Consider the following 55480-nt stretch of genomic DNA (forward strand, 5'->3'; position numbering starts at 1 on the left):
AGCAGGCAAAAAACAACCGGGGGGAGACGGGGAGCTGGCCGGTCACCTGAGCCGCCCCACCCACCCACTTCTCGGACAAGAAGGAGCACCACCAAAATGAACGCAACACCCACACTGGAAATGCTCGACCCGGCAACCCTGACCGTCGACGTCAACGTCCGGAAAGACGCCGCCCTGACCACGGATTTCGTGGCCAGCATCGCCGAACACGGCGTAATGGAACCGGTGATCGCCCACCGCAAGGAAGACGGAACCGTGCACGTGCTGATGGGCCAACGCCGCACCCGCGCCGCCGTCGAAGCCGAACGGCCCCTGATCCCGGTCATGATCATCGACAGCCCGGAGGAGGCCGAGCGCATCGTCACGCAGGTAGTGGAGAACATCCAGCGCGCTGAACTGACCGAAGCCGACGAAGCCGACGCCTACCACCAGCTGTCCCTCATCGGCGTTTCGGCCGCCGCGATCGCTAAAAAGACCGGACGGACAAAGACCACCGTCGAGTCCGCTCTCAAAGCCAAGTCCACCGAGACCGGAGCCGCCGCCCTGGGCAAGGGCTACACCATCGAAGAAGCCCTGATTCTCGCGGAATTTGAGTCAGATGAGGACGCCACCGCCGAGCTCGAATCGGTCATCATGGACGAACCCGACATGCTCCTGCACGTCACCCAGCAGCTCCGTGACAAGCGCGACCGCGCCGCCGCGCTGGCCGCTCTCACCGCCGAACTGGAAGCGGCCGGCACGATCGTTGTTCCCGAATGCGGGTACGGAGAGGACAGCGAAACACTCCGGGTTAGCTCCCTGAAAAGGGCAGACGGGGAACCAGCCACCGATGAGGACGGAAACGCCGTCTACATCGCGACGGACTATCGCGGCGAACACTCCACCGTCGCCGTCGTCACCGGCTGGAAAGATTTGGGTTTCACGCTCCGCTACTACAGCGGCTACGGCACCTCATCGGCCCCCAAAGGCCCCATGACCGAGGAACAGAAAGCCGAACGGAAGACCCTGATCGAGAACAACAAGCTCATGCAGTCCGCGACTACGGTACGCCGCGAATGGGTCAAAAACCTGCTGGCCAAGAAACAGCCGCCCAAGGGCTGGCAGTACTTCACCGTCCACGCGATCACCCACCACCCCGAAACCGCCAGCGGTTACGACGGCGAGGTGGCGGCCGAGATGGCTGGCGCGAAGATTGAAGGGTCGAAGACGTGGGGATGGAACCCGCTCCGCACCCACGTCGCCAAGTCAGCCGCACGTCCCGAGGTTTCGCTTCTCGCGCTGGTCTGCGCCGGATACGAAAAGACCATCGCCAAGGACTCATGGCGGTCCCCATCCCAAGCCCACCGGGACTACCTGAACCAGCTCGTCCTCTGGGGCTACACCGCCAGCGAGGTTGAACAGATCATCATCGGCAGCGGCCAACCGACCGAGGAAGAATCGGCAGCATAAAACCCCTTGCCGGGCGGAAGCGAACGCCGCCCGGCAAGGCCCCCGGCCACTCATCATCCGAGGGCCAGGAACTTTCCAGAAGTCGGGCGGTCCGCCGCCCGGTGCGAACCACAGCAGCTACTCACCAGCGGCGGACCGCCGTTCACGCAAGACCCGCAATCCATGCCACCGTGGCGCGCTGCACCTGCAGCGGCTGGTAGAGTTGCCACCAGATTTCCTTTGTCCGAGGAGAGCAAAAAGGGCCGGCTATGCCGGCCCTTTTTGTGTCTGACACCCGGCTACCTAGCCCGGGACGTTGCGCGGGTCGTTGCCGTAGCTGTTCTTCCCGGCGATCTGTCCGTCCTGGTTTTTGATGACGTGCTCGACCTTGTCAGCCTTCGCGGTGTCCCGGCCAACGGCGACCGCTTCGTCCTTGGTGCCGTACCCGGACCCGAACGCCCGGCCGGCGCCCTCGCGCTTGTTCTTCCACTCGCCGTTCTCGTAAAACGTCTCGATGTCACCCTGAGCCACTGCACACTCCCTCTGCCGATCGGTTCACTGACACCTGCCCCCGCCACTGCGGGGAAGCGGGAAAGCCCCGCACCACGAGTCAGTCATGCGGGGCCTCCCTTGGCAGCTGCTCCGCCGGATGGGGGACAGGCGGAGCAACTGCCACCAAACTAATAACAAGCATGCTTACTTTTCAAGCGGCGCGCCGGTGTCAGCACCCGGAAGCGGTTGTGGGCGCCTTCCGGGCCGGCGGCCCTGCCGCCAGCCCGGCAGCTCCGTATTCAGCCGTTGCTCCCGGTCCGGGCGGAGGGTCCTGTCCCGGTAGGTGATCCGTTGGCTGTGCAGCCACACCCCGAGCAGCCGCTCCTGCTCCGACGTTGCTTCTTTGTGGAGGGGCCAGTCGTTGCCGGCGGCCCGGTATGCGGCCAGTTCGGCGAAGCGCTGGTTCCAGAGCTGTTCGCGCTGCTCCTTCTGCCGCCGCGGGGTGTCCCAGCCCGGGATCTCCCGGAGCCCGTCCCGATAGGCGGGGGAGAGGGTCCCGTTCTGGGATTGCTGCCGCTTGGCCGCCAGCCAGGACTCCAGGGACCGCTCCCTCATGGACGCGGACTTGCTGCTCGGCAACCGGCCCTCCACCCGGTACAGGGCAACGATGTCGGCCACGTTTTTCAGGCCACGCTCATCCTGCTTCTTCGCAGGCCGCTGCACGGTCCTGGCATGCTCGCCCCGAAGGGACGGCTCCGCCCGGGCCGCGATCTGCAGGTGATACCGCACCGTGGCCTCCGCCGCACCGGCAAGGACCGCGATCCGGGACACCGGCACACCCTGCCGGTACATCTGCACCCACTCCGGATCCGGCGCCCGCCGCCTCACCCCAGCCATACAGCCGCCCCCTTCGCTGGCCCGTATGCCCCCGGGAACGTCCCGGACTGTGCCCGATGTCAGGCTACCCGCCAACCGATCCCAAACTACGGCGCCGGTCGGGGTGCTGGAGCTTGGAGCTGGGCGGGTTCGGGCAGAATGGGCTCATGTGCGGCCGATACGTGATGTCCAAAGCCACCGGAGACCTGCTCAGCGCCTTTGAGGCCAAAGAGGTCGAAGGCACCCCGCCCCCGCCGAGCTGGAACGTCGCCCCCACCCAGGACGTGCCGATCGTGGCTGAACGCCTGGACGAAGGCACCCTGGACCGGCACCTGCTCGTGGCCCACTGGGGCCTCGTGCCGTCCTGGGCCAAGGACATCAAAATCGGCAACAAGCTCATCAACGCCCGCAGCGAATCAATCCTCGAGAAGCCCTCGTTCCGGAAGGCCGCGGTGAAGCGCAGATGCCTGGTTCCGGCCGAGGGCTACTACGAATGGCAGAAAACCGACGACGGGAAGAAGATCCCGAACTACCTCTATTCGGAGCAGGATGAGCTGCTGGCTTTCGCCGGCCTCTACGAATGGTGGGCAGACCCCACCGTGCCCGAAGACGACCCGGGGAAGTGGCTGCTCAGCTGCACCGTCCTCACCACCACCACCCAGGACACGCTCGGCCACATCCACGACCGGTCACCGGTCATCATCCCCCGCGACCGCATCAATGAATGGCTCGACCCGGACCTGGCCGACAAAAACGACGTCCAGCACCTCCTCGACACCCTGCCCGACCCCGTCCTCACGCCACGGATCGTCAGCACCCGCGTCAACAGCGTCCGCAACAACGGCCCCGAACTCATCGAACCCGCCCAATAAGACGCACATCCCACTGAGGCACGGGCGGGGCCGCACCTCTGCGCGAAGGGAGGCTGGCGCAGTCGGCAGGGTTTCCCATGGACCAGGACCGCCGCCGCCGACCCACCCATGCCGCTGGCCGGGTTTCTTTCAGCAGGGACGGCACATTGCTCAACCGGGCCACCCCAGGCAGTTATGGAACCTTCACGCCGTGGAAGGCATTTCAGGCACCGGGGGGCTGCCGCCGTGGGGCACCCGGGGGGATGACCACAGTCGCCGGCGGCGACCATCACCGCCACCCAAACGCCGTGCCGGCGTGCCCGAGACCTCAGCACCACAGCGACAAAAATGTTCCAAGAAATGCCTAGAATACAAGGCAAGACCGCTGTTCATTCAGTTGAATGATTGTTAGAATGGAAGTAGCAGGACAGCAGCCGAACGGAACTTTTTTGATACGAAACCAGGTACTGAACATGACTGCTTCACTCACCGCTTTCACGGTTTACACCAAGCCCGATTGCAGCAATTGTGAGAAGACGAAGGACTACTTCGACTCCAAGGGCATCACCTACACGGCCGTCGATATCACAGAAGTCCCAGCGGCCCTGGAGTACATCACTGCAGAACTGGGATACTCCCAGGCGCCCGTGGTCGTGAACAACTCCGATGACCAGGACCACTGGTCCGGCCTGCGCCGCGACAAGCTCGTCCATGCGGCCATGACCCACAAGGCAGCGTGAGGACCGTGACCCCTCTGCGGCCGGTCGTCGGATACAAACTCAGCCCACGGATTCCGTTGGAGGTTGACCTGTTCCGGCAGGTCAACCCCAGCGGCAGGATCTACCCCGACGTTGCGGAACCCGAGTTTGTGGAACCCGTCATTGTTGAACCCTGTGCTGAGAACCTCTACGACGGCTACGCCGTCCCGGACCGTGATGGGGATGACCGGTTCTTGGAGGCGATCCACCGCGGCCTGATCGGGCAGGACGGGCCCTGGGACGCACACACTGCGAACCAGTACCAGCCCAACGACCTCACCCACGACGAATCGGGTGGAACCGGGCCTCAGAACGAACCCACACCGGACACCGAGAACATCATCAGCACACGAGGAAAAGGAACCATCATGGCCGGCGAAACCACGATCACTGTCATTGGAAACCTGACATCAGATCCAGAGCTGCGGTTCACTCCGGTTTCCCGTGAGTTCGGTAAAACTGAAGGTACTCCGGTCGCGAACTTCACCATTGCATCCACTCCCAGAACGTTTGATGCCCAGGCAAAGAAGTGGAAGGACGGGGAGACTCTCTTCCTTCGGTCCACGGTATGGCGCGAAGTGGCAGAGCACGTCGCAGCCTCGCTGACCAAGGGCAGCCGCGTCGTCGCCAGCGGCCGGCTCAAGCCCCGCACCTACGAAACCAAAACGGGGGAGACACGCACTGTGATCGAGTTCGAGGTCGACGAGATCGGGCTCTCCCTGCGTTACACCGCAGTTTCCCGTGGGTTCAGCAAAGCTGAAGGGTCTTCCGCCGGGAACTCAAGTGTTCCTACCTCAGCGTAGAGGGTAGGAACCCTTGGGTTTGGGGCGGTTGTGGGGCATTGCGGTCACGGTTCAGTGTCTGCGAGCACGATTGACGCAGCTCGTCGTGGTCAAGGCGCTAAGGCCCTTCCACATTCTCGAGCTCGTCTCCGAAAGGGTCGAGTCCGCGCTCCCTCAGAAAGTCTTCGATAAAGCCGAACTCCGTCGCACTGAGTTCGGCCCCGACATCCCACGTCGAATCGCACTCGTCACAGCACTGCAGGACTTCACCCGTGGCTTTGACGCGGTATGTGACGACGCGGCCCTGCTCGCACATCGGGCAAATGATGTAGACGCTCATAGGGCCAGGGAAGCACTGACAAGCGGGCTCGTGCCATGTGAAGCAACCATCGTGACCCTAGTTTTGTCGGTAATACCAAATCGCTTTCCCATTGAAACAAGATACGTGTTGGTGCGCGACCTACCAATTGGGGCCAAGCCTTGTGGCGTGACAGGTTCAATGGTTACGGAGGTCCGGGTGGGTCAGGATGGCGGAGTAGCGGGCCGCACCGGGAATGCTGAGCCCGAACATGTCGCAGAGCCGTCGGATGTCGCCGCCGTTTGCGTGCAGTTCATGGAGGATCCGGTCCTCGCGAATCTCCTGGACGGTCATGCCCATGGACGTGTTGATCCACGCAATGCCAACGGGGGAGTAGTCCAAGGCTGTGCGTCGGCTGATGAACAGATGAGGGTTGGTCGTCTTGGGCCATCGCTTTTCACGGTAGGCCAGCCATGCGGCCAGTCGGTCCCGGACGGGTTGGGCGAGCGGGATGACCCGTTGGTCTACGTGCAGTCGACCGTCGTGGATGTCAGTCAGTTGGAGCTTGCGCACTTGACCGGACCGGAGTCCCTGGAAGGCAACAATCGCTGTGACTGCTGCGCGGGCTGGATCCGTGGAGTTGATGGCCTCACGCAGCGCGGAAGCGGGCAGGGGCATGGGTTGGCGGGTCTCGTGGGTGCCGGTGCGTATCGACCCGATGGGATTGAAGAAGATGACCCGGTGGGCCTTGAGGACCCGGAACAGGCATCGCAGTCCTTGCCCCATGGTGGCGCGCGGATTGCCGGAGCCGGGAAGGACTTCTCTAACGTCGTCTGTGCTGATTTCGCGGAGGGTGGTGTGTCCGGCCGCTGCCCAGGCGTTCAGGGCAGGGAGCGACCACCGCAGGTACAAGCGAATGGTCTGCTCCGACCGGGGTTTACTGCGCGGTGGAGTCATGCTGCCGTGGGTCATGACCACGTACCAACGGCCCAGCTCATGGCGCATTTGTTCGGGAAGCCCGGCGATGGCGGCGCTGAACCACTTGTCGACGGCCGGTTCACGGTCGTCCTCGAGCAGCCCGGCCGCATCGCAAACCTCCAGCAACCGCAAAGTGTTCGTTCCAACTTGCTGCAGTTCAAGAATGTCAGTGGCGCGCAGAGGCGCCCCTGGGGTGTCCTGCAGGCCAAGGGCGACGGCAAGTCCGCGGCGGACGATTTTGGTCGCTGTCAGGCTCCATCCGTGCTTTTCCGCGTAGTCGAGGACGAACGCGTCCAAGAAGGCGCCCATCACAGGGTCGGGCGGGGCCGGGAAACCGAAGATGCGTCCTCGCTCCAGATCGCGTGCCGGTGCGGGAAAGAGCACCAGTTGCCGGTGGGCCACCGGTGCGAACACCAGGGCCGGTCCAGCCAGTGGTTGTTCCGTGCGGTGCCGTCGCGTGCCGCGTCGTTGTCCTGCGCTGGCATGGCGGAGGTTGGCGATGAAGAGTTGCTGGCCGAAGCGGTTGGCCTCGAGCAGATCGGCCCCACCTTTCCGGCCTCCAGCGGCGAGGAACTGATGCCAGCAGAGTCTGCAGCCCTGATCGTCATTGACCGCAGCGTTCACGCCGCATGCCTTGCAGGTTCCTTGGGCGTACTTCGTTCGCCAGGCTTTGCACGCCTCGCAGAGCCAAGCGTGGATCCTGCCCACGCCCCAGGACTGGCAGTCCCGACACGCGGCCACGGGCTGAGGTGCGCTGCGGTGGCATTGATCGCACAGCCCTGCCGAGTAGTACCCTTCAGTTCGTCCGCATCGTCGACAGGGCGGCGGGACGAAGGGCCCGCCGGGCATGCAGTCGTAGCAGAACTTCGTCCGGCGCGGGTAGCTCCATGCGACTGGCCGCTGGTCACAGACACTGCACTGGCGGGGGCGGCTGGCCCCTCTCATACCGGTGGCTTGGAACGGTTGCGACCGAGTCGTGGGACCACAGACGGGACCGCACCGCTCGATGATGCTTCGGCCAGTTTCGGCCGGGAAGCGGCTACCTTCTCTGGCTCGCAGATCAGCAACTCCGTGGGGGAGCAGTTCAGCACGGCGCAGATGACGTCCAGGTCTTCGAGCCGGATGGTGGTCGGTGTTCCGGTCCAGAGCCCGGACATCTTGCCGGTGCTGATCTCCAGTCCGGCGTCGGCAAGCCGGCGCCGCAGCTCGGTCGATTTCCAGATTCCCCGCTCTGCGGCGACCATTCGTAGGTTCCAACGCATCTTGTCACTCTCCTGTCAGCCGGGCAGCCAGGCGTTCGTTTGCGACCGCCCAAGCATGGTCGATGTGGTCCGCATGGACGTGGATATAGCGGGTGGTGGTCGAGAGCCATTCGTGTCCGAGCAGTTCCTGGACGGCTTTCAAGTCCAGGCCCCGTGCATAGAGCGACGAGGCGCAGTAGTGCCGCAGTCCATGCGGACTGAGCCGTCCCTGCCACGCCGGCAGCCAACGCTCGACCGCGCCGGCCAGCCCGGCCCGGAGCGCGTCATCACCCACCCGGGCGCAGCCACCGGTGTGTTGGTCACGCCGCTCGCTCGGGAACAGGGGCGCGTCCGGATCCAGATAGTCATCACCAAACTGATGGCGCACGTCCGTCAGCCACCACTGCAGCAACGAATCAACGGAGTTGATCGCCGGAACCAGCCGGGGTTTGGCACCACGGCCGCGGCTGCCCTTCCCGAACCGCACGTGGATTTTGCCGTGCTCCCCGAGATCGGGACGCCAGTCCTTGATGTCGAGCATCAGGGTCTCGTTGATCCGCAACCCGGCGCGGCGCCACAACGACGCGGCCAGATAGTCGCGGGCAGCCGGCAGATACTTCCTGGCCTCGGGCAGGGCATCACGCCACTTAGCGAACAGTGTCTCTATTTCCGGGTCGCTGGGCGGGATCCGGGCGGCAACAAATGCCGAGCTGGAGGGCCGGTTGAATTCGTCGATGGGCTGCAAGACGACGTAGCCGGTGAGCGCATGGATGTCTCCCTGGTATCGGGCGATCAGGAAGTCGAAGAACCTGGCCAAAGTACCGGCTTTGCTTTCCCTCGTGGACCGCGCCTGCCGGCGTTCATGACGCAGATGGGCAAGAAACCGGTCAGCGTCCGAAGGCGACGCCATCCACAGGTACTGGTCGAGGAATCGGGCGAACTCAAAGATCACCGAGCGCTCAGTCCTGACGAACTGGTCAGTCACTCCCGCCCCGATTTGGGCGAGCAGGAATTGATCTACAAGTTCTTGCTCGAAGTCTTCCTCGTCCTGCTCGGAACGCAACGCCTGGCTGAACCCGATGGAACGAACGGCAGCAAGCACCATCACGCACACCCGGGTTCAGCAATATTCCGCACCGATCATGAATATCACGAAAGCTTCATAAATCATGAAAATATTTCAGACATCAATATCGGAGACAAAATGAGCAGTTATGGCGATTATCCGCGCGGAACAGGGGACGCCGCGTCTCGGAAGGAACCCACGGGATTCGAGACAGCCCAGGCCATCGGCTCACCGACGAAACAGCCGAGCCGGGAACAACCCCCGGCACGGCAGGACGCACCCGCACAGGACGAGGCGCCGACTGTGGATGAGGCCCCGCGTATCGGTTGGCGGGGCCAGCCCAAAGCCCAGCAGGAACAGGAAGCCGCTGCTGCCGAAGACGCAGGCACCGAAGGGTACGCCGACGACGATCCCTGGTTCGGGAAGAACGCCCCACGTAACGGCTACGTCCAATAGAGCCTGCACCCTCCATGGATACCCGCTGCAGCCCGGCCCGGTGGCTGGCCGGCTGCAGCGGCGTCGGGGCGTATTGTGCCAAGAGTAGTAAGGAGTCCGATGCCGAAGCCGAAAAAGTTCTCTGCCTTCACCCCATACTTCACCGAGGAACAGGCCGACCAGGTCCGTGCCGTGTTCCTGGAAACGGGGGAGGTGGAAGGTGACGCGAGCGTCTCGGACTTCATCGTTTATGCGACGATGCGTGAGGTGAAACGCCGGCAGCGCAAGTACAACGCCGGGAAGCCGTGGCCGCCTGTGAAAGCCGGCGGCGTGCGCCGCGGACAGCGACGGATGGAAGAGCTGCAGCACCGACGTGAGGAAGCCTGACCGTGGGTGCTTGTTGTTCGGGCTTTTGGGGAGTGAGTTCTTGTGGTTGACACACGATTTTTAACCTTGGCTGATGTCTGCGAGGTCCTGGTGATATCGGCTGACCAGGCCTATGCGTTGGTGCGGTCAGGGGCGTTGCCTGCATTCCGGGTTGGCCGGGGCGAATGGAGGGTTGAGACACACCACTTGGAGGAGTACGTCGCTCGGCAGTCGCAGGCGGAGTGAATCCTCGTCGTCTGCCACGAAGGTGAAGGCCGGCACCCGCGGGTGCCGGCCTTTCCGTGTTTTCAGCTGCGGCACACGTGGTGGTTAACCTGCTTGCTGCCGGCCCAATTCAGGGGCATTCCCCGGAAGGGGCTACGGTATTGCCGCCGCCGGTGAAGTGCGGGGCTAGGCCCAGGAGTGGTCGCGGTGGATGCAGTCGCCGGTCCCGGCGATGTGCAGTGAGGAGATGTCGTTCTTGGCGTTGAAGGCGGACAGGTTGTAGCGGGTTCCGGGGAACAGGCCGCCACCGCCGACCATGCTGCGGGCGTCGCAGTTGGGTTCGGTGTAGAGGTAGAGGATGTGGCCGCTGTTGTTCATGACCGAGGCTGCGTTGTTGTTGATGTGGACGCCCCATCCGTTCCGCACTGTGGGCCCGTCGGTAAACAGTTCGTTGCCCATGCCGGCGTCGGTGTAGGCGTCGTCGGCCCGTGCACCTTGGAAGACGGAATTGAAGTAGAAGCAGACCCGTCCTGACGGGCAGGTTGTCCCGGACCCTGAAGCGCTGCCAGCGGGCGCGCCCGCCAGAAACGCGCTGGCACCCAGAGCCAATACGGCACCAACGGTAGCTGTCTTAGGCATCGTGAGTTTTCATGAAGTTCCCCAGTCATTGTGTTCGCGGACCTGACATCCGGGCCCCACCGAAAGGCACTGGCATCGTTCTCATGCATTGTTGCCTGACCGAGCCATGGGGACGTCTGCCCCTATTACTGCTGGCGCCCGGCTGGTGCCCGCGGGTGCTGTCAGGCTCTCAAGCCAGAGACAAAGAAGGACCGGAAATGTCCGGTCCTTCTTTTGGCGGAGCCGGGCCTTATTGGTGCGTGCCGCCGGTCAGTTGAGTCTCAACGCAGGCGTTGGTTCCAGGGGTTACTGTTCGCTGAAGGAGCTGCCGGTGTTCTGCTCGGCTCCCTGTTCCTGTCCGTCGGACCGCTTCGCTGTCCGACGACGCTTTACCGCCGCCGGTTCGAGGCCAAGTTTCTTCAGTTCCTCGGCGCTCCACCCATCGCGTGTGGCCTGGATGTAGGCGCGCTTGTCATCGCGTTCGGCGGCAACGAGTTGATCCCGCAACTCGGTGATGCGCTGGCGGCTGCGCGCCAGGGCGGTCACGGATTCAATGCGGGAGTCCAGCAGCGCACGGGCCTGGTTTCGTGTCTGTTCGAGGTCGAGGTTAGCCATGGGATCCAGCCTAACGATCATCCTCACGCCGGCAGCGCCGGACTCGCCCATCTCGACATGACGGGTCGACATTCGCCGGATCTTTCTCTGCCAGGAGCTCGGCGTTTTGTGGGTCGTTGAACCAGTCCCGCAGGTAGTCGCCGCAGTAGCTGATGGTGCGTGCGGTGAACTGGAAGTATTCGGGCCCGACGCCTTGCCGCCGCCACTGCCGCAGCTGCGCCGATGAGATCCCGTATTGCGTGGCCACTGTGGACGGTGAGATGAGAGCCAAAACTGTACCTTTCGCTAACCCTATGCCGCGTTCCTTTCGGCACGCTTGCCGAAACTTGGCCGGTGAAGGAATTGGCCAGTCGGAGTCAGCCGGACCGTGGAATACCGGAGCGGAGCGAGGATATGCCGCGAAAGCCGGCTGTGGAGACTTGCCAAGGAAGGACCGGGCAGTAGCCTCACCCAGCCGAAACGGAACGACGCAGTCGTTTTGAACAAGTCAGACGCGAAGCGTCCAGCAGGGCAGTACCCAAGGAACCACTCAGCCTGCCAAAAACGGGCGCAGGTGATTTTTCGGAGCAAGCTATGTGGTTATGTGCCATAACCCGCGTGTTGATCCACGGCCTGCGGCCGGGGATGCGGCACACTCGTGAGTGTGGCCCGGAAGTTCCGGGGCGCTGCGCTGGGCATTGGGGGAGGGGAAACGGGATGACTGAAGAGCAGAAGTCAGGACGGAAACCCCCGAGCCGGCTCTCCCGCCGCCGCCGCGCCAACATTGATGGTGATACGCACTACGTGCGGGTGTCGATGTCGACGTTTGAACGTGCCCAGTTGAAGGTGCTGGAGGAACGGACCGGCCGCAGTCCGTCGGAGATTCTGGTCAGTGCTGCCCTGTACGCGGAGAACTCCGAGTCTCTGGCTGAACGCCGGGCGGCCGCCGTGGAATTCATCGCGGCCCGCCGCTACCTTGCCGCCTTGTCGAACAACGTCAACCAGCTCGCCCGGCACGCGAACGCCACGGACGAATTCCCCGAAGCAGCCCGCACGGTGCTGACCCGGGTGCGGGCGGTCGCGGACCGGATCAATACGATGCTGGATTCGATGGTGCGCTGATGATTCCCAACATCACCAAGGGCACCCGAATGCACGGGCTCATCGCCTACCTTGCCGGTCCCGGACGGGCGAACGAACACACCGACCCGCACCTTGTCGCCGGGTCACCATCGATCATGGCCTGGCACAACGACGACGAGCTGAACGCCGAAGCCGCCCAGGCCATCGCCAAAGAACTGGACCGGGCCCGAAGCGTCCTGGGTGCCGAGATCCCCGGCGGACATGTCTGGCACTGCTCTCTGTCGCTACGCGCCGAGGAAGGCGACCTGACCGACCAGAAATGGGCGGACATCGCGCAGGACTTCATGGACGAAATGGGCTTCACCGAGGCCAGCGGACGCGCCCCGGTCCAGTGGGTGGCGATCCGTCACGGCCACAGCAAAGCCGGGAACGACCACATCCATATCGCCGCGTCCATGGTCCGCGAAGACGGCACGAAGTGGAGCAGCTGGCGCGACTACCCCCGCGCCCAACAAGCCGCCCGGGCCCTGGAGAAAAAGTACGGCCTGGAAGAACTCTCACCCACGCATTCCACCCGCGGCCTGCGGCCCGGAGAACGCGAAGCATCCGAACGTCGGGGAGCCCCGGAACCGGAACGCCGGTCCCTCGAACGCAAGGTCCGTGCCTGCGCCACCTCAGCCCAGGACGAGGCCGAATTCATCCGCCGCCTCCGCCGCACCGGCGCCCTGGTCAGGCCGCGCTACGCGTCCGGACGCGACGACGTCGTGGTCGGCTACAGCGTGGCCGAACGACCCCCGAAAGGCGGCCGGCCTGTCTGGTTCGGCGGCGGCCACCTCGCCAAAGACCTCGCCCTGCCCAAGCTCCGCGCCGAATGGCCCGACAGCCCCCAGGGCGCCGGCGTTGCGGTCGCTGAATGGCAGGCAGCTTCACGTGGACGCCGCCCGGTCACGATCGGCCGCGAAGCCTCCGAACCCGACCCACAACTGTGGGGGCAGTACAGCGACGAAGTCGCCCGGCTCCGCGAGACGCTGCGCTCCGTCCCGCTGGACGACCACGCGACCTGGGCGCACGTTGCCCGCGAGACATCCGGTGCCTTCGCAGCCTGGTCCACCGCGACCGAGGCAACGCCAGGCCCTCTCGCGGCAGCAGCCGACGAGCTGTCCAAGACGGCACAGCTGCGCCGCTACCCGGTCTGTCCCATCCGCAGCGTCGGACCATCTGCCCGCGGTGCATCGCTCATGCTGATGGCAGCGTCGATGGGCGGCACCGGAACCGCCGCGCAGGCGATCATGCTGCGCCAGCTGCTCAACGTCGCCAAGGCCGTCCACGACATGCACAAGGCATCCAACGACCTGCGCAGGGCACGCCAGATCAGCCACATGGTCAAGCACCAACTCAGCCAAGTCGCGGCTGCACTGCCCAGCGTCCCCGCGACGACGGCCACCGTGGATCGCGAAGCGGCAACGGCAGTTCAGGTAAGTGCTGCCGGTCAGGTTTCGGGACGCTCTGCCGGTTCCGTGCTGCCGCCCAAGTACATTCCGGCGCGCACCGATACCACTCGAAGTACTACGACCCGCACGGACATCGAGAGATAACACCAACGAGGGGAACCATGAGCGAATCTGACGGCATCGAAGAAGCAATCGAGGGAATGTCCCGCGTCGGGCTGACCGTCGCCGGCCGGCTGGGTGAGCAGCTGGCCAGGGCTCGCGAGCAAGAGCTGCGCCGCGCCCAGGCAGCAGAGGATCAGCAGGCCCGCGAACTGCAGGCTAGGTTCGACGCGGAACGGGCCGCGGCCCGTGCCCAGCTCGCCCCGGTCATGGACAACCGGTGGTGGGACACAGCCACCGGCCGCGACATCGAACGCGTCCACGAGGCGGCCACCGGATGGAAAGACCACGACCCGGCAGCGCGCGACGCCTCCGACGTGATTCGCGACCAGGTGCAGCGCCGTTACGGGTTGGACGTGGACAACCTCGGCGCCGATGAAACATCCGTAGCCGAGGCTCTGGCAAAAGCCGAACGAGAACGCGAGCAAGCGGAACAGGAACGCCGCGCCAGCCACGACGAGAATGCCCAGGCTGCGCAGCTGCTGGCCGAGGCCGACCGGGAAGACCGGGACCGTGAACAAGACGTCGCCGAAGAGAACGAACGCCCTGAAGCGCTGCGTGAGGAGGCCGGCACCAGGTACGACTCAGCCGAACGCCGCCAGGAACTAGCCGCCAGCCTGGACGGCGTAGCCGACCGCGAAGCCGTGCAGGCACGGCTCAGCGCAGACCAAGACCAGGGAACGCCGCCCAGCGCCGCCGTGGCCAAGGCGCCAGGACGCAGTCCGAAGGCCCGCAAGACACGCGGAGCCAACGGCCAGACGAAGCTCCTGCAGAAAGGTATGAGCCGGTAGGTTCCGTAGCGTCGTGCTCTTGGGGAACCGCTCTTTGGAAACCACCTGACTCTGGCCTGGCATCTTGTCCCATGGTGGGCAGGACGGTTACCGGCATTCAAGTCCGTAGAGGGCGAGCACATAGGTGAGGTCGGTGTCGTTTCGGTGGATTTCCGCCTCGGCTTCGATCCGGACAGGGTCGGGGCCTAGCCGGTCATCCTGCCGGCGTAGCCAGTAGGCCCAGCAATGACCTCCACCGTACTTTGAGTGTGCCCGGACGCCGGCGGCGTAGTTCCCGTCATCCAGTACTTGCTCACGAAGCCATTCGGCGATTGCGGTGGTCGCGCCGCGGTCCTCGCCGGCAAGTGTGCCCAGGGTGATGGTGGCGATGCCGAAGGCATCGTCGAGCGTCTGCCCGAGGTGGCGGTTCAGGGCGGCGATTGATTCGGCGGCGGTCAGGTCGACCCAGCGGATGGGTTCGTTGATACGTAGCGTGTACATCAGGCGCCCGTCCCGCCAGTTGGCCGGCAGCCAGCCGGGCACCATGTTGCCGTTTCTGGTCCAGTCGTCGTGGATCATCTTCTGGGCAACTTCGACGGGGAGGTCGAACTGTCGGGCCGCGAAGGCCACGGCGTCGCGGAAGTCCTTGCCGACCCGGGCCATCGCCAGGGTTTCGGCATAGGCGGTGCGGCGATCTCCGGCCAGGTAGACCGTCGATCCCGGGGTGTCGAAGCGTGACCAGGAGGAGCGATCGGGTGCTCCCGCACTGCGCGGCAGCGGGTTCAGGGGGCCATAGGACGATTTAGCGATCCGGTATCCAGTGATCGGCCCTTCAATGTAGGCAAGGCCGGTACCGGAGCAGATTCCCGTCAACCGGAGAACCTGTCCTCGGTCATGGCCGTTGCGGCCGCCATGACCTCTTTGGCGCGCATGTCCTTGATCGCTTCGATGGGGGAGACTTCATCCAGCCACGGGTTGGCGCCCACAAACCACAGCCGGGCAACGTGTTCGCCCTCAACGCTCGATACGGCCGTCCAGGCGCGGTGGGCGAGCTGCAGCCTGGTCTGTGCTTCCGGGCGGGGCTCGGGTCCGTCGGTGCGGGCCCAGCGATAGCTGATCTTGGGGTCCTTGCTGCCGGCCAGCGCGGCGACCAGTGTGGCGCCGAGCGCGCTGTTCAGCTGCCGGACAATCTCCCGGATGCCCAGGCGTGCTGTACCGCTGTGGGCCGCGCCAACATCAATAGAGATGCTCATCTATCCTCCTTCTCGCTTTAACCCTACCCCTTCAGCTACTACTAAACCACCAAAAAACCACTGTCGAGTCGCGGGCGGGGGTCCTAGGAAGGGCGGGTGGGGGAGCGGTCCTGCCTCATGCGGCAGGAAGCCCGCGGGGAAGATCGAGTACCCAGTACTCGTGCGCTTTAACCCGCAACAGCCTGTACTGGTGTCTGCACTCCAGTGGTGCCCGCATGCCAACGTGCGAAATCACAACAACAGAAGGAGGACGGCCGGTATGACCTCTCGCGGAGCCCATGCCCCCGATACCCGTGCCGGGGCCGACATCGACGAGCCGCAGTACGAAGCTATCGGACGGCTGAGACCGCGCCGATGGCCAGTTGGCCCCAGTGAAAGCTACGGGAAAGTCGACTTTGATGACGGCGAGGGACGCTCCGTCCTCACCCTTTACATTCAGCGGGCACCCGAAGAAGGTTACGTCCTGCACATCGAGCACTTGGCTGCGCCGCTGCGTGTGGACGGTACGCTCCTTCGTCTAAGCCCGGCGCCTCACATTGACAGGAACGCTGCGGATTTCCGCCGGATCGCAGCTGCCCGTGCGGCTGCCGCGAAGGCCGAGGCTGAGCTGGATGCCGCCGTCAGCGCCGCCCGCGCTAACGGGGACTCCTGGGAGGTTATCGGTGCCGCCCTCGGCGTGTCCGCTCGAAATGCCCGGGAGCGGTTCGATCATGCGCAGAAGCGACCGCGAAAAGGACCGTCGACGAGGTGACGAACGCGCCCATAATTGCCGCCGTGCAGGAGGACCAGCTGCGCCAGGTCCGTTCCTCAGTTGTCTTCGGGTCGGCCGACCGCAGTGGCGGACACGTTCTCCCAGCGCTTTTGGGCCCCTTGTCGGCTGATCCCAAGCGCCCGACCAATTTTGTCCCAGGAAACGCCCGCCAGCCTGGCGGCCGCCACGGCGTTGTCGAGCTGGGCCTCGAGCTCCTTCAGGCTCCGGCTGAGGGTGCCGATGGTGTGCAGCGACAGGTCGGGGGCAACATGGCGGTGCCATACGTCAAGGAATACTGGCTCCAAGTCTTCCCGGTCGCTGATATCGGCGGCGTCGGCGCTGGCCGGCGGTCCGGCGTAAATTCGCCTTGCGGCTACGTCCTCGTCGGCCGGATCCCAGACCCGCGTCCACAACGGATCCAGGATGACGTGTTTCCGGAACGGATCACAGCTGCAGGCGACCCGCCAGCCGACCACCTGGGACGGCGGCCGCCACGCGCGCCGCTCTGGATCAGACTCGTGCGCCACCGGCCGACCGTCCGGCGTCATCAGGTCGATCTCCATCCACCTGCCGCCCGAGCCGTACATGCCATCTGCGAAGACAGTGACGACGTATCCTTCATGCTCGCTGCCCTCGGTAAACCAGCCCATCGAGCTTCCCTTCATCAGCCGCCCATTGCTACAGTGACAGTATGAGCCCTGACAACTGTGGTTGACAAGTAGGGGAGTTATAGCAACTTTACTGGCATCCCTGCGGATTCAGTCTGAGCGTATTCATGGCCGAAGCATGGAATGAGCGAGACTTGTTGCCGTGGACAAAACGAAGACGATCGAGACAGCGTTCGCTGTGGTTCTCAAGGAACGTGGTTTTCGCAAGCGCGGGCGCAATTGGTTCCGCATGACTCTTGCAAACGAGTATCAAGTACTGAATCTGCAGAAGTCTCCGTGGGGCGGCGGAAGCTTCTATCTCAATCTCGGCTGGGATCCAGCAGTGTCCCAAGGAGCGTTCCGCCCGGAAAACCTTTGCGCACTCAGTCTCTGGGCCGAAAAAACGGATGTCATTCGGACAATTGATTTTGCAAGGCCAGATGGGTTGGTAGCTCGTGATCTTCCGGGGACCATCCTTCTTGACGCCGAGATGAGCGGTCGAATGCCCGTGGATTCGTTCGTGGAGCAACTCACTAATGTCGTGGTTATCCCGATTGCAGACTTCATGGATCGAACGCCCTCGCTGGATGACTTGGTCCCACTGCTTACTGCAAAACCATGGTTCGCCAACATTGCCTTGAGAGAAGAGCTCAGTCGTCGCGGGCATGAACTGCCCATGTCTTGGTGACAGGCTGAACGAGGCCTCGAGGGTTCTTATCCTGGCCTCATGGTTCTGTCCGCTGGTTGACGTAGCGGGACCAGGCGTCGCCGGCATTATCGGCGTGGATGAACGCGACTTGGTGGCTATAGCCGAGGGCATCGGCGACCAGCGGTGGCGGAGACAGGGTTAGGTGCTCGTCGAGAGCGGTGTTTCGTGCGCCGCGCAGGTCGATGCCGAGGCTGCGGAGCCTGTCCATGATGGTGTTCGGATGAAGGGGCTGACCAGCCAGGGCTCCGGGGAAGAGCCATGGGCTTTGGGTGCCTGATCCTGTTCGGAGGTTCGGGCGGCTCGCAAGGTGCTCCTGTAGCAGTTGCGCAAAGGGTTTGGGAACGGGCACCGGATGAAGGCCGAAGGTGATCCTCATGTTCCCCTTGGCTTCGTTGGTTTCGATAGCGCGGGTCCGGAGTTTGGCGACCCGCACAAGCGGCTGAGCGTAGAGAAGTAGCAGGATTCCGGCTACTCGGTATGGCAGGGATTCGCTGGTGCCGGTGAGCAGTTCCCGCAGCCAGGCCACGCGCTGGTCCTGGGTGATTGCGGGCCGGGTTTTGGCGGTGTAGTGGCCCATGTCGACGCGGTGGTTTGTTCCGGTGTTTTTGATGAAGACGATGAAGGTGCGGATGGCTTTTCTGGTCGTTGGGCCGGTGGCGAGCCAGGTTTCGATGTCTTGCTGGGTGCAGTTCACCGCGGTTCGTTGGTGGGTTCCCCAGAGCCAGTCCAGGAACTTGATGGTTTCGGTGATCTCTTGCTTGGCGGAGTGCACCGGCGCCTGGGCGCTCTTGTCCGGTGTTGTCAGGGAGCGGATGCGCCGGAGGTGGTGCCAAGTGGCAAAGTACTCGACCGGTTTGGCCACTTCCGATGGCAAGGCATTGAGTTTGTCCTGGACCCAGGATTCAAAGCGGGCGAGGTAAGGGTCCTGGTAGGGGAGGAGCCCATGGTGGACGAGCAGGGCGCGGAGGTGATCGGCCCCCCGTCCTGCAATTTCGCGGTGTTCGTCGAGCACTTCGTGGGTCAAGGGTGTTTGCCCGCTGGAGAGCGCGGTCAGCAGGGCTTGGACCTTGGGGGAGCGCTTCCACGTGATGATGCTCTCTGGCCGGTCTGCCTTGCAGAGAACATCGATGATTTTGCGTGCTGTTTCCGGATCGGCGGGGTCTGTGAGCATTAGGTCATTCAGGTCGTCCCGGAGGGCGCAACGGGCGCAGATTCCGCGCCGGTAGAACTCACCTTCAACATTGCAGTTTGTGCAGTGGAAGTCGTGGAGGATTCCGGCGCAGGGTGCGCACCGGGGTCCTCCGCTGATGTCCGGTGGCCCGGGGAGCAACCGGTGCTGGCTGCAGTCCGGGCAGGTCCCGTGGGTGCGGGTGGCGGTGGTGAAGCAAGGGCCGCAGATTCCTCCTTCGGGCCAGGTGGCCCGGGTCCGGCCGGTGCGGCGGCCGCAGCGTGCGCAGGTGGCGGTCCCGGTGGTGCGTGGCCGGCCGCGGCTGATGTTCCTGGGGCTGAGGCCGGTGGGCTTGTCAGTCGGCATCGTCGATGATGCGTGCCCGTCGGGGTCTGACGGTGCGGTTCAGGTCAACGACGTTGGGGGCGCTGCTGCCGGTTTTGCGGGCGCGGACATCAGCGGCTGTGACGGTGATGAGGTCTTCGGGTCCGCAGGAGAAGATGTCGCAGATCGCGGCGATGACCTGCAGTGCGACGCGTTCGGGTTTCTGGTTGACGAGACGGTAGACCTGTGGCCGGGACAGGGTGATGCCGCGCTCGGCCAGGAGGGGGATGAGGTCCGTGGTGTTGTGCAGTCCTCGTGCTGCCATGAGCTCGGAGAGCCGCCACTTGTATTCGACTTCGCGTCTCACCATTGCCCCTGCAGCTGCACGCCCAGGACGTCGTCCATGGTGCTGTCCAGTGCCGCACGGAGTGTGGCGTTGCGGAAGTCGTCGCTGACGAACTGGTAGATCCCAGTGGTGGAGGCGTGTTCGTGGCCCATTTGATGTTGCACGAATCTAGGATCCCATCCGGCCTCCAGCAGGTGCGTCGCATAGCTGCGGCGCAGCGAGTGCAGGTCCAGGCCATCCAGTGGCAGGCCCAGCTCGTTGAGGTAGCGCCGGAGCCGGCGCAGCAGGGTGGATTCACAGATCAGACCGCCGCGTTCGCTGGGGAACAGGTCCAGGGTGTCGAGCGTGCCGCGCCCGTTGGCGAGCCAGTCCTCGACGATACCGGCGGTCCAGTCGAAGACCGTCAGGACGCTGCGGGGTTTGTGCGGCGAGCCCTTGCGTGATTTTCCGAACCGGACCTTGCAGACGCCTGCTTTGCCGAACCTGCGCGCCTGCGGGTTGGTCGCAAAGTCCACGGTTTGCAGGTGCCTGAGCTCGTTGAATCTGAGCCCGTACGAGTAGGCGATTTTCAGCATGACGGCGTCCCGGTAGGCCGCCTGCCAGCCCTTCTTGCCTGAAGCGGCGATGACTTCGACCTGGTCGTCGGCGTGGTCGAACAGCATCTGCAGCTCCGCCCTGGTGAAGGGCCGTTTCGAGGGGCTTCCTTCGTACTCCTGCGTATGAGAGGCGGTGTTCCAGTCAAAGAAGACCTGGGACGGATGCGTGCCGAAACGCCGTTCGCAGACCCGGTCCCAGCCATAGTCCGGGTTCGACACATAAGATGCGAACCGGCGAAGCGTGGACTGGTACCCGCGGACGGTTGAGTGTTTCAGCTGGTGGATCGAGCGGAGATCACCGAAATACTCCTCGACGTGCTCCGGCGCCCAATTCCACGGGTACTCGTTGACATGGTTCACGAACCTGCGGACAGTCGCAATGCCCTTGTCGATCGTGTCGAACTGCAGGTTCCTGGAGAGCTGCTGGTTGCGCCAGCCAGTGAACATCTCCTCAAGTATTTGTTCCTCGGGATGCAGCAGCGAAACAGTGCTCAGCTGAAGCACGCGCCCAGACCCATCAACTGCCACAATTTGCTCCCATATCGGCCACTACACGCATTCACTACTTGAATCAATGATTCATTAAATGCATCATCAGCACAAAACCGCAGGTCAGAAGCCCGTCACGCGACGTAGCGCTCACCCGGCACCGTTCACAGGGACAGGCCTCAAGAGCGAGAATCGGTGAGCTTTGCCACCGGAAATCCGCGGATTTTCGGGCCTGCTAATGACTTCCTTGCGGCTGCAGGGGATCGGGGCGGATTGATTCATCTGATGAGATACGCAGAGTACTAGTTGACATAATATCCATTATCGGCGGTTGGTTCGTCGGGGACAGGGATCTTGTATTCGCGCTCCCGGGTGCGGCGCTCCGGCCCCTGCGCCTCAAGAAATCCACGCCAGACCCCCGCTTCGCACTCATCCAGCGACTGCGTGTTCTCCATCACATCCCTGGTTGTTTGATGCTTTAAGCTTGCAGTCGCACTATTGACGTGTCAATATCTTTATTGACACGTCAACAACATTCCTTCTTAAGGGGACAAAGCATGACCAAAATTGCGATCGTCACCGGCGCGAGCCGTCCGGGCAGCGTCAACAAGTCCGTCGCGGAGTGGGTGCTGGCCCAGGTCGCGGGCCGCAGCGACGCCGAGTTCGAACTGGTAGATGTAGCCGACTTCAACCTCCCCCTGCTGGACGAGGCGTACCCCGCCATGTACCAGAACTACCAGAATGACCACACGAAGTCTTGGTCCGCGAAGATCAGCGAGTTCGACGGGTTCATCTTTGTGGCGCACGAGTACAACCACAGCGCCGGGCCGGTCCTGCTCAATGCACTCTCCTACCTGAACGCCGAGTTCAACAACAAGGCCGCCGGCTTCGTGTCCTACGGTTCCATGGGCGGCGTTCGTGCTGTCGAGCACCTGCGCGGCGTCCTCTCCGAACTGCAGGTTGCTCACGTGCGCAACCAGGTGATGTTCTCTCTCTTCACCGACTTCGAGAACTTCTCGAAGTTCCAGCCAACCGAGCAGAGCGCCGGCACCCTGGCTCCGATGGTCGATCAGCTCATCATCTGGACCCGCGCCATGGAAGCCGTGCGCGCCGAACAGTTGGCCGTCACCAGCGTCTAAGCTGCTTTCACTGACAGGGGGCTCTCCGGGTATCTGGGGAGCCCTTTATGCAGCCGATCCCCTCGTTCCGGTGGCGCCATCCGCCGCGTCCCGCGCCGGTTGTGGCCTTCTCAGATGGCAAATATTTGCGTTCAGCCGGCAGACCCCGAGGTCGCCTGCCTCCAACCATGCCATCTGGTCCGGGCTGCTTATGTTGAGGTGTCATCAAGCTCCAATCCAGATTTATTGAAGATCAACTATCCCGAACGGTAAAGCCATGTCCTGGTTTAAACTCTTTTCCCGCAAGTCCAAAGCGGCTCATTCCGCTGCATCGGCAGCGCCCCGGCTGAGTGTCCCTGCCCGGTCCGTTCCCGTCGAGGTTGCCCCGGCGGGCGATCCGCTGGTGGAGAACGCACTGCCCAGGATTGCCGTCATTACGGGCGCCAGTCGTCCGGGCAGCGTCAACAAGTCCGTCGCGGAGTGGGTGCTGGCTCAGGTCGCCGGCCGCACCGATGCCGACTTTGAGCTCGTGGACATTGACGACTTCAACCTTCCCCTGCTGGACGAGGCCTATCCGGCCGCATACCAGAACTACGAGAATCCGGCCACGAAGTCCTGGTCCGCGAAGATCAGCGAGTTCGACGGGTTCATCTTTGTGGCGCACGAGTACAACCACAGCGCCGGGCCGGTCCTGGTCAATGCACTGTCCTATCTGAACGCCGAGTTCAACAACAAGGCCGCCGGCTTCGTGTCCTACGGTTCCATGGGCGGTGCCCGCGCCGTGGAGCACCTGCGTGGCACCCTCTCCGAACTGCAGGTTGCTCACGTGCGCAACCAGGTGATGTTCTCCCTCTTCACCGACTTCGAGAACTTCTCCGAGTTCAAGCCGACCGAACAGAGCACCGGCACCTTTGCTCCGATGGTCGACCAGTTGGTCTCGTGGGCCAAGGGCTTTGCCACCGTCCGCTAACAGACTCCAGCACTTCGGGCGAGGTCGCTCCGTCCGCGGCGACACCCTGGGAAGAAGCGAACTTTCGGAAGCGGAGCATTTGACGCCCACGGGGTTCTCGTCGTCAATCATACCGGGCTCCTCCCCGAGGCCGGAGGGCGCATAGATCGAAGAGCACGGGTCGCGTTCGTCCTGTCCCTCCTGTCTCCCCTGTTCACGACGACCGACGGCGGGCGGATCTCCCACAAACCATTCTGGCAACATCACTGGGTACCGGCCGTCCGCGCAGCCCAAGCCCGCGGACTGGCAAAGACGCCGCGGTTACACGAACCTCGACACACTCATGCGTCATGGCATATCCAGGATGGCGGTATGTCTCTCTTCGCGATTTCCCGCCGGCTGGGTCACGCATCAGTCCGAACAACGGAACAGGTATACGGGCACCTCATGCCGCAGGCCGTTCAAGACGGCGCAGACGCCACCGAACGGTCCATTCAAGGAATCCACTCATAGAACAGCAGCGACAGCACCTTTCTTGCATTTCCGGTTCGCTCTGTCCTCCCGCACCCAGCGCCTGGATATAAGCGACAGGAGGTGTAACTGGTGAAGACGATTCAGGACGCTCGGGAATTCGGTGGGCAGGTGAAACGGCACCGCCTCCATGCGGGTCTGTCCCAAGAGACGCTTGCCCGCAACATCGGAGTCAGCCGGTCCACCATCATCGATCTAGAGCAGGGCAGAAATGTCTCCATCAGCACCGCCCTGCAGGTCCTTGCACACCTTGGCGCCGGACTTTACTGGACTGCTGAATCGGCAGCCCGTGAGATGAAGCGGGAGCTGCGCAACGGCGATCCGGACTTCGCCATGCGGGTACTTTCCATGGCGGCCAGTTACTTTGACGATCTGGATCCGTCCGGGCGTCGGCGCTTCCTTCGTGCCCGACCCCCGCCCACCGGCCGCAAGCGCTGGGGTACCCTGCTGGCCAGGACCTTCGCGTACAAGTGCCACCAGCATGGGCTGCAGGAGCCGGATTGGACGACCACGCCGCCGCTGGAGACAAAATGGTATGCCACCCCCCCGCAAGCAGGTTTCCCCTGCATGGAAGGTGCGCATGGCGGAACGGACCCCCGTTGAATTCGCCGAAGCAAACATCGCGTTTGATCCAGCCACCTGGCCGCCGCATGAGACCGCCCGACGGGCATCCCTGGGACCGGATAACATACGCGAACTTCTGATCGAGCTCTCCCGTCGGCTCCGAGCAAGGGGCGCCGCAGCTGATATCTATCTCGTCGGCGGCGCTGCCATCGCTATGGAGTTCGACTCCCGACGCTCCACAACCGACATCGACGTTGAACAAGCCGGAGCAGACGGTGCAGGAGCTCGCCACGGAAATGGCTGCCAAACTTGGCTTGGATCCCCGGTGGCTGAATAACGCGGCCCGCGCCTACGTACCCGACGGCGAGGACTCAGAGGCTGCTCTGATTGCGGTTGCCGACAACCTCGTGCTGCGTGTAGCTTCCCCGAGGTTCCTGCTCGTCATGAAACTCGCAGCCGGCAGGGACCGGGATATACCCGATATCGGAGTGCTCTGCCAGGCCCTGGACATCAAGTCCGCAGACGCGGCTGTCGACGTAGCGATCGAGTTGTACGGCGAGGATTCCATACAGCTCAGCGACCGGGATGACCTGCTTCTGATCGCCTCCGAGGTTCTGGAACCGTTCCACTGACGTGGCCCTCGTGGCAACATTCCCGCCGACCTATTGACGCCGTGCTGAGTGTGCACTGAAACTCAATCTGACGCGTTGACCTTGATGACCTGCGCGCCCTCGTCCAAGGGCTGACCCGCAAAGGAGTGCGGGGTGGAGTTCGTCAAAGAGAGCCTGGTCTTCACCGGCGAGGACTACCCCAAGGCCAACCTCATGCTCTCCGTCATGGGCGCCTCCGCCGAATTCGAACGCTTCCTCATCAGGAAACGCCAGCGGGAAGGCTTCGCCCTGGCCAAGCAACGCGGAGCTTATTAGGGACGGAAGAAGACACTCACGCCGCAACGGGCCGCCGAGTTAGTAAAGCGGGCCAGCGCCGGCGTCCCTAAGGTAGTCCTCGCCCGCGACTACGGGATCAGCAGAGAGACCGTATACCAGTACCTGCGCCACGCCAGACTGGAATGACGGTCGCTCTTCACGGGTGCACGATGCCGGCAAGCGGCTCAATAGCTTTACAAAATATCCATTTCCAGCCGGGTAGAAGTGGCTGCGAGAACTTCCGGTCCTCTAAACATCCGACCTTTCCGCAGGCCAAACCACTCTGGTTCCGTCGCTCATAGAGAATAGAAACACCCATGAAATCGCCATGCCGGGTCATTAGGGTGTTCCCGGACCTGCGAGCCGGCTTCTAGTAGTCGACGACGATGGTGAACAGTTCGGGGTCCATCCCCGTGTGCTTAGCAGCGACTGCCCGCACTTCCTCGGGGATGGCAGCGACATTCCTTGCGGTGACCCTAATTTCGGGCAGCTCTACGACGCCGACCGTGTAATGGCGGTCGCTTGCCTGCACGATGTATGCGGTGAGCATCAAGGTCTTGCCAATTCCCCCACTTACCCCGGCCGGACTGGGGCATTCCGACCGGCGCATGGGGCTCGTACCCGTGGGACTTCGTGTTTATGCCTCGCTGCCGGGCCAGCGATAACGGGGATCCCCGACCCATGAGGGAGGGTTGTGAGCGCAGGGGGCCGAGTTCCGCCACTACCAAGGCAGAGTTAGAGGCGAAACTTTCTGGTGATTGCCACATTCATGGTTTTATGACCTTGCCGACCCGTGCACCTCTGTGCTTAATTCTCCGTCTGGCCAATCGGCCCAGGAAACCCTATGTGCTGGCGCCGCGTCACGTGCACGGGGTTAGGTGAAGACGATAGTTTGATTGCCCTGTCGGATAACGCGGTCCTCGGCGTGCCACTGCACGGCTCGGGACAGTACGGCCCGCTCCACGTAGGCTCCATGAGCCTGCAAGTCGGCGGCGGTCATCGCGTGCGTGACGCGGGTTACGTCCTGTTCGATGATGGGTCCTTCGTCGAGGTCCTTCGTGACGTAATGGCTGGTTGCTCCGATCAGCTTTACACCCCGTTCCTTTGCCTTGCGGTATGGCGCCGCACCGATGAAGGCGGGCAGGAATGAATGGTGAATGTTGATCACGGGGACTGCAACGTCGTCGAGGAAGTCTTCAGAGATGATTTGCATGTACCGGGCGAGGACGATGAAGTCTACGTTGCCCTGGACGAGCTCGAGGATCCGGGCCTCTGCTTCGCTTTTGTCCGGGCCCTGTGAGGGGACATGGAAGAACGGTATGCCGAATGATCGCACGTCGGCCGCCACGTTGGTGTGGTTGGAGATCACCATGGGGATGGTTACGGGAAGTTCGCCGCGCCGGTGGCGCCACAGCAGGTCCAGCAGGCAGTGATCGGAAGTCGACGCGAGGATCGCCATGCGCTTTTGAATTGATTGGTTGGTCAGGGTCCATTCCAGCCCTAAGGGGGCGAGTGTATCCGCAAGATCTGCTTCAATTTCTGGCATCGCCGCTTCCAGATCCGCCCGGTGGAAGACAAGCCGCTGGAAGAATTCGCCTCCCTCCGGGTTGTCAGAGTACTGATCTAGGGTGACAATGTTTCCCTTGTTGCGGGTTACCAGGGCAGTCATGGCCGCGACAATTCCTGGTTTGTCGGGCCCATGGACAATCAGGCATGCCTGGTCTTTGGGTGCTTGCGTGTTGAGCGTCATGATGTTCCTTTAAGAGTTGCGTAAGGCGCAGACGGGTGGGGCGCGAGCTTTCGTTCTGCGATATCGACAACGTTTGCCACTAGCATGGCGCGCGTCATGGGGCCTACTCCGCCGGGGTTAGGGGAGAGCCAGCCAGCAACGTCGGCAACGGAAGGGTCGACATCGCCAGCAAGCTTCGCGCGTCCTTGAGAAGTAGTTCCGGTTCGGGTGACGCCGACGTCCAGTACTGCGGCGCCGGGTTTGATCCATTCCGCTTTAACCAAGTGCGGGACACCCACGGCAGCAACCACTACATCAGCCCGGCGCACTTCGGCGGCAAGATCAGGGGTCCTTGAGTGGGTCAGCGTCACAGTGGCGTCTGTGCCCTTCCGGCTAAGCATCAAACCGAGAGGTCGGCCGACGGTGATCCCACGGCCGATGACTGCCACGTGCTTTCTTGCGACATCCACGCCGTGCCGGTTAAGAAGCTCAATGATTCCTGCAGGCGTGCATGGCAGGGGCCCGGGGGCGACGGTAGTTGGATTGACGCCAAGAACAAGCGCGCCCAGGTTCTCGGGGTGTAGTCCGTCTGCGTCCTTCGCGGGATCGATGAGGCCGATGATTGCGTTCTCGTCGATTCCCGGGGGTAGAGGGAGTTGAACGATGAATGCGGTGACTTGAGGGTTGTCATTAAGTTCACGTACCGCGTCTGCGATTTCATCAAACGATGCAGAAGCGGGGAGCTCAAGTGAAATGGATGCCACGCCTACCTCTGCGCAGTCCCGGTGCTTGCCTGTCACGTACGATCTGGAAGCACCATCGTCTCCTACAAGCAGGGTTCCCAGACCAGGAGTGACTCCTTTTGTCCGGAGTGCTGAAACTCGCTCCCGCAGCTCGTCCTTTATGGCGGCTGCAGTTGCATTCCCGTCAAGTTTTATAGCTGACATTTGCCGCTATCTTTCGTTAGTTTTGTCGCTGGGTCTTGTAGCGTTTCGCCCAGTTGGATGTGGCCTCCAGGCCGCCGAATGTGTAGAAGTGAAGCTTGACTGGCCCAGTGGTCATGGTTGGATCCAAGCGTTCCGACAGTTCGGTGACGAACTTGTCAGGTCCCGCGGTTCCCATCAGGTTGGTCAAGGAGAACCCATACTTCTTTGCGATCATCGCGTTGGCGCCGATTCCGAAGCGGCGCGCGAATCCCAGCAGGCGCCGGATGCCCGCCGGCCCGGGGGTACCCACCCGGATTTCAGAGGTAATGCCCAAGGCACGTACATCCTCGATCCAATCGATAACCGGGTCAGTGTCAAAGGCGAATTGGGTGACGATTGACGACTCAAGTCCTTGGTCTTTCAACAAGGTCGTCTTTTCCGTCAGAGCATTCCAAAGTTTTTCGTGACCGATATCCGGGTGACCTTCCGGGTAACCTGCGATTCCTACCTGCTTTACGCCGTACTTGGTAAGCAGGCCGGTTCGGATGAGGTCGCTGGAATCCTCGTACGGGCCCTCGGGTCTGGCTGGGTCACCGCCGATGATGAAGACGTTTTCTGATGCCCTAGCCTGGTGGAGTGCATCGAGGAACTCTTCGAGCTGGTGCTGCGAGCTTATCCGGCGCGCTGAAATGTGTGGCACGGGGACAAACCCAAGTTCCCGGACGGAGTTGGCTGCTGCCAGCCGCATCTCAAGGCTCTCGTTACCGAGGAAGGTCACGTTTATGCGCGTGCCAGCAGGGATACTTTCTTTAGCCTCAAGTAGACCGGGCACATCCTTGCCGGTCATTTCGAGTGAATAGCCATCAATTAAGGCCGAATGTCCGCTATTGAGTCCGCCGGTGCTCGAAGCTTCCGGTTCAGCGCTCATCGCCAGACCTCTCGAAAGGAGGGAGCCCGAAGTAGGGTGTTCGGTCAGAGGGGTCTGCGATCACTCGGTGATGCTGACGGCCAAGTCCGGTGATGCGGATGTCCATAGTGTCTCCCGGGACAAGCCAGCGACCGCCATGTACACCGGCGTTTCCAGGGGGCGAACCCATCATGAGCAAGTCGCCGGGCAGGATAGCCATCCGCTCGGATGCGTAGGCGAGGTACATTTCGGGGGAGAAAATCATGTCGTCTGCCGGCCAGTCCTGCATCCGTTCACCGTTGACGTCGAGCTCAATCTGCATGGCTTTCCGGTCGGGGAAGAATTGCTTGGGGACTACAAAAGGACCGGCCTGCTTGAACGTTGCCGGCTGTTTGGCGATCCAGTCCGAATTCCACTTGGTGTCGTCCCTGCTGAACAGCTCGCCCGTGTGCATATCGTTGCCGATGGTGTAACCGGCAATGTAGTCGCCCGCCTCGTCGGGTGTGATATAGCGGGGTGCTCCGCCAGTGGTGACGATCGTCAGCTCCGCTTCCCAGTCGTGGGCTGTCCCCACTGCGGGGAGCATGACGTCATCGTCGGGGCCTACAAGGGCTCCGTGCGTGGATAGCCAGATGAAGGGCATTCCCTGGGCGCGCTTTTTTTCGACGAAGGCGAGGTTGCGGTGGAAGAAGTCTTCGTCAGACTCTCCCGTTAGCCGCTGCTTCTGATAGTGCCCTTCATTGAAGGTGTACATTTCTGCAGCGTGCTGCCGGTAGTTGGATCCGGCGCAGAGGATTTGGGGCCGTACCGTGGGCGCGAGAATTTTGTAGTTCTCCACGCTTGTTCCCGTCGATCGGGAATTGGCGTGGATGCGCTCCAGGGAGTCAAAGGAGCGGGGCCAGTCTCCGTACAAGGCATCCTGGTCGGGGAAGTCGGAGGAGATGTTAATGACCGCTCCGTCCGGTTTGATGAGAGCGTTGAAGACCCCGTTGTTGTCGTCCTGTAGACGGGCAAGCCCGAATGTCCCTTCGGCGAGGCCGGTTGCAGGGTTGATGTCTGTCATGGAGAGATTTCCTCAGTGTTATCGGTAGGAGGCATCGGGTAGCACCGCTGTGCCGCCGATGGCAGCACAGCGGTGAAGAAGTCCTTCAGAACCGGACGCCCCGTGAACGGCTGGGCCGTTCGAGGTAAGGGTGTGAACTCAGGCAGGCACGTGCGTAGCTGGCAGTGCCGTAACGTCTACGCGGCGGTTGTCCCGCTTGTATGGGGCCGGGGCGACCGTGGCGTGGATTGCCTTCTGGGGCCGGCCGGGGGAACCCCATAGAACCTCAACCTGCTGGCCTACTTCAGCAAACGGGAGGTCGATGCTGCACAGTGAGATGACATCCCTGAAGTGGTACGAGTAGCAGCGTGAGGTGGAGACACCAACTTCTTTGCCATCAACGAGAACCGAGTCGATCGCGAAGCTGTCAAAGAGTGCGCGCGGCATTTCCATGAACTCGTACGGGGTTTCATCCCTGAACAGCGATGCGTAGACATCCTGGACGTCTTCCTTGTTCCACACGAGGGTTTTCATTGTACGCTTCTGGTTCGCCACCGCGGCTTCCAGTGCAGTGCGTCCAATGAAATCGTGATCGAAGGAAATAACCTTGCCCCAGCCCAGTTCCACGGGGGTGCGGTAAAGGCCGGTCGGATCCGCGGGCACGTGGCTTCCGGTGCTGGAGAACTGTGCCAGGTAGGCCAATTCGGGGTGCCGTTCCATCATGAACTGGACGAACTCCATGTCGTCTCCCATAGCGGGCATGTAGTCAACCAGCGGCGTGGGGAAGCAGGCTTCGACATGGTTCACCATCTTGGTGCGGGCACCCAGCCGTCGGACACCGAATTCTTCACCTGCGGCCAGCAGGGCTTCGTGCACTTCAAGGGCGTGGGCTCCGTCCCCGTGCAGCTCGAATCCCAATTCCCCTGACATTCCCTGACGCAGGGACCATACCTTGTGTCCGGCCACCGTCGTTTCGCGCACATTCATGAAGGCATAGTCACGGTGTGACTCTCCCGAAGCGCGTTCCAGGATTTCAAGGGACTTCGGGCCTTGGATTTGGATGATGAAATCCGCCGTTCCCCGCTGCGTGAGGGTGGCGTCGTAGTTGCCCTTTTCGAACTGGTATTCCGCCCAGAAGATCGGCCCCCCGGTGAACTTGACCTCGTCCTCGCTCAACCGCATGAGGACTCCCTCGGCGATGACCCGTCCCTCGGCCGAGCATTGAACGCTGTGCTTGGCCCGCCCGACTTGGAAGTTCTTGAAGCTGTTAACCGAAATATCCTGGAAAAACCGGATAGCGTCCGGGCCCTTGACAACGAGCTTGTTGGAAAGTGCCGACCAGTCACCAATATAGGCTGTGGTCTTCCACGACTCGCTCTCGTCAATCCAGTTCGTGAACTCGTGCGGTTCGAACTGGTGGATGAAACGCGACCAGGTGTTGACCAGCGGTGCGGGAGGGATGAGGTTGTTCAGTTCGAAACTTGTGTGCGTCGTTGCAGCCATTTCTTGTTCCTAATCTCTGATGCGGAGCGTTGCACTCCCTAGTACTATACGATCCGTTTCGAATACCAATATGTCAAGTACCAATTCCGGACTTTAAACTCTTAGGCGTCGAAGTCCAGTTCGAGGCCGGGTCCCCGGGGCACGGACGTGCAGGTGAGGATATAGCCGGCGTCAACGTCGTCTTGTTCGAGGGCATAGTTGGCAGCCATTTCCGCCCGCCCCTCTGTGACGCGGGCACGGCAGGTTCCGCAGACCCCCTTCTGGCAGGCGAAGGGTACTTCCGGACGCGACCGCAGGACAGCATCCAGTATGAATTCTCCTTCACGCACTTCGACAACGCTTTCACGTCCCGCGAGTTGTGCACGGACGCGGTGTGCTCCGGCATCGTCCGGAGCGGGGCGCGGGGCCCGCGGTGTGTCGGCAGTGTGGAAGCTCTCAGTATGAATGTTGTGTTCATCAACCCCGGAGTTTGCCAGGCCTTCGTGAACGCCACGGACCATCTCCTGTGGGCCGCAGAGGTACCAGGCGTCGACGGCCGGCGCACCTCCCAGCGCATCGAAGAGCGGCAGGAGCTGTCCGGCTTCAATCCGTTGATCCAGACTTGTGCCCCTGCGTTCACGGGAAAGAAAGTGGTGCACTACGAGTCGGCCGGGATAACGGTCTTTCAGGTCGGCGAGTTCCTCGAGAAACATCACGCTTGATGTGTCCCGGTTGCCGTAGGCCAGTACGACCGAACTGTTGGGTTCTTCTGCCAGGAGTGTGCGGGTGATGGAGAGGATGGGTGTGATGCCGCTGCCCGAGGCGACGGCGCCGTACACTGCGTTCCGGACAGGGTCAGGTTTGGCAACGAATACGCCGGCGGGAGGGTGAACATGGATGATGTCACCGACTTCCAGCTCATCGACGAGATACGGCGAGAGGGCTCCGCCAGGAATGCGCCGGACCCCAATGCGCAGACTCCCTTCGCTGCGTCCCGAACAGATCGAGTAGGTGCGCCGTTCGGTCATTGCCCGTGACGGCAGGTGCAGGGTGAGGTGCTGGCCAGGGAGGAAGGCGAACAGGTCGGCCGCGTCTGCAGGTACGGCGAACTCGATTTCCCGGGAGTCCTCGGTGAGTGCCGTGGTTCCAACAACCTGCAGTGCTCGGAAGCCGGCCGGGGGCGGGTTCAACCCTGTTTTGGGCTGCTCAGTAAGGTTTGACATGATCAAACACCTCCTCGCATGAGCGGCACTTGCGCAGGGCTTTGCATGCGGTCGAGCCAAATGCTGTGATCAGTTTGGTGTCTGATGAATTGCACTGTGGGCAGCGTACGGAGACCAGGGTGAGTGGTACAGGTCCGTCGCGTCGGGTAGGTGCCGGAGGCGCGATACCGTAGGTCGACAGCTTGGTGCGTCCTTCATCGCTGATCCAATCCGTGCTCCAGGCAGGAGCGAGAACGGTTTCAACACGAACGTCGTGCACTCCAATGTGACCAAGAGTGCTTTTGATGTCGTTGCTGATCTCCGCCATGGCGGGACATCCGGAGTACGTGGGCGTGATGACAACCACCACTCCCCCGGCGTCGTCCCAGGCTACGTCCCGGAGTACGCCAAGGTCTTCGATGGTCAGGACGGGGATTTCCGGGTCGGGAACTGATGCCGCCGCTGTCCTGATGTCTTCGAGGTTCACCATGATGCTCCCGGGTGGGCACGGTGAAGGGACTGGGTGAGGGCCAGGAGGTTGCCCAGATGCTCGGTGTGCCGGCCGTGGCGGGCTCCGCTGAAGGGGCGCGAGGCCCCCGGCAATTCGAGGTCGGCTTCGCTAAGGGTTTTGTCCAAGGCTGCCTGCCATTGATCGCGCAGGGCAGCCTCGCTGACGGCTATGCCCGCAGTAATGAGGTCCGGGTGGATCCATGTGTCATCGAACAGCTCATCAAAGTAAGGCTCTGCGTCAGCAAGAGCGGCTTGGGCACGCTTTGCGCTCTCCGCTGTTCCCCTGCCAAGGCGGATCACCCAGTCCCGTGCATGGAGCTTGTGGTAACTCACCTCCTTTAAGGCCTTGGCTGAAATGGCGGACAATTGTGAGTCCGCTGAGTCGGCCAGTGCCGCGTAGCGAAGGATGAAGTATTCCGAGAGAAGGTAAATCCGGAGCATGACGAAGGCAAAGTCACCGTTAGGTACTTCGGCAAGAGCGCAGTTGCGGAACTGCGTATCCAGACGCAGGTACGCCAGGTCGTCCTCACTTCTGCCGGCACCTTCCAGCTCCCCTGCGTGGGCTAGGAGCCCACGGGCCTGGCCTAGCAAATCCAGGGCGATGTTTGAAATGGCAAGGTCTTCTTCGATGGTTGGCGACCGCGTGATGAGTTCTGCGCATCTTTCGGAGAGCACGAGGGCGTCATCGCCGAGCCCCAGGACGTAGTGGCCTAAACCTGTCACTGCCGTGGTACGCGGATCTTCTACCGTCATAGGTGCTCGACCCCCTCGGGTACCTCGTAGGAATTTGCATGCCGGTAGGTCTTGTCCTCTGCGGGGTCGAAAAACATGTCCTTTTCGTCCGGGTTGGAACTCTTGATAGCGGCTGCAGGCACAACCCAGAGACCTACGCCCTCGGTTCTGCGTGTGTAGAGATCACGTGCGTACCGCAGCGCAGTATCGGGACCATGGGCGTGGACCGACCCTACGTGGGTATGGCTAAGACCGCGACGGGGCCGGACAAATACTTCATAGACCTCCGCCCGGTCAGGGGCGACTGGGCTTTTGTCCACGGGGCGCTCCTCACTGTGCCCTTGCATATTGACTCCTGATTGACGAATGGTCGCTGCCGGAACAGAGATCGTGGATTAGAGACGCGACGTCACCGCTTCTTGAGACCATGGGGCTGTGCCCGGAGGATATTTCCAGCGTTGTGGTTGCACCCGCGGCCATTCTTCGCTGAGCGGAAGGAGGGAGAACTCGATCCTGGGTGCAAACGAGATAGACCGAGGTGGAGCCTTCTGGTATCCCCGCTTCGAGCCGCCCGTACAGCGTGCGGGCTGCCTGGGGCTCGAGTTGCTCTGCCGCCACGGCCGCTGCTGCGGGAGAACAATCATGGTAGAAGACCTCGAGCCCGAGAGCCTGGGGCACCGAAAACCTGCCGTCCTCTTCCCGTATAAGGCTTCCTGTCAGCGGGGACTCTTCGCCCTCGGCGTAGGACTCCATGACTGAATCGGGGCCCGTAAAAGCGGCGACATAAAGATAGGCGCGCACCGATCCCGCAGGTGCTTGTGCACCGGAGATGGCAAGGCCTCCATAGGAATGGCCGACCAGCACTACCGGGCCGTCGATGGCGCGGACAGCCTCTGCCACCGCGATGCAATCTGCTTCGAGTGTTTCCGGACCGGGCGTGGAGCCGTGTCCCGGCAGATCAAGTACTGCCGATGGAACTCCCCGACGGTTCAGGTCATTCTGCACGGCCTCCCAGGCTGAGCTGTTGTGCCATGCACCATGAACCAGCAGCGCTGTGGCCATGACCGGGTTGTTACTCACCGTTTTTGCTAACGATCAGCGTGAACGACCCGGTCAGGACCGACTCTCCGCGCTGGTTGGTGACTTCCAAATTCACAGGGACGAATCCGTTGCTCTCCCGTTCCTTCCCTACACTTACCGTGCCTTCTGAGTGCAGGGTGTCACCAATGAAAACCGGTGCCAAAAACCGGAAGTCGGTCATTCCGATCGCGGCTTCGACCTGCCAATTTTCCTGGGTTATCCGCTGAGCCAACTGGCCCATCGCCAGAGCCACCGTAAGCGGGCCATGGGCAACACGCTGACCGAATGGGTGGTCAGCCATAACGTGAGCATTCATATGGAGTTTGTAGAAGTCACCTGTCAGACCCGCATATGTAACGATGTGCGATTCGGTGACAGTGACATCGGTCCCCTCAAAGCGGTAACCCTCGAGGAGATCATGAAAATGACGGGGCGGGACGATGGACATGCGTTACTTCCTTAGATCAGGGCGGCAAAGGAGCCGGGGAATGATTAGTTGGGACATCGTTGGCGTGACCTCTGTCAAGAGACGAGGGCGCCGTTCTCGATCTGGTGTTCGTAAGCGGCTGCGGCCTCCCTGACCCAGCGTCCGTCTTCATGGGCAGCTACCCGCCGCGCAAGACGTTCCCGGGTGCAGGGACCGGCTCCGTTGACGTTGGCCCAGAACTCATCCCAGTCCAGCGGACCGGAGTTGTAATGGCCCCGCTCGGCATCCCAAATCAGCTCCTCATCGGGAATGGTGAGGCCAAGCGCTTCGGCCTGTGGGACGCAGAGATCGATAAACCTCTGACGAAGCTCGTCGTTGGTATGACGCTTGATACCCCAAGCCATTGAGCGGGCCGTGTTCGGTGAATCCGTGTCCGGAGGCCCAAACAGCATGAGGCTGGGCTGCCACCACCGGTTAACAGCGTCCTGAGCCATGTTCCGCTGCTCTTCGGTGCCGTTGGCGAGTACGCGCATCGCGTCATACCCCTGGCGCTGGTGAAAGCTTTCTTCTTTGCAGATGCGGGCCATCGCGCGGGCGTATGGCCCATAGGAACAGCGCGAAAGCGGCACCTGATTGACGATCGCGGCCCCGTCTCCCATCCACCCCATGACGGCAACATCTGCCCAAGTGAGCATCGGATAGTTGAAGATCGTGCTGTACTTTTGCTGGCCGCTGTGGAGGCGCTCGAGCATCTCCCCCTGGTCCATCCCAAGAGATTCGGCCGCGCCATAGAGGTACAGGCCGTGCCCTGCTTCATCTTGAACTTTTGCGATCAGGATCGCTTTCCGATAGAGGCTTGGGGCCCGGGATATCCAGTTGCCTTCCGGCTGCATGCCAATGATCTCTGAGTGGGCGTGCTGGGCAATCTGGCGCAATACGCTGCGCCGGAAGTCCTCCGGCATAGGGTCATGCGGCTCGATTGTCTTGCCCTCTGCGATCAGCGTTTCAAACGTGTTAGTGTCCATTTACTTTCCGATCGTCGATAAATGCTCGGTTTTCCCAGAACGTGCCGCCGCGAATGCCGCAAACTCCTCCATGAGGGCTGGATCGTCCAACGAACCCAGGTCCGCGACCCGCTCTAAGGGCTCGCCTTGCAGGAGACGCTTTACCGGAACCTCGAGCTTCTTCCCCGTTCTGGTGTGCGGTATGCCGCGCACAGCAACGATGTCATCGGGCAGATAGCGCACCGATAAGTGCTCTCTGATCGCTGCCGAGATCCTTTGGCGAGCGGTTTCCTCATTGACACCGTCAGTCAATTGCACGAAGAGCGGCATGTAATAGTCCTCGGCACCAATCTCCGCGCCCACCACCAGGGCTTCGGCGATCTCGGGCAAGGATTCAACAACCGCGTAGATTTCTGCAGATCCCAGCCTGAGACCGTTCCGGTTCAAGGTGGAGTCCGAACGCCCATGAATCTTGATGCCGGCCGCGTTGAACTCGATGAAGTCGCCGTGGCGCCACACGCCGGGATACATGTCGAAATAGCTTGCGCGGTACCTGGATCCGTCGTTGTCACCCCAAAAATACAGCGGCATTGAAGGGAGAGGTTTGGTGACCACCAACTCGCCAGTGCCTTCGGCCGGTGCGCCGTCAGCATCCCAGGCTTGGACATTAACACCCAGTGCCGGTGCCTGGATGTAGCCAACCCGTACCGGTTCGCAAGGAATGCCGCCAACAAATATTGACGCGATATCGGTGCCTCCACTTACGGAACTCAGCCAGACATCCCCAACGCAGGCATAAACCCAGCGGTAGCCATCCGATGAAAGAGGTGATCCGGTGACTTGGACGAACTTCAATCGGGACAGGTCGTGTTGCTGTGAAGGCACCAACTCCTTTTTGGCGCATGCGTGGATGAATCCTGCGCTGACACCCAGAGCGGTTGCGCCGGTCAACGCAGCGAGTTCCCAGACCCGGTCGACGGAAGGGAAGGTCGGGTTGCCATCGACCAGCACCGCCGTCGCCCCTGCGCCCAGCGTCGACACAAGTGCGTTCCATACCACCCAGCTTGTCGATGCGATGCTGAGGAAACGGTCCTCCGGACGAAGGTCGCAGTGAATGAGCAGCATCTTCATCATTTCGATGAGCGCGCCCCCATGGCCGTGGACGATGCCCTTTGGGATCCCTGTTGTTCCTGACGAAAAGAGGACCCAGAGGGGGTGGTCGAAGTTGAGGTCCTCGTAGGCTGGTTCGGCAGGATGGGCCGTGATGTCATTCCAGTTACGGCACGGTAGCGCCGTCTCGGGAACTGGAGTGTCTGTATGAGTGGTCACCCATACAACGTGTTCGACACTGGTCAAGGAGGTGAGAACCTCTTCAACTTCCGCCCGCCGATCCCGGTCCCGCCCTCCGAGGCGGTAACCCGGCGAGGCGATCATGACTTTGGGGCTCAGCTGTGCGAACCGCGACGAAATAGCACCTGGGCCGAACTCAGGAGAGCAAATTGACCAAACAGCTCCCATTGAGGCGGTCGCCAGCAACCCAACAACGGCTTCTTCGACGTTGGGAAGCACGGCAACCACCCGGTCCCCGGCTCTTACCCCTGTCGACCGGAGATGCGCGGCCAGTGCCCCCACTTTTCCTCGCAGCACCTCCCAGCTCGTTTCGCTGAGGGCGTTGTTTTCGGTGACCGACAGAAGCGCAATGCCCTCCCGCCCCTCCAGCAGATGCCGGGCGTAATTGACAGTCCTCCCGGGAAACCAGCTCGCACCAGGCATAGCATTCGAGGAGCAGGCCGCGCCCGAAACGCCGCCCATGGTGATGCCGGCAAACTCTGCAAACAGTTCCCAAAATCGGTTGTTGGGTTGTGTTGACCACTTCCACAAGGAGTCATAGCTCCCATCCAGCGGTGCGCCATGCCGTTGGGCAAAGTCCGTGAAGCGGGCCACCGAGGTATCGGAAATGGCGTTCTCGTCCGGCCGCCAGATGATGGCACCTTCGGCGGCGTTCTTGTCTACAATCACGCCTGCTCCAAAGTCCTGTCGGCAGTCTTTCGTTGCATGGCGATATCCGCTGCGGAAAGAGGGGGGGTGCCGATGAGAACGAACAGGACCCTTGCGATTTTGTCGGTGCGGTTTGACCAGGCATGGCTGGTAGCGCGCTGGACCACGACGTCACCAGCCTGCAGCGTGGCCTCTCCTTCGTCAACGACGAGCGTAATTTCCCCGTCGAGCACTACTGCATAGTCCAGAGAGTCGGTCCGATGGAACCAAAAGTGCTTCTCCGCAGCATGGTCGCTGCCTGCAGCGGCGTCATCGGAACCATGGATTTCACCGAAGATTAGAGAACGGGCGTCCTTCGGGTAGGCCGTATCGGGAGGAAAATCAGCAACCCGCACGATGGTTTCCCCCGCAGCCGGAAATGACGGGATGGTGTTACCAGCTGCGGCAGGATCCCAATCGGAAACGTGATCGATGGCTCCGGATGTGAGCCAGGGCACCATTGATGCCAAATCCGGGACTGAAAACTCGAGTCGGTTTGGTGTGGGACCATCAAAAAGAATGACTGCTCGGCCCTCGTCATTATGGCCTGTAACCACGCGGCGGACGGAAGCTCCCATGGCTTACTGCTCGCCTTCGAAGGGGTAAGTCCGCGCCGCCGGCCACCATGGCGGCGTTTCCTTCTCGGTTGCTATGGTGTTGCGCAAAACCCCGACTCCTTCGAGTTCGAGCTCCACTACGTCGCCCAGTTCCAAGAACCTGCCGATCTCGACTCCGGCACCAAAACCCATGGTTCCCGATCCGATGATGTCGCCAGCCTGGAGGCCATCAAATACCGAAACGAAAGCCACCAACTCTTCAGGTGTGTAGACGAAGTTTTCAATTTTGGTGTTCGAACGCACTTCGCCGTTTACCCGCACCTGGCCCCGGAGTCCTTCGATTGACTCAATCTCGTCAAGCGTTGTGATCCAGGGTCCGAAGCTGAATGCGAAGTCCTTGCTGTGCTGCGGCCCCATCCCGACGCTGCTCTCCAGGGACTGCACGTCCCTCAGACTCCAGTCACTGAAGATGGTCACGCCAAAAACGTGGTCCATCGCTTCGTCAGGGGTGAGGTTGCGTCCCGACCTTCCAATGACGTATCCAATTTCCAGCTCGTAATCCAACTTCTGGGAAATGTCCGGGAAGGGAATGGTTTGCTCCGGTCCATACACGGTCGCAGTTGAGCCCTTGAAGTAGCCTGGACGCTCATAAATGGCGCGCGGCGGTATCGCGTTGACAGTCCCGAAATAGTTCTCGATGTGAGTTGCGAATGTCAGGCCATCACGAATCATCGGCGGGTCGATCGCGGCGCGCCATTCAACTTGTTCGATAGGGGTGGAAGCATCATCCGCGGCGGCAAGCGCCGCGTGGGCTGATTCGAGGAACGTATCACCAGAAGCGATTCCCGCTGCGAGACTGCCGGGGAATAACGTGAGTGCAAGCTCGCGTGCGCGGCTTGCCGAGGCGCCAGTCCTTTCGAGAGTCAAGGCATACGCTCTTGCAAGATCAACGACCCGGCCGGCTTCCGGCTCAACTGCCACGACCCGAATTTGCTCGCCGTCAACTGTCGGCACGGCTATCCGTCCTAGCTTCATTGCTACCTCCTGTGTGGCCCTGACATTCGGACCCCTATGTGTTCGATACGAACAGTATCGCATGAGGCGTGCTCCATGTCACCCCCGCACTCCTGCTGTCAGTGCCGGCTCACTCGGGGTTCTTAGTACGCCAAATACTGTACGTTCCGTACCGGCAAGCTATGATTGCGCCATGGTTGTTAGAAGTGAGACGAGCAGAAAAGCAATTCTCGAGGCGACGATGACGTTGCTTGATGAGCGCCGTCCGGATGCCTTGACGGTACAGAAGCTCTCAATCGAACGGATTGCCCGCGAGGCAGGCGTTAGTAAGACGACGATTTATCGTTGGTGGCCAAGCAAGGCGGCAGTGGTCATTGATACGTTTCTGGACAATCACATAGCCCGAACGCCCGTGCGCGAGGATATTCCTGCTATCGAAGCGATCCAGGAACATCTCACGTCTATCGCGGAGGTCTATGCCGGCTACGAGGGCCGGTTAATCTCTCAACTCATCGCGGAGTGCCAGTATGACCCGGCGACAATGGCAGAGTATAAGAAAAGGTTTTACGGTCACAGGCTCCAAACAGCCATAGACCTCATTGAGAGGGCGATGGCTGAAAACTCGATCCGGAGCGATGTTTCCCCTCGTTTGGTAGCGGAGCTGATCTATGCTCCGATCTACTATCGGCTTCTTTTTGCCGACGGTCCGCTTACTCCCGAGGCCATGAAGGAGATTTTGCGTACAGTGCTGGAAGGAATAAGCGGGTCCGGACGGCCCTAGCCTTCAGGGAATGAGAAGGACCTCACATCGTCGGGCTAAGGCTCGCGTTGAAAGAGTCTTTGGCGCCGCTGTCCAACGCTCCAGATCCGGTACACGCAGCGTCGCGGGTCCGCCGCTAAGGTGCGTGCTTACGCACGTGCCAGATTTCCGTCGGCATTAGCCTCCGGTCAAGCGGCGGCGGGGATGCACTGTGCTGAGAGTTGTCGCACTGGCCGGGCCGATCTGGGCATCCGCCAAGTTTTCATACCGCGACCAACGCACGAAAATGCATCCTGCTCCTGTCTGATGCGGCTGTACCCGTAACTCATCCATTAGATAAGCACCTTTAGCCGAGTCACCCAATCAGCCTGGAGCAATGTCGCACCGGACCAAAATGTAGGTCGATCAGCAGGGAACTTCCTGGATGGTCTGTTCGACCAGGTCGTCGCAATATACCGAGACAGTGAAGGTGTTGGGCCCACTGAGGGCGACGACAACTTTGTCCTCTGATTTTTTAACATGGGAAAAAAGTTCTTGAATAGCGTCGTCCAAGGTGCTTTGGGTCATTGATTTGTCCCATATTTTCATCGATACCGATTTTGAGTTCATGTCAGCTTTCGGTCAGGTGGAGGCTGTTGCTCCAGTTGGCCGGCGCTTCCCGACCGCGCCGGTCTTGCCGTCGGGCCCACTCCCTTGGGTCTCCAAATGTCGCGAACCTGGAGATCCTTCGGATGCCAGCGCGCCGGCATCCGAAGGATCCCCAGAGTCCCCCTTGCCTAGATACGTTGCGAAGGTAAGTGCGGCCAGCCCGGAGTAACTGTCCTCCTCCACACGTCATGCAAGAGTGAGTTCATCCTCATTTGCCTTTTCGCGTGCTTCGGTGAGGTAGCGGGCGTAGGCGGGCAGGGTGAGGAAGGTGGGGAAGTCCCGGGTGAGGGTGACTTCTTCGAAGATGTCGCGGGCGTCTTCGAAGCGGTCGCCGTCGAAGCGTTCCAGCCGTGCGAATTCGGCGTCCAGGAGTTCCTCGCCCCATTCGTGGGTGACGATTTCGCCGTGGTCGGTGATGGCGCGGGCGTAGATCCACTGCCAGAGCTGGGAGCGGGAGATTTCGGCGGTGGCAGCATCTTCCATGAGGTTGTGGATGGCCACTGCGCCATTGCCGCGGAGCCAGGACTCGATGTAGCGGATGCCTACTTCGATGTTGTTCCGGATGCCCTGCTCGGTGATCGTGCCGGTGGTGGCGGCCACGTTGATCAGGGCGCGGTCGTCCGGAATGACATCCTCGCGGAGCCGGTCCAGCTGGTTCGGCTCGTCACCAAGGACGGAGTCGAATACTTCGCGGCAGACCGGAACGAGGTCGGGGTGGGCCACCCAGGAGCCGTCGAAGCCGTCGTTGGCCTCGCGGGTCTTGTCCGCGCGGACCTTTTCCAGGGCGTTGGCGTTTGCCTCCGGGTCCTTGCGGTTGGGGACGGCTGCGGCCATGCCGCCGATGGCCATGGCGCCGCGCTTGTGGCAGGCCCGGACGAGTTGTTCGGTGTAGGCGCGCATGAAAGGCTGGGTCATGGTCACCTGGTTGCGGTCGGGGAGGACGAAGCGGGGGCCGCGGGTGCGGAAGTTCTTGATGATGGAGAAGATGTAGTCCCAGCGGCCGGCGTTCAGGCCGGAGGCGTGGTCGCGCAGTTCGTAGAGGATTTCCTCCATCTCGAAGGCGGCGGTGATGGTTTCGATGAGTACGGTGGCGCGGATGGTGCCCTGGGGGATGCCGAGCAGGTCCTGGGCGAGGATGAAGATGTCGTTCCAGAGCCGGGCTTCGAGGTGGTTCTCGATCTTGGGGAGGTAGAAGTACGGTCCCTTGCCCTGGGCGAGGAGGCGGCGGGCGTTGTGGAAGAAGTAGAGGCCGAAGTCTACGATGCCGCCGGCGATGGGGTCGCCGTCGATGAGCATGTGCTTTTCGGGCAGGTGCCAGCCGCGGGGGCGGACCACGATGGTGGGCAGGTCACCGGCGGGGCGGAGTGTGTATTCCTTGCCCTCCGGGCTGGTGAAGTCGATGCGGCGTTCCAGGGCGTCGGTGAGGTTGAGTTGGCCCTTGATGACGTTGCGCCAGGTGGGGGTGGAGGAGTCTTCCATGTCGGCGAGCCAGACCTTGGCGCCGGAGTTCAGGGCGTTGATGGTCATCTTCTTGTCCACCGGGCCGGTGATCTCCACGCGGCGGTCCTCCAACCCCGGGGCCGGGGGAGCGACGCGCCAGGACGGGTCGTCGCGGATGTGCTCGGTCTCCCGCAGGAACCTCGGGTCGGCGCCGGCCGCGATCTCGGCCCGCCGGGTCCGGCGGGCCTGCAGCAACTCCTGCCGCCGGGTCGCCGTCGCCCGGTGCAGCTTGGCAATAAATGCCAGGGCATCCGGAGTCAGCACCTCGTTTTGTCGGCTAACGGGCTGCGCTTTTAACGTAATGCCGTCAATGGTGGAAGTGTCAGTAAAGCTGTTCATCTAAGTTCTCCTGGTGCAGGGTACAACTGAAGAGCAGCAGGTGACGCTCGTGCCACCGGCTGCTATTCAGTTGGGAAAGTTTTAGTGGAACTGGCCTTCTTCGGTCGATCCGACCAGTGCGAGGGTGGACGCGTTCGGGTTGAGCGCGGTGGAGATGGTGTCGAAGTAGCCGGTGCCGACTTCGCGCTGGTGCTTGGTTGCGGTGTAGCCGCGGGTTTCGGAGGCGAATTCCTTTTCCTGGAGTTCGACGTAGGCGCTCATGCCTTCGCGGGCGTAGCCGTGGGCGAGGTCGAACATCGAGTAGTTCAGGGCGTGGAAGCCGGCCAGGGTGATGAACTGGAACGTGAAGCCCATGGCGCCGAGTTCGCGCTGGAACTTGGCGATGGTGGCGTCGTCGAGGTGCTTGCGCCAGTTGAACGACGGCGAGCAGTTGTAGGAGAGCATCTGGTCCGGGAACTCGGCCTTGACGGATTCGGCGAACTTGCGGGCCAGCTCAAGGTCCGGGGTGCCGGTCTCCATCCAGATGAGGTCGGAGTACGGGGCGTAGGCCTTGGCCCGGGCGATGCAGGGTTCGATGCCGTTGCGGACCTTGTAAAAGCCCTCGGCGGTGCGTTCACCGGTGATGAATTCCTGGTCGCGTTCGTCGACGTCGGAGGTGATCAGGGTGGCGGCCTCGGCGTCGGTGCGGGCGATGACAACGGTGGGGGTGCGGGCTACGTCAGCCGCGAGCCGGGCCGCGTTCAGGGTCCGGACGTGCTGCTGGGTGGGGATCAGGACCTTGCCGCCGAGGTGGCCGCACTTCTTCTCCGAGGCGAGCTGGTCTTCCCAGTGCACCCCGGAGGCGCCGGCCTGGATCATGGACTTCATCAGCTCATAGGCGTTCAGCGGGCCGCCGAACCCGGCCTCAGCGTCAGCCACGATCGGGACCAGCCAGTCTTCAACGGTCTGGACGCCTTCGGAGAACTCGATCTGGTCGGCGCGGAGCAGCGCGTTGTTGATCCTGCGCACAACGGTGGGAACCGAGTTGGCCGGGTAAAGGGACTGGTCCGGGTAGGTGTGGCCGGAGTTGTTGGCGTCTGCGGCAACCTGCCAGCCGGAGAGATAGATGGCCCGCAGGCCTGCCTTGACCTGCTGCACGGCCTGGTTGCCGGTCAGCGCGCCCAGGGCGTTGGTGTAGCCGCCGGTCTTGTGCTCCTCTGTCAGCTGCTTCCACAGCTTCTCGGCACCCCGGCGGGCCAGAGTGTGCTCTTCGGAGACACGGCCGCGAAGACGGACGACGTCGGAGGCTGAGTAGTCCCGGGTCACACCTTCCCAGCGGGGGTCGGCGGCCCACTCGAGCTCCAGTGCCGCGGCCTGCTCTTCGGGCGTCTGCGAGGTGGGCTCAAATGCTGCAGTCATCGTTGATCTCCTTGATTGGATTTTGGGGGTGGCATTCGGATGGTTCTGGCTGCGCCAAGGCAGCCTTCGGTCGGTTACGCCGGCGTGGTCGTTCTGTTTGTTGAATTACTTCTTGGTGGTTCTGGGATGGTGCTCGACGGGATCCGCAGAAGGATGCCTCAGTCGGGGCTGACGCTGCCCTGGTACTGCTATGTACGGTGTTCGGGCCAGCCATCAGGTCAGTGCGGGACACATACGTTTTAGGCGTAATTGCGGCAAGGTCTTTCGGCTTGGACGCCAGGCACCCTTCACCAGGGTTCGCATACCTCTCGATGAGTTTCAAGCAGAGTCTCGATCGCTTCGGTCGGGGCACGCCCCGCCCCGCATTCCGTGGCCACACCGAAACGGGGAACGTGCCGGCTCGCCGCCTTGATGCGTCGTCGTGCGCCTTGAATGCCGTCTTCGCGATGGACGAGACCTAAGTACAACTCCGTATGTTCCGGCAGGGGGAGGTCTCTAAGGGGGACAAAGTAGGCATCGTCATGACGGCCAATTGGAACGGGCAAATGTACCCAGTTGACTTGGCGGGGTGAAGCGGCGAAAAGCTCACCGGCGAACCGAGCCAAATTGGTAGTGTCAACGGGCTCAATGAAATGTTGTTCTCCCGCATCGCCATAGCAGAGGTGGAATCCGAGTTCCACTTCTTCACGAACCCGACACGCCTGTCGGCCCGCGCGTTCTATGATTCCCTGCCAGACGTCACCGAACCACGGCTGCGGTACCGAGAGGAACCCCGGGTAGCCTGTTTTTTCAATCAGACCGAATTCCACTGAGGTGTCCCACTGGATTGCTAGGCTGCCACGAGGAATGGTGTCCTGGATCGCGTCGAGCTCGGCAAAAAGGGCACGCTCGTAGATGGGTTCCAACAGTCCGCGCTGATCTTCGGTTGCGAAAGCTGCAACAACGGCGAGGGGTGTGGGAAGAGAGACCTGAAATTTGGTTGCAGGATTAATAACGCCTGCCTGCTGCAAACGCTCAAAAACTGTCCATGAGTTCAGCGCATCCCGGGCGTATCCGAGTGAACTTAAAACAAGATTGCCAGGATCAACGCCGTCTGCCACTCGGACGGGGCGCAGGTCACAGCCATTGAAGAGTACGGGGGTGTCACCGACGCGCTCAATTCCCGGTGTGCGGGCAATGTAATCTGCCTGGTGGACCATCCAGTAAACACGGTCGCCAACTTCACCGTCCGGAATGCGCTTCAATCGGCCCGTGAGCGCCTTGGCAGCTGCGCGAAAGGTCGATTCAGCGTCAGGAAGGTTGACACTTCCAACGAGTAATGCGCCTTGGGGTGGATTCATGAAATGCTCCTTGGATGCGGCGGAGGTGCGGCTCCACCTGAACCTTGCTGGTAGATCGGTTGCGGCTATGTCGGGCGACGTCACTCGTGATCTCGCAAAGGGCGATGTCCGCCGCCCTGGTGTGGTTTGAAGCGGACGAACATGGCTTTGAAGCCGGGGGTGTTGGATTCGCGGGCGACGTTTTCCTTGTGGACCAGGGCGTTGGCTTCGGGGAAGTATGCGGCTGCGCAGCCCTTCGCGGTGGGGTAGGCGACCAGGCGGAACTTGTCCGCGCGGCGGTCCACGCCGCCGAAGGTGCTGATGACGTCCACGAGTTCGCGGTCCTGGAAGCCGGATTTGGCGAGGTCCTCGGGGTGGATGAGGATCACGCGGCGGCCGTCGGAGATGCCGCGGTAGCGGTCGTCCAGGCCGTAGAACGTGGTGTTGTACTGGTCGTGGCTGCGCATGGTCTGCAGCACCAGGTGCCCCGGCGGCGGGGTGAGGTATTCCAGCGGGCTGACGGTGAACCGGCCGCGGCCGATGTCGGTGGCGAACGAGCGGGTGTCCCGTGGCGGGTTGGGCAGCACGAACCCGTTCTTGGTCCGGACCCGGGCGTTGAAGTCCTCGAAGCCGGGCAGGACACGTTCGATGTGGTCGCGGATCACGTCGTAGTCCTCGGCCATGCCGCGCCAGTCGACGGAGTGGTCCGGGCCGAAGGTCGCCTCGGCCATCCGGGCCACGATCACGGGCTCGGCCAGCAGGTGCTCCGAGACCGGGGTCAGGCGGCCCTGGGTGGAGTGGACCACGGACATGGAGTCCTCGACGGACAGGAACTGGGCGCCCTTGGGGTGCTTGTCGTCCTTGTCGGTGCGGCCCAGGGTGGGCAGGATCAGGGACGTGCGGCCGTGCACCACGTGCGAGCGGTTGGGCTTGGTGCTGATGTGCACGGTCAGGCCGATCCGCTGCATCCCGGCTTCCAGGGTCTCCGTGTCCGAGCAGGCGAGAGAGAAGTTGCCGCCCATCGAGACGAACACGTCCACCTCGTTGCGTTCGAACGCCTCCATGGACTCAACGGCATCATACCCATGGTGCCGCGGCGAGGTGATGCCGAACTCGTTGTCCAGCGCGGTCAGGAGCCATTCCTTGGGCTTTTCCCAGATGCCCATGGTCCGGTCGCCCTGGACATTGGAGTGCCCGCGGACCGGGCAAGCCCCGGCACCAGGCTTGCCGAAGTTGCCCTGCAGCAGCAGGACGTTGACCATTTCCTTGATGGTGTCCACGGAGTGCGGCTGCTGGGTCACGCCGAGTGCCCAGCAGAAGATGGAGGCCTTGGACTTGATGAGCATCCCGGCGACCGTCTCGATCTGCGCCCGTGTCAGGCCGGTGGCCTTCTCGGTCTCGTCCCAGTCCAGGGTGGCGCGGGCGTCCTTATAGGCGTCGAACCCGTCCGTCTGGGCGGCGATGAAGTCGTGGTCGACGACGGTGCCCGGGTTCTGCTTTTCGGCTTCCAGGAGCAGGTGGCCGAGGGCCTGGAACAGGGCCAGGTCACCGCCGACCTTGATCTGCAGGTACTCGTCGGCCAGCGGGGTGCCGCCGCCGACCACGCCCGAGACGGTCTGCGGGTCCTTGAAGTTGAACAGGCCGGCCTCGGGCAGCGGGTTCACGGCCACCACCTTGCCGCCCTTGTCCTTGCACTCCTTCAGCGCGGACAGCATGCGCGGGTGGTTGGTACCCGGGTTCTGCCCGACGACGAAGATCAACTCGGCGTCGTGGATGTCGTCCAGGGACACCGTGCCCTTGCCAATGCCGATGGTCGGGTTCAGCGCAGAGCCGGAGGACTCGTGGCACATATTGGAGCAGTCCGGCAGGTTATTCGTGCCCAAAGCCCGGGCGAACAGCTGGTACAGGAAGGCGGTCTCATTGGCCGTGCGGCCGGAGGTGTAGAAGACGCAGCGGTCCGGGGTGCTGGCGCGGATGTGCTCGCCGATCAGCTCGAACGCATCGTTCCAGGAGATCGGTGAGTAGTGCGTCTCACCCTCCCGGATCACCACCGGTTCGGAAAGCCGGCCCTGGTTGCCCAGCCAGTACTCCGTCTTGGTGGACAGCTCCGCAATCGAGTGCTTCGCCCAGAACTCCGCCCCCACAGTGCGCAGCGTGTTCTCCTCGGCCACGGCCTTGGCACCGTTCTCACAGAACTCGGCGGCCTTGCGCTTCTTGTCCGATTCAGGCCACGCGCAGCCCGGGCAGTCGAACCCGCCACGCTGGTTCAGCCGCAGCAGGGACTGCGCCGTACGGGTCACACCTGCCTGCGCCACGGCGCGCTCCAACGCCACCATGACCGCCTTGACACCGGCGGCCTCGGTCTTGGGCTTGTGAACTTCGAGGTTGTCCTCGTTGATGTCCGCGACAGGGGCGGGCTGCTTACCGAACTTCACTGTTCTACTCCTGGATTCCATGCAACGTGCCCCAAAGCGGCCCAATGTTTGCCGCTGAAGCGTTGGCGAGGCATGGCACGCTTCCCCTCTGGGGGGAACGTGTAGCCTGCCGCGCTGACGAAATTGAGCTATGGGCCCATTACAGGCGTTAGGCGCTGGTGTTTGCCGCAGGGGGCTTCATGGCCTTGCGCTGCTTGTTGCTGCCGCGGTTGACGATCCGAACCCGGAGACGCTCCAGCTGGGGCATGACCACATAGATGACAACCGGAACGGCAACAGTTGCCAGTACCGCCGTACGAAGGGCCGGTTGCAACGTTGAGAGGAGTTCTCCCAAAAAGAGGTTGGCCAGCATGAGAGTAGGTACGACGGAGACCCAGACCATTACGGCCAGTTGGAGTCTGGTCGGTGGTACGTTCTGATCGTCAATCGGCTCAACGGGCAAAGCGATCCCCACAATCCTTATCTTGTGAAGCAGCTGCGCCATGAATTCGGGCGCGAAGGACGCTGCAAGGTGTTCGGAGAAGTTCCCGCCACTAGGACCCGGGGCCTGAGGCGGTGGCACCGCCTCAGGCCCCGAGACCACAGCCGTCAACCAGTCGGCAGGGTCCTGGGTAGGGCACTCGTCGGTTTACCGACGGTCTACTACTTCAGCGGAGGTCAGTTCGTGGTCTTGATCGCCTTGTTGAAGTAGGGAACGGGTGCAACGGTGACACGAATTTTGCGCACTTCCTTGGCGTCGGACAGTGATGTCTGTATGTCGGGGTTCCCCCACACCAGCGTCAGTTCCGTCCCTAATTCGGCACACGAGGTGTCTATAACTGCAGTGGAGATAACGTGCTGAGCATTAGCGCTGTAGCAGCTCCACTGGGAGACTCCTACCTGCTGACCGTTGGCATCAAGGACAGTGTCGGCCGGGTAGAAGGCGTAGTGGGGCATTGGAATGTTGAGCGACTGCGCGGGGCTCCCGTCAAAAAGTGAAGCGGCAATTGTTGCGGCTACATCTTCGTCATTCCATTCCAAGGTGACCTTCACCCGCTTGGGCTCATCAAACTTCGCACGCAGGGCATCACGGCCGACAAAATCCCGGTCCCAGTCGATGAGCGATCCGTAGCCGGCCTCGATCGGGTTGATGTAGTAGTCCTCGATATTTTCGGATGTCATGCTGCCAGCCAGTGATCCCAGTGCGCTTAGGGCGTAGGGTCCGAGCCACTCACGGTACTCCTTGAGTTCCGGCGCAGTGTAGATGGCAGGAAGGGGGATAGGCATCCACCCGGACTCCTGGCTCGAGGTTGGATATGTTACGGCCCCGACTTTTCTCAGACCATACTTCGCGCCCGTCTGCTCGATGGCTGCGCGGACCGCTTCCTGGTCGTCCCACGGGCCGTAGAGCTCGAAACCAGGGGTGCCTGCCATTCCATGGCGCAGTGCCCGGACCTTCTTTCCTGCAATTTCCAGTTCTCCGATGTGGAAGAACTTGATTTCAGGCAAGTGGTGACCCACCAGTTCGGTCACCAGTTCAAGGGCACGGGGTCCCTGCAACTGAACACGAAATACGTCACGGGGCACCTGTGGCCCATACCAGTTCGGGTTGACGGTCGCCGTAACGTCGAAGGAGGTATTGACTGCGTTAAAGTGCACCCAATCGATGTCGCCGACAACGCGGTAGAAGTCATCTTCTTCGTGGAAGATGATCGCGTCAGCGATGAAGTTGCCGTCTGGAGCGGCAAGGACCAGCTGCTTGGCCCGAAGGACGGGGAAGACATCAAGCTTGTTGACCGCGATTTCCTTCAGGAAGGGGATTACTTCTGTGCCCCGAAGGTGCAGTTCCGGCATGTGGTATGAGAGCTCCAGCAGCGCCACGCTCTCCATCCACGCCTTTTGCTCTTCACGCCACGTCGTGAATTCGGCCTCATAGCCCGGGGCGAAGAACTTACCCAGAGGTGAGCGGCGAAGCAGATTCACCGCTCCCCCGGCTTCCTGGATCATCGTTTCCAGGCTTGGGCCCTGATCGAAGTTGGTCACTGGTTCTCCTTTGAATCATTTTGCGACCGCGGTAATGCCTTTGGTTCCAAGCCTCAATGCAAAGCGTGGAAGGAGGGGGCGACCCAGCGGCACGTATCAGTGTTGAGGGCGAGCTTACTCGAAACGATACGAACTGTATAGGGTTAACGTGGCTTCTGCGAAGCACCAAATTTCTGTCCATCTATTCGATACGATTCGAATCGAACTGATAGAGTGTGATCCACGTTATTCTCGAAAGGATGCGACATGGAATCCGCTCTTAGTCCAGACGATGCTGTAGTCGTGGCTTACGCACGTACGCCCTTTGGACGTGCCCGTAAAGGATCACTGGTGCTGGAACGCCCGGAGGACCTATCGCGTGCCGCCGTGCGCGCCGTGTTGTCTGCGGTACCGCAGCTCCCCCCTGTGCAACTCGAGGACTTCTACCTCGGAACGGCCGCTCCCGAGGGCGCGCAGGGAGACAACATTCCCCGCAGGGTCGCAGTGCTGGAAGGCCTGGACACATTGCCGGGCGTTACTCTGAACCGTTTTTGCGCCTCTTCACTCGAGGCGGCAGCCGCAGCATCGCGCGCCATTCGAGCCGGCGACGGAGACGCCTACCTTGTCGGTGGAGTGGAGTCCACCTCCATGCAACCACCGGCCACGACAAACCCCTACCCCGGTTCGGAGTCTTGGGCAGAGCGCGCCAATAGAGTTTTCGAGTCCGGCGAAGAATGGCAGGACCCCCGCCTGGACGGACACGCTCCCGACATGTACATCGCCATGGGCAAGACCGCCGAGTTTGTTGCGCGGGTGACAGGAACAACCAGACAAGACCAGGACGAGTGGGCTTTGGCATCGCAGCGCCGTGCTGTGGCGGCCATCGAGTCCGGCTATTTCGCAGGGGAGATTGTCCCCTATACACGCGCCGATGGTGCGGTGATCAGCGCCGACGACGGCCCGCGGCCCACGACTACCCTTGAAGGACTGGGAAATTTGCAGCCCGCATTCGCTGTCCATGGCAGTGTTACAGCGGGCAATGCAAGTCCTCTCAATGATGGTGCTTCCGCTGCTGTCATGATGAGCGCCCGGCGCGCTGCTGAACTGGGCATCCCACCGTTGGCCCGAATCCTGGGAGTAGGAGCCAGCGCGCTCTCCCCCGAAATAATGGGCTTGGGGCCGATAGAGGCCTCTCAACGTCTTCTCAAGCGTCTCGGCATGACCATCGACGACATCGACATCGTGGAGCTTAATGAAGCTTTCGCCGCACAGGTAGTTCCGGTCGTCCGCTCCCTCGGCGCCGATCCTGAAAAAGTGAACCCGCACGGCGGAGCAATTGCAGTCGGGCACCCCTTCGGCGCCACCGGAGTACGGCTTATGGGAACCCTCATTAATGGGCTCCGGCAGACCGATGGTTCATTGGGTCTTGCCACTTTGTGCGTCGGCGGAGGCCAAGGGATGGCCCTGGTTCTTGAAAGGCTGTCCTGACGTTGGAGTCAGTGAAGGTAGACGCTGCCGGTCATCAGGGTGACATCGACGAGAACGTGCAGAGGATGCTCGCAGCCGATCATGCCGGAGCGCGGTTGGGAATCGTCGTTACACAGGCGGCACAAGGTGCGGCGGTGGCACAGCTTGTCGTCACCGAACATATGACGAACGGCATCGGAGTCGCCCAAGGCGGATTTGTGTTCGCACTTGCCGACCAGGCCTTCGCTTGCGCAGCGAACTCTGTTGCCCAGCGAGTTGCCACAGCCGACGCCAGCATCTCCTTTGTCGCCCCGGCACATCCCGGTGATGAGCTTGAAGCCGTCGCAACAGTGTCTTATTCGGACCAGAAGCGAGTCGTCGTTGATGTCGTCGTCCGGTCCGAGGACCGCGTCGTTGCCCTGTTCAAGGGAACCGCACGCCGTTTCCGCGGCCCTGGGGCACACAACGGATCGACCCGCCGTAACGTTTCCGCCATGTAATGACGAAAGCTGCGGCTGAGACCACGAAAGGAACTCACAATGAAGTTACGCCAAAACCAGTTCATTCCAGTTGTGCCAGTGGTTGCGGCCATGGAAGCCGGACTGCTGAATGAGATCGACCTCGACATTACGGTCACCAAGGGCAGCGCAGACCAATTGCAAGCACTGCTTGCAAAGGAGACAGACCTGGCCGTCACGGCCATCGACAACCTCTTCGAATGGACGCGATCCGGCGCGGACTTACGACTTATCGCGCAAGTCGAAAGGACCGCCCCCCTCGGGATCTATGCCCATGCGGAATTCGCATCCCTTAAGGACCTCACGGGCAGGACGTTTTCCGTCGACGCAATCGCTAATGGGTTCTCACTGGTAGCCCGACACCTGCTGACCTCTGCCGGCGTCAGGGTTGAATATGTGGAACAAGGCGGTGCGCGCGAACGACTCCAAGCGCTCCTGTCCGGAGAAGCGGATGCCACTATCCTCGCTCCCCCGTTCGACACCATGGCAGAAAACGCAGGCAAACGGCTGCTGGCCACGGTCACAGACCTCATGCCCACGTTCCCAGGTCAGGGACTGGTCGTTCGAGCGGACCGCGTTCAGTCCGAGCCCCTGACCCGATACCTGCGCGCATTGCATGAGGCAGTCGCCCTAACAGAGTCAATGGCCGACCAAGCCGGCATAGACATGCTCAAACGGCATGGAGTCGAGAGGGGAGCAAACGCAATGTGGGCAACCCGGCCACGCACCCTTCGTGTGGACCCGGAAGGCCTGCGAGCCATCACCAACATCCGAGAATCACTTGGGATGCTTCCTCCCGACGTCAACCTGTCGGCCCTCCACGATCCCGCTCCCTTGAACATTGCCACTGGCATCGAACGATAACAGCCGCTCATCCGCCAAGCCCGGTACTCCAGTTCTCGCCGTACCCAACAAACCTTGACCACACCGGCCGCTTGAAAACGTCCTAGAAAAAGTACACAGGATTAAGCACCTGAGAGGTCACAGCCTCGGAGGGGACATAAAAGCCTTTGGCACTTGGCGGCACGAAAGGCCCTGCACCTAATGCGCAGGCCCGTTGTCCACGGAAGCGCAAACTTGTCCCACTAAAAACGAGATTGGAAAAGCAGAATGATGACGACGAGTGCAATTGTCAGTCCTGGCCGCTACCACCGTTCCGATTGGTCCAGTCTGGTGGGAGAACCGGTCGAAATCTGGCGGGAAGGTAGGCGCGTTCGTACCGGATTGATTGAGCAGGCCACTTCTGACGACAGTGTCCTCTGGATCGCTGCGGAAGGCGCCCTGCCCCGTGAAATGTTTGACAAGTACGCTGGCTGTGAAGTTTGGACACTCCAGAAATAGACACTCCAGTTTAGTTGGCACTAACCGGATAACCTCCGACTCTGGCGAAATGCTGGCATCCGGCTAGCCTTCGGCCAGCCGTTTATCCTCTCTTCTTCGCAAATAAGTAACCGCATTTGGTACTGTTCGAACCGAACCGTATCGTGATAAGCTCGCCGCAGGCGACGAACCTAGCCGGTAACTGCACGTAACCCTGCAGCTGTTCTCTATCTCCCGCGACTTGCAAATGAAGATGAACGGCAGCTTGGCATGCTGGCTTGACCAGTGCCGACGCCAGTTACACCTACCGCCCTCAAAGAAGAAGGTAAGAATGCCCCGGATCGAGCATCCAATTATCGACACCGCTGAATCCGTCACGTGGAAAGGTCCCCTTGCCGGCACGGACCACACGGTCATTCGTGTCCCTGACCTCGAGGTCGCGATTCCGTGGTACCAGAGTCTTCTTGGGCTGGTGGTGTCTGAACGTTTCAAGAGCAAAGCGTTCCTTGCCAGCCCCGTTACCGGCCGCGTAATACTTGGCTTGTCCGAAGGCGGAACTGGCCTGGACTACGTTAGCTTCCGTGCACGCACGGCCGAGGCTTTTCAGGCGATTGCGACCAAACTTGACAGGATCGGTGCAAAAACTTCCTTTGGTGCCGATGGTTCGCGCCCGGGTGCGCTGGAAGCTTTCCGGGTCGCTGTACCGACCGGCCACGCATTTGAGGTTGTGCATCCCGAAACGGACAAGCCGTGGGCTCCTGTCGCCGGTGAATACCGGCCCGGGTCCCTTGATGTCAGGACCAGCCATTTGCAGCTGCGAACGACGGACGTCAAAGGAATGACTGATTTTCTTGGGGTCCTCGGATTCCGCAGTAGTGCGTTCGTGCCGCTGCAGGACTCGGACGGATACCTCATTCAGTTCCTGCGGGTAAACGAGTATCATCACCAGGTCGCTATTCTCACTGGCGAAGCCGGCATTCACCACGTTGCTTTGGAACTGGACGAGACCGATTTTTGGAAGCTCCTTGAAAACCTTACGGTTACCAAGATCGCCGCAGAGTACGGGCCCCTGAGGCATCACGAGGGAAATATGCTCTCGATTTACATTCGGGATCCATTTGGAAACCGTCTTGAGCTGACCAGTTCCATGGACATGGTCGGCTTTGATTACGTACCCGTGCCGGCCGGCCATGAGTTCTGGTACCACATGAATATGTGGGGCCCCCAGCCGCCCGAGACCTGGCAGAAGGAATGGATGGGTTCCTAGCCCGCCCCACGTGTTCAGAAATCTGCAGTGCCGTGGCGGCGGGGAGAAATCCCCGCCGCCACGGTCTTGCTGGGGCAGGCCTTGTCACGGGTACCTATACATCGGGGAGCAGGCGCCCTAAGGGCTGCAGCAACGTGCAACATCCGAATATGCGTATCGCCGAGCTCCGGGCCCTGGCTTGATCCCTTGCTGCGAGAAAACCGCGGCCAAATACAGTTACCTACTTATCAGAACGGAAAGATCTTTGACTGAAGCATTCCTGGTAGGTGGGGCGCGGACCCCGGTTGGACGCTACGGCGGCGCCCTAAGTTCCGTACGTCCCGACGACCTTGCCGCGATAGTGATCCAGGCTGCTGTCGAAAGGGCCGGCATAACGGCGGACCTCGTTGATGAGGTGGTGTTCGGAAACGCCAACGGCGCCGGCGAAGAGAATCGGAACGTTGCGCGGATGGGCTGGCTCCTTGCCGGGTACCCCGACACCGTGCCAGGTATATCGGTCAACCGGTTGTGCGCTTCGGGCATGAGCGCCATCACGATGGCATCCAACATGATCAAAGCCGGTGCAGCTGACCTTGTAATCGCGGGTGGAGTGGAGTCAATGTCCCGCGCCCCTTGGGTCATCGAAAAGCCGGACAAGGCGTTTGCCAAGCCGGGGACGATGGTGGACACCTCAATTGGCTGGCGCTTCCCGAACCCATCGTTCCTCTCCGGTGAATACTCGCGGGGCGGTAAAACGACCTTCTCGATGCCGGAGACCGCGGAAGAAGTGGCACGGGTCTTCGGTACGTCCCGGGAAGATTGCGACACCTTTGCTGTTCGTTCCCACGAACGGGCACTCGCGGCAATCGCTGACGGTCGCTTCCGTGATGAGATCGTTCCGGTGACCATCCGTGGACGCAAAGGTGCGGAGATGACGGTTGACACCGACGAGGGACCCCGCGCGGGTACTACTCTAGATGTCCTTTCAGCCCTTCGCCCCGTAGTTGGAGGCGGTTCCGTGGTCACCGCAGGCAACTC

60 protein-coding genes and 1 pseudogene (1 of these 61 cut by a window edge) are annotated in these 55480 nt (G+C 61.7%); 23 read left to right on the forward strand and 38 right to left on the reverse strand.

Annotation, left to right across the window (positions count from 1 at the left end):
• Positions 1-96 precede the first annotated feature (96 nt).
• A complete protein-coding gene (locus AS031_RS18095) occupies positions 97-1449 on the forward strand; it encodes a ParB/RepB/Spo0J family partition protein (protein ID WP_058269565.1) in 1353 nt (450 codons plus the stop codon).
• Positions 1450-1731: 282 nt separating this feature from the next.
• On the opposite strand, the gene AS031_RS18100 is transcribed toward AS031_RS18095, so the two are convergent.
• Positions 1732-1959, reverse strand: a complete 228-nt coding sequence (locus tag AS031_RS18100; protein WP_058269566.1) for a DUF2188 domain-containing protein — start codon at positions 1957-1959, stop codon at positions 1732-1734.
• A 165-nt stretch (positions 1960-2124) separates the two neighbouring features.
• Positions 2125-2817: a helicase associated domain-containing protein gene (locus tag AS031_RS18105; RefSeq protein WP_058269567.1), complete on the reverse strand. Its 693-nt coding sequence runs from the start codon at positions 2815-2817 to the stop codon at positions 2125-2127.
• 146 nt (positions 2818-2963) lie between these two features.
• Between AS031_RS18105 and AS031_RS18110 the strand changes: the two genes are divergently transcribed.
• From AS031_RS18110 to ssb, 3 genes are all read left to right on the forward strand, one after another.
• Positions 2964-3668 carry an SOS response-associated peptidase gene (locus AS031_RS18110; protein ID WP_074447016.1) on the forward strand — a complete coding sequence of 235 codons (705 nt, stop codon included), beginning with the start codon at positions 2964-2966 and terminating at the stop codon, positions 3666-3668.
• A 452-nt stretch (positions 3669-4120) separates the two neighbouring features.
• Complete coding sequence (locus tag AS031_RS18115; protein WP_058269569.1) at positions 4121-4387, forward strand: glutaredoxin family protein; 267 nt, start codon at positions 4121-4123, stop codon at positions 4385-4387.
• A 5-nt stretch (positions 4388-4392) separates the two neighbouring features.
• Complete coding sequence (gene ssb, locus AS031_RS20225) at positions 4393-5208, forward strand: single-stranded DNA-binding protein (RefSeq protein WP_228379671.1); 816 nt, start codon at positions 4393-4395, stop codon at positions 5206-5208.
• A gap of 97 nt (positions 5209-5305) precedes the next feature.
• Here ssb and AS031_RS18125 read toward each other — a convergent pair whose 3' ends face one another.
• The 4 genes from AS031_RS18125 to AS031_RS18140 all read right to left on the reverse strand — a co-directional run bounded on the left by AS031_RS18125 (position 5306) and on the right by AS031_RS18140 (position 8809).
• Positions 5306-5527, reverse strand: coding sequence for a hypothetical protein (locus AS031_RS18125; protein WP_058269570.1), 222 nt, complete (start codon positions 5525-5527; stop codon positions 5306-5308).
• Positions 5528-5683: 156 nt separating this feature from the next.
• Positions 5684-7087, reverse strand: a complete 1404-nt coding sequence (locus AS031_RS18130) for a site-specific integrase (RefSeq protein WP_141688865.1) — start codon at positions 7085-7087, stop codon at positions 5684-5686.
• 317 nt (positions 7088-7404) lie between these two features.
• Positions 7405-7707: a helix-turn-helix domain-containing protein gene (locus AS031_RS18135; RefSeq protein WP_371326000.1), complete on the reverse strand. Its 303-nt coding sequence runs from the start codon at positions 7705-7707 to the stop codon at positions 7405-7407.
• Between the two features lie 22 nt (positions 7708-7729).
• The gene (locus AS031_RS18140; RefSeq protein ID WP_058269573.1) at positions 7730-8809 is read right to left on the reverse strand and encodes a tyrosine-type recombinase/integrase; all 1080 of its coding nucleotides are present in this window, start codon (positions 8807-8809) and stop codon (positions 7730-7732) included.
• Between the two features lie 99 nt (positions 8810-8908).
• Here AS031_RS18140 and AS031_RS18145 point away from each other — a divergent pair, with 99 nt between their 5' ends.
• The 3 genes from AS031_RS18145 to AS031_RS19600 all read left to right on the forward strand — a co-directional run bounded on the left by AS031_RS18145 (position 8909) and on the right by AS031_RS19600 (position 9817).
• Positions 8909-9226, forward strand: coding sequence for a hypothetical protein (locus AS031_RS18145; RefSeq protein ID WP_176716573.1), 318 nt, complete (start codon positions 8909-8911; stop codon positions 9224-9226).
• A gap of 99 nt (positions 9227-9325) precedes the next feature.
• On the forward strand, positions 9326-9592 hold the full coding sequence (locus AS031_RS18150; protein WP_058269574.1) for a ParB family protein: 267 nt from the start codon (positions 9326-9328) through the stop codon (positions 9590-9592).
• Positions 9593-9634: 42 nt separating this feature from the next.
• Positions 9635-9817, forward strand: coding sequence for a helix-turn-helix domain-containing protein (locus tag AS031_RS19600; RefSeq protein WP_074447018.1), 183 nt, complete (start codon positions 9635-9637; stop codon positions 9815-9817).
• 165 nt (positions 9818-9982) lie between these two features.
• On the opposite strand, the gene AS031_RS18155 is transcribed toward AS031_RS19600, so the two are convergent.
• From AS031_RS18155 to AS031_RS19605, 3 genes are all read right to left on the reverse strand, one after another.
• On the reverse strand, positions 9983-10435 hold the full coding sequence (locus AS031_RS18155; RefSeq protein ID WP_058269575.1) for a peptidase inhibitor family I36 protein: 453 nt from the start codon (positions 10433-10435) through the stop codon (positions 9983-9985).
• 285 nt (positions 10436-10720) lie between these two features.
• A complete protein-coding gene (locus tag AS031_RS18160) occupies positions 10721-11029 on the reverse strand; it encodes a hypothetical protein (protein ID WP_058269647.1) in 309 nt (102 codons plus the stop codon).
• Positions 11030-11039: 10 nt separating this feature from the next.
• A complete protein-coding gene (locus tag AS031_RS19605; protein WP_074447019.1) occupies positions 11040-11300 on the reverse strand; it encodes a hypothetical protein in 261 nt (86 codons plus the stop codon).
• Between the two features lie 425 nt (positions 11301-11725).
• Between AS031_RS19605 and mobC the strand changes: the two genes are divergently transcribed.
• From mobC to AS031_RS18175, 3 genes are read left to right on the forward strand one after another with little or no spacing between them, the layout of a single operon-like run.
• Positions 11726-12130 carry a plasmid mobilization relaxosome protein MobC gene (gene mobC, locus AS031_RS18165; protein ID WP_058269576.1) on the forward strand — a complete coding sequence of 135 codons (405 nt, stop codon included), beginning with the start codon at positions 11726-11728 and terminating at the stop codon, positions 12128-12130.
• Complete coding sequence (locus tag AS031_RS18170; protein ID WP_058269577.1) at positions 12130-13686, forward strand: relaxase/mobilization nuclease domain-containing protein; 1557 nt, start codon at positions 12130-12132, stop codon at positions 13684-13686. Before mobC ends, AS031_RS18170 begins: the two co-directional genes overlap by 1 nt.
• Positions 13687-13703: 17 nt before the next feature.
• A complete protein-coding gene (locus AS031_RS18175) occupies positions 13704-14492 on the forward strand; it encodes a hypothetical protein (protein WP_058269578.1) in 789 nt (262 codons plus the stop codon).
• 87 nt (positions 14493-14579) lie between these two features.
• On the opposite strand, the gene AS031_RS18180 is transcribed toward AS031_RS18175, so the two are convergent.
• The 3 genes from AS031_RS18180 to AS031_RS18195 form a co-directional block, all read right to left on the reverse strand.
• Positions 14580-15344, reverse strand: coding sequence for an RES domain-containing protein (locus tag AS031_RS18180; RefSeq protein ID WP_058269579.1), 765 nt, complete (start codon positions 15342-15344; stop codon positions 14580-14582).
• The gene (locus AS031_RS18185) at positions 15341-15724 is read right to left on the reverse strand and encodes a hypothetical protein (protein ID WP_058269580.1); all 384 of its coding nucleotides are present in this window, start codon (positions 15722-15724) and stop codon (positions 15341-15343) included. Before AS031_RS18185 ends, AS031_RS18180 begins: the two co-directional genes overlap by 4 nt.
• A gap of 807 nt (positions 15725-16531) precedes the next feature.
• On the reverse strand, positions 16532-17125 hold the full coding sequence (locus AS031_RS18195) for a hypothetical protein (protein ID WP_058269582.1): 594 nt from the start codon (positions 17123-17125) through the stop codon (positions 16532-16534).
• Between the two features lie 160 nt (positions 17126-17285).
• Here AS031_RS18195 and AS031_RS19610 point away from each other — a divergent pair, with 160 nt between their 5' ends.
• Positions 17286-17810, forward strand: coding sequence for a DUF4304 domain-containing protein (locus AS031_RS19610; protein WP_074447020.1), 525 nt, complete (start codon positions 17286-17288; stop codon positions 17808-17810).
• Positions 17811-17847: 37 nt separating this feature from the next.
• On the opposite strand, the gene AS031_RS18200 is transcribed toward AS031_RS19610, so the two are convergent.
• From AS031_RS18200 to AS031_RS19970, 4 genes are all read right to left on the reverse strand, one after another.
• Complete coding sequence (locus AS031_RS18200; protein ID WP_228379672.1) at positions 17848-19002, reverse strand: recombinase XerD; 1155 nt, start codon at positions 19000-19002, stop codon at positions 17848-17850.
• A gap of 352 nt (positions 19003-19354) precedes the next feature.
• A complete protein-coding gene (locus tag AS031_RS18205) occupies positions 19355-19693 on the reverse strand; it encodes a helix-turn-helix domain-containing protein (protein WP_228379673.1) in 339 nt (112 codons plus the stop codon).
• Positions 19687-20793, reverse strand: coding sequence for a tyrosine-type recombinase/integrase (locus AS031_RS18210; protein ID WP_058269583.1), 1107 nt, complete (start codon positions 20791-20793; stop codon positions 19687-19689). The genes AS031_RS18205 and AS031_RS18210 overlap by 7 nt, the downstream gene beginning before the upstream one ends.
• Before the next feature lie 263 nt (positions 20794-21056).
• Positions 21057-21209 (reverse strand): hypothetical protein, encoded by a 153-nt coding sequence (locus AS031_RS19970; RefSeq protein ID WP_158505835.1) that lies wholly within the window; start codon positions 21207-21209, stop codon positions 21057-21059.
• Between the two features lie 102 nt (positions 21210-21311).
• On the opposite strand from AS031_RS19970, the gene AS031_RS18215 reads away from it, so the two are divergent.
• The 6 genes and pseudogenes from AS031_RS18215 to AS031_RS18235 all read left to right on the forward strand — a co-directional run.
• Positions 21312-21893 carry an NADPH-dependent FMN reductase gene (locus tag AS031_RS18215; protein WP_058269584.1) on the forward strand — a complete coding sequence of 194 codons (582 nt, stop codon included), beginning with the start codon at positions 21312-21314 and terminating at the stop codon, positions 21891-21893.
• A 394-nt stretch (positions 21894-22287) separates the two neighbouring features.
• Positions 22288-22842, forward strand: a complete 555-nt coding sequence (locus AS031_RS18220; RefSeq protein ID WP_058269650.1) for an NADPH-dependent FMN reductase — start codon at positions 22288-22290, stop codon at positions 22840-22842.
• Between the two features lie 189 nt (positions 22843-23031).
• Positions 23032-23334, forward strand: a complete 303-nt coding sequence (locus AS031_RS19615; RefSeq protein ID WP_323338713.1) for a site-specific integrase — start codon at positions 23032-23034, stop codon at positions 23332-23334.
• A 90-nt stretch (positions 23335-23424) separates the two neighbouring features.
• Entirely contained in the window at positions 23425-23955 is a 531-nt protein-coding gene (locus AS031_RS18225; protein WP_058269585.1) for a helix-turn-helix transcriptional regulator, read from the forward strand.
• A 236-nt stretch (positions 23956-24191) separates the two neighbouring features.
• Positions 24192-24548: a hypothetical protein gene (locus tag AS031_RS18230; RefSeq protein WP_141688866.1), complete on the forward strand. Its 357-nt coding sequence runs from the start codon at positions 24192-24194 to the stop codon at positions 24546-24548.
• Between the two features lie 77 nt (positions 24549-24625).
• Positions 24626-24989, forward strand: a pseudogene (locus tag AS031_RS18235) (recombinase family protein); the annotation flags it as partial.
• A 223-nt stretch (positions 24990-25212) separates the two neighbouring features.
• On the opposite strand, the gene AS031_RS18240 reads toward AS031_RS18235, so the two are convergent.
• The 16 genes from AS031_RS18240 to AS031_RS18300 all read right to left on the reverse strand — a co-directional run bounded on the left by AS031_RS18240 (position 25213) and on the right by AS031_RS18300 (position 39512).
• On the reverse strand, positions 25213-25392 hold the full coding sequence (locus AS031_RS18240) for a hypothetical protein (protein WP_058269587.1): 180 nt from the start codon (positions 25390-25392) through the stop codon (positions 25213-25215).
• A gap of 324 nt (positions 25393-25716) precedes the next feature.
• Positions 25717-26592: a formyltetrahydrofolate deformylase gene (purU, locus tag AS031_RS18245; protein WP_058269588.1), complete on the reverse strand. Its 876-nt coding sequence runs from the start codon at positions 26590-26592 to the stop codon at positions 25717-25719.
• The gene (locus AS031_RS19620) at positions 26589-27518 is read right to left on the reverse strand and encodes a bifunctional methylenetetrahydrofolate dehydrogenase/methenyltetrahydrofolate cyclohydrolase (RefSeq protein WP_074447021.1); all 930 of its coding nucleotides are present in this window, start codon (positions 27516-27518) and stop codon (positions 26589-26591) included. The genes purU and AS031_RS19620 overlap by 4 nt, the downstream gene beginning before the upstream one ends.
• 16 nt (positions 27519-27534) lie before the next feature.
• Complete coding sequence (locus AS031_RS18250; RefSeq protein WP_058269589.1) at positions 27535-28425, reverse strand: methylenetetrahydrofolate reductase; 891 nt, start codon at positions 28423-28425, stop codon at positions 27535-27537.
• Entirely contained in the window at positions 28415-29467 is a 1053-nt protein-coding gene (locus AS031_RS18255; RefSeq protein ID WP_058269590.1) for a fumarylacetoacetate hydrolase family protein, read from the reverse strand. Before AS031_RS18255 ends, AS031_RS18250 begins: the two co-directional genes overlap by 11 nt.
• Positions 29468-29605: 138 nt before the next feature.
• Positions 29606-30949, reverse strand: coding sequence for an aminomethyltransferase family protein (locus AS031_RS18260; protein ID WP_082642048.1), 1344 nt, complete (start codon positions 30947-30949; stop codon positions 29606-29608).
• A gap of 101 nt (positions 30950-31050) precedes the next feature.
• Positions 31051-32151 (reverse strand): 2Fe-2S iron-sulfur cluster-binding protein, encoded by a 1101-nt coding sequence (locus tag AS031_RS18265; protein WP_058269591.1) that lies wholly within the window; start codon positions 32149-32151, stop codon positions 31051-31053.
• Positions 32135-32620 carry a 1,2-phenylacetyl-CoA epoxidase subunit PaaD gene (gene paaD / locus AS031_RS19625; RefSeq protein ID WP_074447022.1) on the reverse strand — a complete coding sequence of 162 codons (486 nt, stop codon included), beginning with the start codon at positions 32618-32620 and terminating at the stop codon, positions 32135-32137. Before paaD ends, AS031_RS18265 begins: the two co-directional genes overlap by 17 nt.
• Complete coding sequence (paaC, locus tag AS031_RS18270) at positions 32614-33393, reverse strand: 1,2-phenylacetyl-CoA epoxidase subunit PaaC (RefSeq protein ID WP_058269592.1); 780 nt, start codon at positions 33391-33393, stop codon at positions 32614-32616. The genes paaD and paaC overlap by 7 nt, the downstream gene beginning before the upstream one ends.
• Positions 33390-33719 (reverse strand): 1,2-phenylacetyl-CoA epoxidase subunit PaaB, encoded by a 330-nt coding sequence (gene paaB / locus AS031_RS19630; protein WP_074447023.1) that lies wholly within the window; start codon positions 33717-33719, stop codon positions 33390-33392. Before paaB ends, paaC begins: the two co-directional genes overlap by 4 nt.
• Positions 33703-34434 (reverse strand): alpha/beta hydrolase, encoded by a 732-nt coding sequence (locus AS031_RS19635; protein ID WP_074447024.1) that lies wholly within the window; start codon positions 34432-34434, stop codon positions 33703-33705. Before AS031_RS19635 ends, paaB begins: the two co-directional genes overlap by 17 nt.
• A 10-nt stretch (positions 34435-34444) precedes the next feature.
• Positions 34445-34900, reverse strand: a complete 456-nt coding sequence (locus tag AS031_RS18280; RefSeq protein WP_058269594.1) for a MaoC/PaaZ C-terminal domain-containing protein — start codon at positions 34898-34900, stop codon at positions 34445-34447.
• Between the two features lie 74 nt (positions 34901-34974).
• Positions 34975-35904 (reverse strand): 1,2-phenylacetyl-CoA epoxidase subunit PaaA, encoded by a 930-nt coding sequence (gene paaA, locus AS031_RS18285; protein WP_058269595.1) that lies wholly within the window; start codon positions 35902-35904, stop codon positions 34975-34977.
• Positions 35905-37902: an acetoacetate--CoA ligase gene (locus AS031_RS18290; RefSeq protein WP_218918366.1), complete on the reverse strand. Its 1998-nt coding sequence runs from the start codon at positions 37900-37902 to the stop codon at positions 35905-35907.
• Entirely contained in the window at positions 37899-38498 is a 600-nt protein-coding gene (locus tag AS031_RS18295; RefSeq protein ID WP_082642049.1) for a cupin domain-containing protein, read from the reverse strand. Before AS031_RS18295 ends, AS031_RS18290 begins: the two co-directional genes overlap by 4 nt.
• Positions 38499-38501: 3 nt before the next feature.
• Positions 38502-39512: a fumarylacetoacetate hydrolase family protein gene (locus tag AS031_RS18300; RefSeq protein WP_058269597.1), complete on the reverse strand. Its 1011-nt coding sequence runs from the start codon at positions 39510-39512 to the stop codon at positions 38502-38504.
• A 172-nt stretch (positions 39513-39684) separates the two neighbouring features.
• Between AS031_RS18300 and AS031_RS18305 the strand changes: the two genes are divergently transcribed.
• A complete protein-coding gene (locus AS031_RS18305) occupies positions 39685-40272 on the forward strand; it encodes a TetR/AcrR family transcriptional regulator (RefSeq protein WP_074447025.1) in 588 nt (195 codons plus the stop codon).
• Positions 40273-41085: 813 nt separating this feature from the next.
• On the opposite strand, the gene aceB is transcribed toward AS031_RS18305, so the two are convergent.
• From aceB to AS031_RS18335, 6 genes are all read right to left on the reverse strand, one after another.
• Positions 41086-42738: a malate synthase A gene (gene aceB / locus AS031_RS18310; protein WP_058269599.1), complete on the reverse strand. Its 1653-nt coding sequence runs from the start codon at positions 42736-42738 to the stop codon at positions 41086-41088.
• A gap of 81 nt (positions 42739-42819) precedes the next feature.
• Entirely contained in the window at positions 42820-44136 is a 1317-nt protein-coding gene (gene aceA / locus AS031_RS18315; RefSeq protein ID WP_058269600.1) for an isocitrate lyase, read from the reverse strand.
• A gap of 287 nt (positions 44137-44423) precedes the next feature.
• Positions 44424-45476: a uroporphyrinogen decarboxylase/cobalamine-independent methonine synthase family protein gene (locus AS031_RS19640; protein ID WP_074447027.1), complete on the reverse strand. Its 1053-nt coding sequence runs from the start codon at positions 45474-45476 to the stop codon at positions 44424-44426.
• Positions 45477-45556: 80 nt separating this feature from the next.
• On the reverse strand, positions 45557-47890 hold the full coding sequence (locus AS031_RS18325) for an FdhF/YdeP family oxidoreductase (protein WP_058269602.1): 2334 nt from the start codon (positions 47888-47890) through the stop codon (positions 45557-45559).
• Positions 47891-48038: 148 nt separating this feature from the next.
• Complete coding sequence (locus tag AS031_RS18330) at positions 48039-48242, reverse strand: hypothetical protein (RefSeq protein WP_218918367.1); 204 nt, start codon at positions 48240-48242, stop codon at positions 48039-48041.
• Between the two features lie 305 nt (positions 48243-48547).
• Entirely contained in the window at positions 48548-49912 is a 1365-nt protein-coding gene (locus AS031_RS18335; protein WP_218918368.1) for an aminomethyl transferase family protein, read from the reverse strand.
• Positions 49913-50158: 246 nt separating this feature from the next.
• Here AS031_RS18335 and AS031_RS18340 point away from each other — a divergent pair, with 246 nt between their 5' ends.
• From AS031_RS18340 to AS031_RS18360, 5 genes are all read left to right on the forward strand, one after another.
• Positions 50159-51379: an acetyl-CoA C-acyltransferase gene (locus tag AS031_RS18340; protein WP_058269603.1), complete on the forward strand. Its 1221-nt coding sequence runs from the start codon at positions 50159-50161 to the stop codon at positions 51377-51379.
• Positions 51380-51390: 11 nt separating this feature from the next.
• Positions 51391-51858 (forward strand): hotdog fold thioesterase, encoded by a 468-nt coding sequence (locus AS031_RS19645; protein ID WP_141688868.1) that lies wholly within the window; start codon positions 51391-51393, stop codon positions 51856-51858.
• A gap of 39 nt (positions 51859-51897) precedes the next feature.
• Positions 51898-52740, forward strand: coding sequence for an ABC transporter substrate-binding protein (locus AS031_RS18350; protein ID WP_058269605.1), 843 nt, complete (start codon positions 51898-51900; stop codon positions 52738-52740).
• A 787-nt stretch (positions 52741-53527) separates the two neighbouring features.
• A complete protein-coding gene (locus AS031_RS18355) occupies positions 53528-54463 on the forward strand; it encodes a VOC family protein (protein WP_058269606.1) in 936 nt (311 codons plus the stop codon).
• Positions 54464-54707: 244 nt separating this feature from the next.
• Positions 54708-55480, forward strand: the 5' portion of a protein-coding gene (locus AS031_RS18360; RefSeq protein WP_058269607.1) for a thiolase family protein. Its footprint extends 451 nt past the window's final position; the window shows 773 of its 1224 coding nt (coding positions 1-773); its start codon is at positions 54708-54710; its stop codon lies off the right edge, out of view.

It is taken from the genome of Pseudarthrobacter enclensis, assembly GCF_001457025.1.
Taxonomy (GTDB): domain Bacteria; phylum Actinomycetota; class Actinomycetes; order Actinomycetales; family Micrococcaceae; genus Arthrobacter; species Arthrobacter enclensis.

What these genes read in the sequence shown, in the direction of transcription:
- AS031_RS18095 (WP_058269565.1), top strand. Translation starts at nt 97, where the DNA reads ATGAACGCAACACCCACACTGGAAATGCTCGACCCGGCAACCCTGACC.
- AS031_RS18105 (WP_058269567.1), bottom strand. Translation starts at nt 2,817, where the DNA reads ATGGCTGGGGTGAGGCGGCGGGCGCCGGATCCGGAGTGGGTGCAGATG.
- AS031_RS18110 (WP_074447016.1), top strand. Translation starts at nt 2,964, where the DNA reads ATGTGCGGCCGATACGTGATGTCCAAAGCCACCGGAGACCTGCTCAGC.
- AS031_RS18115 (WP_058269569.1), top strand. Translation starts at nt 4,121, where the DNA reads ATGACTGCTTCACTCACCGCTTTCACGGTTTACACCAAGCCCGATTGC.
- AS031_RS18125 (WP_058269570.1), bottom strand. Translation starts at nt 5,527, where the DNA reads ATGAGCGTCTACATCATTTGCCCGATGTGCGAGCAGGGCCGCGTCGTC.
- AS031_RS18135 (WP_371326000.1), bottom strand. Translation starts at nt 7,707, where the DNA reads ATGGTCGCCGCAGAGCGGGGAATCTGGAAATCGACCGAGCTGCGGCGC.
- AS031_RS18140 (WP_058269573.1), bottom strand. Translation starts at nt 8,809, where the DNA reads ATGGTGCTTGCTGCCGTTCGTTCCATCGGGTTCAGCCAGGCGTTGCGT.
- AS031_RS18145 (WP_176716573.1), top strand. Translation starts at nt 8,909, where the DNA reads ATGAGCAGTTATGGCGATTATCCGCGCGGAACAGGGGACGCCGCGTCT.
- AS031_RS18150 (WP_058269574.1), top strand. Translation starts at nt 9,326, where the DNA reads ATGCCGAAGCCGAAAAAGTTCTCTGCCTTCACCCCATACTTCACCGAG.
- AS031_RS18155 (WP_058269575.1), bottom strand. Translation starts at nt 10,435, where the DNA reads ATGCCTAAGACAGCTACCGTTGGTGCCGTATTGGCTCTGGGTGCCAGC.
- AS031_RS18160 (WP_058269647.1), bottom strand. Translation starts at nt 11,029, where the DNA reads ATGGCTAACCTCGACCTCGAACAGACACGAAACCAGGCCCGTGCGCTG.
- mobC (WP_058269576.1), top strand. Translation starts at nt 11,726, where the DNA reads ATGACTGAAGAGCAGAAGTCAGGACGGAAACCCCCGAGCCGGCTCTCC.
- AS031_RS18170 (WP_058269577.1), top strand. Translation starts at nt 12,130, where the DNA reads ATGATTCCCAACATCACCAAGGGCACCCGAATGCACGGGCTCATCGCC.
- AS031_RS18175 (WP_058269578.1), top strand. Translation starts at nt 13,704, where the DNA reads ATGAGCGAATCTGACGGCATCGAAGAAGCAATCGAGGGAATGTCCCGC.
- AS031_RS18185 (WP_058269580.1), bottom strand. Translation starts at nt 15,724, where the DNA reads ATGAGCATCTCTATTGATGTTGGCGCGGCCCACAGCGGTACAGCACGC.
- AS031_RS18195 (WP_058269582.1), bottom strand. Translation starts at nt 17,125, where the DNA reads ATGGGCTGGTTTACCGAGGGCAGCGAGCATGAAGGATACGTCGTCACT.
- AS031_RS18200 (WP_228379672.1), bottom strand. Translation starts at nt 19,002, where the DNA reads ATGCTCACAGACCCCGCCGATCCGGAAACAGCACGCAAAATCATCGAT.
- AS031_RS18205 (WP_228379673.1), bottom strand. Translation starts at nt 19,693, where the DNA reads ATGGTGAGACGCGAAGTCGAATACAAGTGGCGGCTCTCCGAGCTCATG.
- AS031_RS19970 (WP_158505835.1), bottom strand. Translation starts at nt 21,209, where the DNA reads ATGGAGAACACGCAGTCGCTGGATGAGTGCGAAGCGGGGGTCTGGCGT.
- AS031_RS18215 (WP_058269584.1), top strand. Translation starts at nt 21,312, where the DNA reads ATGACCAAAATTGCGATCGTCACCGGCGCGAGCCGTCCGGGCAGCGTC.
- AS031_RS18240 (WP_058269587.1), bottom strand. Translation starts at nt 25,392, where the DNA reads ATGCTCACCGCATACATCGTGCAGGCAAGCGACCGCCATTACACGGTC.
- purU (WP_058269588.1), bottom strand. Translation starts at nt 26,592, where the DNA reads ATGACGCTCAACACGCAAGCACCCAAAGACCAGGCATGCCTGATTGTC.
- AS031_RS19620 (WP_074447021.1), bottom strand. Translation starts at nt 27,518, where the DNA reads ATGTCAGCTATAAAACTTGACGGGAATGCAACTGCAGCCGCCATAAAG.
- AS031_RS18250 (WP_058269589.1), bottom strand. Translation starts at nt 28,425, where the DNA reads ATGAGCGCTGAACCGGAAGCTTCGAGCACCGGCGGACTCAATAGCGGA.
- AS031_RS18255 (WP_058269590.1), bottom strand. Translation starts at nt 29,467, where the DNA reads ATGACAGACATCAACCCTGCAACCGGCCTCGCCGAAGGGACATTCGGG.
- AS031_RS18260 (WP_082642048.1), bottom strand. Translation starts at nt 30,949, where the DNA reads ATGGCTGCAACGACGCACACAAGTTTCGAACTGAACAACCTCATCCCT.
- AS031_RS18265 (WP_058269591.1), bottom strand. Translation starts at nt 32,151, where the DNA reads ATGTCAAACCTTACTGAGCAGCCCAAAACAGGGTTGAACCCGCCCCCG.
- paaD (WP_074447022.1), bottom strand. Translation starts at nt 32,620, where the DNA reads ATGGTGAACCTCGAAGACATCAGGACAGCGGCGGCATCAGTTCCCGAC.
- paaC (WP_058269592.1), bottom strand. Translation starts at nt 33,393, where the DNA reads ATGACGGTAGAAGATCCGCGTACCACGGCAGTGACAGGTTTAGGCCAC.
- paaB (WP_074447023.1), bottom strand. Translation starts at nt 33,719, where the DNA reads ATGCAAGGGCACAGTGAGGAGCGCCCCGTGGACAAAAGCCCAGTCGCC.
- AS031_RS19635 (WP_074447024.1), bottom strand. Translation starts at nt 34,434, where the DNA reads ATGGCCACAGCGCTGCTGGTTCATGGTGCATGGCACAACAGCTCAGCC.
- AS031_RS18280 (WP_058269594.1), bottom strand. Translation starts at nt 34,900, where the DNA reads ATGTCCATCGTCCCGCCCCGTCATTTTCATGATCTCCTCGAGGGTTAC.
- paaA (WP_058269595.1), bottom strand. Translation starts at nt 35,904, where the DNA reads ATGGACACTAACACGTTTGAAACGCTGATCGCAGAGGGCAAGACAATC.
- AS031_RS18295 (WP_082642049.1), bottom strand. Translation starts at nt 38,498, where the DNA reads ATGGGAGCTTCCGTCCGCCGCGTGGTTACAGGCCATAATGACGAGGGC.
- AS031_RS18300 (WP_058269597.1), bottom strand. Translation starts at nt 39,512, where the DNA reads ATGAAGCTAGGACGGATAGCCGTGCCGACAGTTGACGGCGAGCAAATT.
- AS031_RS18305 (WP_074447025.1), top strand. Translation starts at nt 39,685, where the DNA reads ATGGTTGTTAGAAGTGAGACGAGCAGAAAAGCAATTCTCGAGGCGACG.
- aceB (WP_058269599.1), bottom strand. Translation starts at nt 42,738, where the DNA reads ATGAACAGCTTTACTGACACTTCCACCATTGACGGCATTACGTTAAAA.
- aceA (WP_058269600.1), bottom strand. Translation starts at nt 44,136, where the DNA reads ATGACTGCAGCATTTGAGCCCACCTCGCAGACGCCCGAAGAGCAGGCC.
- AS031_RS19640 (WP_074447027.1), bottom strand. Translation starts at nt 45,476, where the DNA reads ATGAATCCACCCCAAGGCGCATTACTCGTTGGAAGTGTCAACCTTCCT.
- AS031_RS18330 (WP_218918367.1), bottom strand. Translation starts at nt 48,242, where the DNA reads ATGCTGGCCAACCTCTTTTTGGGAGAACTCCTCTCAACGTTGCAACCG.
- AS031_RS18340 (WP_058269603.1), top strand. Translation starts at nt 50,159, where the DNA reads ATGGAATCCGCTCTTAGTCCAGACGATGCTGTAGTCGTGGCTTACGCA.
- AS031_RS18350 (WP_058269605.1), top strand. Translation starts at nt 51,898, where the DNA reads ATGAAGTTACGCCAAAACCAGTTCATTCCAGTTGTGCCAGTGGTTGCG.
- AS031_RS18355 (WP_058269606.1), top strand. Translation starts at nt 53,528, where the DNA reads ATGCCCCGGATCGAGCATCCAATTATCGACACCGCTGAATCCGTCACG.